Annotated in this window: 50 protein-coding genes (2 of these 50 only partly in view); 14 read left to right on the forward strand and 36 right to left on the reverse strand. The window is 74.2% G+C overall.

Features of this window, described 5'->3' with window-relative positions; translation table 11 throughout:
- Nucleotides 1-99 carry the end of an acyl-ACP desaturase gene (locus tag ACI790_RS06505; RefSeq protein WP_456568976.1) on the forward strand. 852 nt of this gene lie to the left of the window's left edge, so the window shows 99 of its 951 coding nt (coding positions 853-951); its start codon lies beyond the left edge, outside the window; its stop codon occupies nt 97-99.
- A gap of 16 nt (nt 100-115) precedes the next feature.
- On the opposite strand, the gene ACI790_RS06510 is transcribed toward ACI790_RS06505, so the two are convergent.
- Nucleotides 116-634 (reverse strand): N-acetyltransferase family protein, encoded by a 519-nt coding sequence (locus tag ACI790_RS06510; protein ID WP_456568977.1) that lies wholly within the window; start codon nt 632-634, stop codon nt 116-118.
- 100 nt (nt 635-734) lie between these two features.
- On the opposite strand from ACI790_RS06510, the gene ACI790_RS06515 reads away from it, so the two are divergent.
- Both ACI790_RS06515 and ACI790_RS06520 read left to right on the forward strand, forming a co-directional pair.
- Nucleotides 735-1,007, forward strand: coding sequence for an ArsR/SmtB family transcription factor (locus ACI790_RS06515; RefSeq protein WP_456568978.1), 273 nt, complete (start codon nt 735-737; stop codon nt 1,005-1,007).
- A gap of 10 nt (nt 1,008-1,017) precedes the next feature.
- Nucleotides 1,018-1,404, forward strand: coding sequence for a VOC family protein (locus tag ACI790_RS06520; protein ID WP_456568979.1), 387 nt, complete (start codon nt 1,018-1,020; stop codon nt 1,402-1,404).
- Between the two features lie 4 nt (nt 1,405-1,408).
- Here the strand turns inward: ACI790_RS06520 and ACI790_RS06525 are convergent, their stop codons facing one another.
- Nucleotides 1,409-2,998 (reverse strand): LCP family protein, encoded by a 1,590-nt coding sequence (locus ACI790_RS06525; RefSeq protein WP_456568980.1) that lies wholly within the window; start codon nt 2,996-2,998, stop codon nt 1,409-1,411.
- Nucleotides 2,999-3,162: 164 nt separating this feature from the next.
- Between ACI790_RS06525 and ACI790_RS06530 the strand changes: the two genes are divergently transcribed.
- The 3 genes from ACI790_RS06530 to ACI790_RS06540 all read left to right on the forward strand — a co-directional run bounded on the left by ACI790_RS06530 (nt 3,163) and on the right by ACI790_RS06540 (nt 7,460).
- Nucleotides 3,163-3,951 (forward strand): exodeoxyribonuclease III, encoded by a 789-nt coding sequence (locus tag ACI790_RS06530; RefSeq protein WP_456568981.1) that lies wholly within the window; start codon nt 3,163-3,165, stop codon nt 3,949-3,951.
- Between the two features lie 22 nt (nt 3,952-3,973).
- Nucleotides 3,974-4,720, forward strand: a complete 747-nt coding sequence (yaaA, locus tag ACI790_RS06535; protein WP_456568982.1) for a peroxide stress protein YaaA — start codon at nt 3,974-3,976, stop codon at nt 4,718-4,720.
- Between the two features lie 139 nt (nt 4,721-4,859).
- A complete protein-coding gene (locus tag ACI790_RS06540) occupies nt 4,860-7,460 on the forward strand; it encodes a SpoIIE family protein phosphatase (RefSeq protein ID WP_456568983.1) in 2,601 nt (866 codons plus the stop codon).
- A gap of 24 nt (nt 7,461-7,484) precedes the next feature.
- Here the strand turns inward: ACI790_RS06540 and ACI790_RS06545 are convergent, their stop codons facing one another.
- Nucleotides 7,485-9,167, reverse strand: coding sequence for a DEAD/DEAH box helicase (locus ACI790_RS06545; protein WP_456568984.1), 1,683 nt, complete (start codon nt 9,165-9,167; stop codon nt 7,485-7,487).
- Between the two features lie 64 nt (nt 9,168-9,231).
- Here ACI790_RS06545 and ACI790_RS06550 point away from each other — a divergent pair, with 64 nt between their 5' ends.
- Nucleotides 9,232-10,647 (forward strand): amidase, encoded by a 1,416-nt coding sequence (locus ACI790_RS06550; RefSeq protein WP_456568985.1) that lies wholly within the window; start codon nt 9,232-9,234, stop codon nt 10,645-10,647.
- Between the two features lie 136 nt (nt 10,648-10,783).
- Here ACI790_RS06550 and ACI790_RS06555 read toward each other — a convergent pair whose 3' ends face one another.
- From ACI790_RS06555 to ACI790_RS06570, 4 genes are all read right to left on the reverse strand, one after another.
- Nucleotides 10,784-12,148, reverse strand: a complete 1,365-nt coding sequence (locus ACI790_RS06555; RefSeq protein ID WP_456568986.1) for a glucose-6-phosphate dehydrogenase — start codon at nt 12,146-12,148, stop codon at nt 10,784-10,786.
- Nucleotides 12,145-13,989, reverse strand: a complete 1,845-nt coding sequence (locus ACI790_RS06560) for a glycoside hydrolase family 15 protein (RefSeq protein ID WP_456568987.1) — start codon at nt 13,987-13,989, stop codon at nt 12,145-12,147. Before ACI790_RS06560 ends, ACI790_RS06555 begins: the two co-directional genes overlap by 4 nt.
- A gap of 208 nt (nt 13,990-14,197) precedes the next feature.
- Entirely contained in the window at nt 14,198-19,210 is a 5,013-nt protein-coding gene (locus ACI790_RS06565; protein WP_456568988.1) for an NAD-glutamate dehydrogenase, read from the reverse strand.
- 71 nt (nt 19,211-19,281) lie between these two features.
- The gene (locus tag ACI790_RS06570; RefSeq protein WP_456568989.1) at nt 19,282-19,653 is read right to left on the reverse strand and encodes a phage holin family protein; all 372 of its coding nucleotides are present in this window, start codon (nt 19,651-19,653) and stop codon (nt 19,282-19,284) included.
- Nucleotides 19,654-19,853: 200 nt separating this feature from the next.
- Here ACI790_RS06570 and ACI790_RS06575 point away from each other — a divergent pair, with 200 nt between their 5' ends.
- Entirely contained in the window at nt 19,854-21,047 is a 1,194-nt protein-coding gene (locus ACI790_RS06575; protein WP_456568990.1) for an AAA family ATPase, read from the forward strand.
- Between the two features lie 45 nt (nt 21,048-21,092).
- On the opposite strand, the gene ACI790_RS06580 is transcribed toward ACI790_RS06575, so the two are convergent.
- Nucleotides 21,093-22,871: a SpoIIE family protein phosphatase gene (locus ACI790_RS06580; RefSeq protein ID WP_456568991.1), complete on the reverse strand. Its 1,779-nt coding sequence runs from the start codon at nt 22,869-22,871 to the stop codon at nt 21,093-21,095.
- A gap of 241 nt (nt 22,872-23,112) precedes the next feature.
- Between ACI790_RS06580 and ACI790_RS06585 the strand changes: the two genes are divergently transcribed.
- Nucleotides 23,113-23,571 carry an ATP-binding protein gene (locus ACI790_RS06585; protein ID WP_456568992.1) on the forward strand — a complete coding sequence of 153 codons (459 nt, stop codon included), beginning with the start codon at nt 23,113-23,115 and terminating at the stop codon, nt 23,569-23,571.
- A gap of 121 nt (nt 23,572-23,692) precedes the next feature.
- Here the strand turns inward: ACI790_RS06585 and ACI790_RS06590 are convergent, their stop codons facing one another.
- The 18 genes from ACI790_RS06590 to crcB all read right to left on the reverse strand — a co-directional run bounded on the left by ACI790_RS06590 (nt 23,693) and on the right by crcB (nt 42,673).
- Nucleotides 23,693-24,184 (reverse strand): hypothetical protein, encoded by a 492-nt coding sequence (locus tag ACI790_RS06590; protein ID WP_456568993.1) that lies wholly within the window; start codon nt 24,182-24,184, stop codon nt 23,693-23,695.
- Nucleotides 24,181-24,543 (reverse strand): response regulator, encoded by a 363-nt coding sequence (locus ACI790_RS06595; RefSeq protein ID WP_456568994.1) that lies wholly within the window; start codon nt 24,541-24,543, stop codon nt 24,181-24,183. Before ACI790_RS06595 ends, ACI790_RS06590 begins: the two co-directional genes overlap by 4 nt.
- On the reverse strand, nt 24,540-25,082 hold the full coding sequence (locus ACI790_RS06600; RefSeq protein ID WP_456568995.1) for a chemotaxis protein CheX: 543 nt from the start codon (nt 25,080-25,082) through the stop codon (nt 24,540-24,542). The genes ACI790_RS06595 and ACI790_RS06600 overlap by 4 nt, the downstream gene beginning before the upstream one ends.
- A complete protein-coding gene (locus tag ACI790_RS06605; protein ID WP_456568996.1) occupies nt 25,079-25,462 on the reverse strand; it encodes a response regulator in 384 nt (127 codons plus the stop codon). The genes ACI790_RS06600 and ACI790_RS06605 overlap by 4 nt, the downstream gene beginning before the upstream one ends.
- Nucleotides 25,462-26,286, reverse strand: a complete 825-nt coding sequence (locus tag ACI790_RS06610; protein WP_456568997.1) for a CheR family methyltransferase — start codon at nt 26,284-26,286, stop codon at nt 25,462-25,464. The genes ACI790_RS06605 and ACI790_RS06610 overlap by 1 nt, the downstream gene beginning before the upstream one ends.
- Nucleotides 26,283-27,395 carry a protein-glutamate methylesterase/protein-glutamine glutaminase gene (locus ACI790_RS06615; protein WP_456568998.1) on the reverse strand — a complete coding sequence of 371 codons (1,113 nt, stop codon included), beginning with the start codon at nt 27,393-27,395 and terminating at the stop codon, nt 26,283-26,285. The genes ACI790_RS06610 and ACI790_RS06615 overlap by 4 nt, the downstream gene beginning before the upstream one ends.
- Before the next feature lie 420 nt (nt 27,396-27,815).
- The gene (locus ACI790_RS06620) at nt 27,816-28,721 is read right to left on the reverse strand and encodes a hypothetical protein (RefSeq protein ID WP_456568999.1); all 906 of its coding nucleotides are present in this window, start codon (nt 28,719-28,721) and stop codon (nt 27,816-27,818) included.
- 143 nt (nt 28,722-28,864) lie between these two features.
- Entirely contained in the window at nt 28,865-29,041 is a 177-nt protein-coding gene (locus ACI790_RS06625) for a hypothetical protein (RefSeq protein WP_456569000.1), read from the reverse strand.
- Nucleotides 29,042-29,137: 96 nt separating this feature from the next.
- Nucleotides 29,138-29,590: a chemotaxis protein CheW gene (locus ACI790_RS06630; protein ID WP_456569001.1), complete on the reverse strand. Its 453-nt coding sequence runs from the start codon at nt 29,588-29,590 to the stop codon at nt 29,138-29,140.
- Between the two features lies 1 nt (nt 29,591).
- Nucleotides 29,592-31,844, reverse strand: a complete 2,253-nt coding sequence (locus ACI790_RS06635) for a chemotaxis protein CheW (protein WP_456569002.1) — start codon at nt 31,842-31,844, stop codon at nt 29,592-29,594.
- 160 nt (nt 31,845-32,004) lie between these two features.
- Nucleotides 32,005-33,606 carry a methyl-accepting chemotaxis protein gene (locus tag ACI790_RS06640; RefSeq protein WP_456569003.1) on the reverse strand — a complete coding sequence of 534 codons (1,602 nt, stop codon included), beginning with the start codon at nt 33,604-33,606 and terminating at the stop codon, nt 32,005-32,007.
- A 274-nt stretch (nt 33,607-33,880) separates the two neighbouring features.
- Complete coding sequence (locus ACI790_RS06645; RefSeq protein WP_456569004.1) at nt 33,881-35,491, reverse strand: methyl-accepting chemotaxis protein; 1,611 nt, start codon at nt 35,489-35,491, stop codon at nt 33,881-33,883.
- Nucleotides 35,492-35,860: 369 nt separating this feature from the next.
- Entirely contained in the window at nt 35,861-37,492 is a 1,632-nt protein-coding gene (locus ACI790_RS06650) for a methyl-accepting chemotaxis protein (RefSeq protein WP_456569005.1), read from the reverse strand.
- Between the two features lie 246 nt (nt 37,493-37,738).
- A complete protein-coding gene (locus ACI790_RS06655) occupies nt 37,739-39,346 on the reverse strand; it encodes a methyl-accepting chemotaxis protein (RefSeq protein WP_456569006.1) in 1,608 nt (535 codons plus the stop codon).
- Nucleotides 39,347-39,646: 300 nt separating this feature from the next.
- Complete coding sequence (gene otsB, locus ACI790_RS06660; RefSeq protein WP_456569007.1) at nt 39,647-40,384, reverse strand: trehalose-phosphatase; 738 nt, start codon at nt 40,382-40,384, stop codon at nt 39,647-39,649.
- Complete coding sequence (locus ACI790_RS06665) at nt 40,381-41,748, reverse strand: alpha,alpha-trehalose-phosphate synthase (UDP-forming) (protein ID WP_456569008.1); 1,368 nt, start codon at nt 41,746-41,748, stop codon at nt 40,381-40,383. The genes otsB and ACI790_RS06665 overlap by 4 nt, the downstream gene beginning before the upstream one ends.
- 128 nt (nt 41,749-41,876) lie before the next feature.
- Nucleotides 41,877-42,233: a fluoride efflux transporter FluC gene (locus ACI790_RS06670; protein WP_456569009.1), complete on the reverse strand. Its 357-nt coding sequence runs from the start codon at nt 42,231-42,233 to the stop codon at nt 41,877-41,879.
- Nucleotides 42,230-42,673 carry a fluoride efflux transporter CrcB gene (gene crcB / locus ACI790_RS06675; protein WP_456569010.1) on the reverse strand — a complete coding sequence of 148 codons (444 nt, stop codon included), beginning with the start codon at nt 42,671-42,673 and terminating at the stop codon, nt 42,230-42,232. The genes ACI790_RS06670 and crcB overlap by 4 nt, the downstream gene beginning before the upstream one ends.
- Before the next feature lie 154 nt (nt 42,674-42,827).
- Between crcB and ACI790_RS06680 the strand changes: the two genes are divergently transcribed.
- From ACI790_RS06680 to ACI790_RS06690, 3 genes are all read left to right on the forward strand, one after another.
- Complete coding sequence (locus ACI790_RS06680) at nt 42,828-43,007, forward strand: hypothetical protein (protein WP_456569011.1); 180 nt, start codon at nt 42,828-42,830, stop codon at nt 43,005-43,007.
- Nucleotides 43,008-43,019: 12 nt separating this feature from the next.
- Complete coding sequence (gene murJ / locus ACI790_RS06685; protein ID WP_456569197.1) at nt 43,020-44,633, forward strand: murein biosynthesis integral membrane protein MurJ; 1,614 nt, start codon at nt 43,020-43,022, stop codon at nt 44,631-44,633.
- A 103-nt stretch (nt 44,634-44,736) separates the two neighbouring features.
- Complete coding sequence (locus tag ACI790_RS06690) at nt 44,737-45,897, forward strand: ATP-grasp domain-containing protein (RefSeq protein ID WP_456569012.1); 1,161 nt, start codon at nt 44,737-44,739, stop codon at nt 45,895-45,897.
- A gap of 48 nt (nt 45,898-45,945) precedes the next feature.
- On the opposite strand, the gene ngg is transcribed toward ACI790_RS06690, so the two are convergent.
- From ngg to ACI790_RS06725, 7 genes are all read right to left on the reverse strand, one after another.
- Nucleotides 45,946-47,709, reverse strand: coding sequence for an N-acetylglutaminylglutamine synthetase (gene ngg / locus ACI790_RS06695; protein ID WP_456569013.1), 1,764 nt, complete (start codon nt 47,707-47,709; stop codon nt 45,946-45,948).
- Nucleotides 47,710-47,712: 3 nt separating this feature from the next.
- Entirely contained in the window at nt 47,713-49,497 is a 1,785-nt protein-coding gene (locus ACI790_RS06700) for an N-acetylglutaminylglutamine amidotransferase (RefSeq protein WP_456569014.1), read from the reverse strand.
- A gap of 124 nt (nt 49,498-49,621) precedes the next feature.
- Nucleotides 49,622-51,100, reverse strand: coding sequence for a S8 family serine peptidase (locus tag ACI790_RS06705; protein ID WP_456569015.1), 1,479 nt, complete (start codon nt 51,098-51,100; stop codon nt 49,622-49,624).
- Between the two features lie 77 nt (nt 51,101-51,177).
- A complete protein-coding gene (locus ACI790_RS06710) occupies nt 51,178-51,936 on the reverse strand; it encodes an iron ABC transporter ATP-binding protein (protein WP_456569016.1) in 759 nt (252 codons plus the stop codon).
- Nucleotides 51,937-51,961: 25 nt separating this feature from the next.
- The gene (locus ACI790_RS06715) at nt 51,962-52,960 is read right to left on the reverse strand and encodes an iron chelate uptake ABC transporter family permease subunit (RefSeq protein ID WP_456569017.1); all 999 of its coding nucleotides are present in this window, start codon (nt 52,958-52,960) and stop codon (nt 51,962-51,964) included.
- Nucleotides 52,957-53,991 (reverse strand): ABC transporter permease, encoded by a 1,035-nt coding sequence (locus tag ACI790_RS06720; RefSeq protein WP_456569018.1) that lies wholly within the window; start codon nt 53,989-53,991, stop codon nt 52,957-52,959. The genes ACI790_RS06715 and ACI790_RS06720 overlap by 4 nt, the downstream gene beginning before the upstream one ends.
- Nucleotides 53,992-54,016: 25 nt before the next feature.
- Entirely contained in the window at nt 54,017-54,973 is a 957-nt protein-coding gene (locus tag ACI790_RS06725; RefSeq protein WP_456569019.1) for a siderophore ABC transporter substrate-binding protein, read from the reverse strand.
- A 174-nt stretch (nt 54,974-55,147) separates the two neighbouring features.
- Here ACI790_RS06725 and ACI790_RS06730 point away from each other — a divergent pair, with 174 nt between their 5' ends.
- Both ACI790_RS06730 and ACI790_RS06735 read left to right on the forward strand, forming a co-directional pair.
- Nucleotides 55,148-55,513: a hypothetical protein gene (locus ACI790_RS06730; protein ID WP_456569020.1), complete on the forward strand. Its 366-nt coding sequence runs from the start codon at nt 55,148-55,150 to the stop codon at nt 55,511-55,513.
- A 61-nt stretch (nt 55,514-55,574) separates the two neighbouring features.
- The gene (locus ACI790_RS06735; protein ID WP_456569021.1) at nt 55,575-55,952 is read left to right on the forward strand and encodes a hypothetical protein; all 378 of its coding nucleotides are present in this window, start codon (nt 55,575-55,577) and stop codon (nt 55,950-55,952) included.
- 11 nt (nt 55,953-55,963) lie between these two features.
- Here the strand turns inward: ACI790_RS06735 and ACI790_RS06740 are convergent, their stop codons facing one another.
- The 3 genes from ACI790_RS06740 to ACI790_RS06750 form a co-directional block, all read right to left on the reverse strand.
- Nucleotides 55,964-56,758, reverse strand: a complete 795-nt coding sequence (locus tag ACI790_RS06740; RefSeq protein WP_456569022.1) for a hypothetical protein — start codon at nt 56,756-56,758, stop codon at nt 55,964-55,966.
- Between the two features lie 76 nt (nt 56,759-56,834).
- Nucleotides 56,835-57,350 carry a flavin reductase family protein gene (locus tag ACI790_RS06745; protein ID WP_456569023.1) on the reverse strand — a complete coding sequence of 172 codons (516 nt, stop codon included), beginning with the start codon at nt 57,348-57,350 and terminating at the stop codon, nt 56,835-56,837.
- On the reverse strand, nt 57,347-57,671 hold the 3' end of the coding sequence (locus tag ACI790_RS06750; RefSeq protein WP_456569024.1) for a hydroxymethylglutaryl-CoA lyase. The gene runs 614 nt beyond the window's last position; the window shows 325 of its 939 coding nt (coding positions 615-939); the start codon falls outside the window, past its right edge — the gene reads right to left on this strand; the stop codon is at nt 57,347-57,349. The genes ACI790_RS06745 and ACI790_RS06750 overlap by 4 nt, the downstream gene beginning before the upstream one ends.

Raw genomic sequence — 57,671 nt, forward strand, 5'->3', positions numbered from 1 at the left:
CTGACCGGGCTGGACGCCCAGGCCTCGAAGTTCGTGGAGAGCCGCGAGCGGCTGCGCGCCCGCATGGCGGCCAGGGGCGAGGCCCCCGTCCAGGTCTGACAGCTCCGCGCGGCGCTCAGAGCGGGCAGGCCATGACGATCTCGTCGCGGTCGTCGCCGGGAGCGACCCGGATCGCGCCGGGCAGCCGGCCGACCTCCGCGTAGCCCAGGCTCCGATAGAACGCGTCCAACCCCGTGCCCCCGCGGGCGGTCAGGTGGAGGAACTCCCACCCCCGCTCCCGGGCGATCCGGTGCACCCCGTCCATCAGCACCCGGCCCAGCCCCTGGCCCTGGCGCGACGGGTGCACCTGCACCCGCAGGACCGTGCCCCAGTGGCGGCGCAGCGGGCTCAGCGACCCGACGACGCTGGCGAACCCGGCCGTCTCGCCGTCCACCTCCAGCAGGGCGAGCACGTCCCGGCCGGAGTGGACCCCCTCCAGGAGCTTGTCCAGCAACGGGACGACCTCCTCCGGCGTCACCGGGGGCACGAACCCCACGGCGCCCCCGGCGTTGGTCACGTCGGTCCAGCAGGCGAGCAGCTCGGCGCGCAGCGCGGCGTCGACGGTGGCAACGGGCCGGACGGCAGCAGCGGGCACCCGGCCATTCTCCGCCGCGGCGCGGCGCACCCCGAGGCCGCCCCCGCTCCCGGCGTCCCGTCCCTTGTCAGGCAAGCGAACGGTTGCCTATCCTGCCGGCGTGGGCGACGTGTTCAAGGCGCTCGCGGACCCCACCCGGCGGGCCATCCTCGACGTGCTCCAAGAGCGCGACGGCCAGACGCTGTTCGAGCTGGTCAACCGGCTGCTCACCCGGCACGGGGTCGGCTCCTCGCGCCAGGCCGTCTCCCAGCACCTGGACGTGCTCGAGGCCGCGGGCCTGGTGCGCACCCGCCGCGAGGGGCGCTGCAAGTACCACCACCTGGACACCTCCCCGCTGCGCGCCGTCACCGAGCGGTGGCGGATCGACCCCTGAGGAGGGCATCGTGCGGATCACCCTGACCAGCGTCTTCGTCGACGACCAGGCGAAGGCGCTGCGCTTCTACACCGACGTGCTCGGCTTCGTGCCGAAGAACGACGTCCCGCTCGGCGAGCACCGCTGGCTCACCGTCGTCTCACCCGAGCAGCCCGACGGCGTGGAACTGGCCCTCGAGCCCGACGAGCACCCGGTGGCGAAGGCGTACAAGGCCGGGCTCGTCGCCGACGGCATCCCCTACAACTCGTTCACCGTGGCCGACGTGCAGGCGGAGTACGACCGGCTCACCGCCCTGGGGGTCACCTTCACCCAGCCGCCGACGGCCATGGGGCCGGTCACCACCGCCGTGCTCGACGACACCTGCGGCAACCTGCTGCAGATCGCCGCTCCGAACTGACCGGTCAGCCCTGGCGGGTCGGCGGCTCGCCCTCGGCGCGGGCCTCCGCCGCCCGGGCGGGGTCGTAGGCGCAGGCGTCGGCGACGTCTGTGACCGGACCGGCCGCCTCGGCCGGCGCGGGGCCGGGCTCGGTGCCGTCCGCCGGCTCCGTGCCGTCCGCGGGCTCGGCGCCCTCCGCGGGCTCGGCGCCCTCTGCGGGCGACGGCGACGGCGAGGTGGCCGGCGGGGGGTCGATCGCCTCATCGACCAGCCGCCGGATGAGGTCGTAATCGGGGTAGGCGGGCTCGATCACCGTCTGGTCGAGGACCAGGCTGCGGATCTCGGCGTCCTTGACCAGGAAGGCCAGGTCGACGAAGTCGTCGAGCCGCGAGCGCGGGATGTCGGTGCTGACGATGTCCTCGGTCGTCGCGGCCAGCTCCTGGTAGCGCTGCAGCAGCGTCACCGGGTCGGCGGCGTCCACGATCGCGGAGATCGCGCACCGCTGCCGCGCCATGCGGTCGTAGTCGGTGAGCCCGAACCGGCCGCGGGCGAACTGCAGGGCTGTGAAGCCGTCCATGCGCTTGTCCGGCCCCGGGGCGATGTAGTCGTCGGGCAACTGCCCGGTGCCCGGGTCGCCGTTGATCGGCACGTAGTAGTTGACGTTCACCGTGATCCCGCCGAGCGCGTCGACCAGCCGGCTGAAGCCCTCGAGGTTCACCAGCACGTAGTAGTCGATGCGCAGCCCGAGGGCCTCGCCGACGCCGAGCTTCAGGAAGTCGGCCCCGGGGTCGTCGGTGGGGCCCAGGACGTCGGGGTACCACGCCGGGCCGTTGCGGTAGACGGCGTTGAGCAGGCTCTCGCTCTCGCTCCCGGCGTCGAAGCCGTCGGGGTAGACCTCGCCGAGCGGGCTGTCCGCCGGGAAGGGCAGCTCCTCGAGGTTGCGCGGCAGGCTGATGAGCGTCGTGTCACCGGTCCCGGTGTCGACGCTGGCCACGATCACCGTGTCGGTGCGGACGCCTTCCCGGCCCTCGCCGCCGTCGCCCCCCAGCAGCAGCACGTTCACCCGCTCCCGGCCGCCGAAGAGCTCGGCGTCGTCGTCCGGGCCGTCGCTCACGGTCGCCGACCTCCGGTCGTCGCCGAACACGCCGGCGATGAGGTCCCGGGACGTCGCCGCCAGCTGCCCGATGAACACCGCCGGAGCGACGATCGCGGCCACGAGGAGCGCCACGACCACGCCGCCGGCGACGCGCCGCCCGCGCGACGTCCGGGGCGGGACGAGCATCCGGTAGCCGGCGACCACCACGGCGGTCCACGCCACCGCGAGCACCCCCACCCCGACCGTCGCCCAGAGCAGGGCGTCGGTGTCGACGAGCGTGCGGGCGGCGAACCGCTGCCCGCCGGTGGCCAGCCAGATGCCGGCGAGCAGGAGCAGCACGAAGACGGTCAGGACGACGGCACCGAGCCGGCGGCGGCCGGCCGCGAGGAGACCGGTGCCGGGCACCAGTGCGCCCAGCACGGTCCAGCCGAGCGCCGCGCCGAAGCTCCGCCGGCCCTGCGGGGACCCTCCGACCGTGGCACCACCGCCGCGAGCAGGAGGCGTCGCCCCGGCGGTCATACCGCGTCCCCTCCGTCCGGCCTGCTCATCCGGCCATGATGGCACCGTTCGGCCAGGTGGGGGCGGGGTCGGCCGCGCCCCCGGCCGGGACCGCCCGATCCGGCGACGCGGCCGGCCGGGCGCGGGCGCCGTCGACGTCGGCAGCCCTCCGTAAGCTCCGGCCCGTGCGCCTGGCCACCTGGAACGTGAACTCGATCCGCACCCGCGCCGACCGCGTGGCGGCCTTCCTGGAACGGCACGACGTCGACGTCCTGGCCATGCAGGAGACCAAGTGCCGGGACGAGCAGTTCCCGGAGGAGCGGTTCACCTCGCTGGGCTACGAGGTCGCCCGCGTCGGCTACTCGCAGTGGAACGGGGTGTCGATCCTGTCCCGCGTCGGCCTCGACGACGTCACCGTCGGCTTCCCGGGGCAGCCCTGCTGGGGCGAGGACACCACCTGCGAGGCGCGCGCCCTGGCCGCCACCTGCGCGGGGGTGCGGGTGTGGAGCCTGTACGTGCCGAACGGGCGCACGCTCGCCGATCCGCACTACGCCTACAAGCTCGAGTGGCTGGCCGCGCTGCGGAGCAGCGCCGCGGGCTGGCTGGCCGAGGACCCGTCCGCGCCGGTGGCCCTGGTCGGCGACTGGAACATCGCGCCGCAGGACGACGACGTCTGGGACATGTCGGTTTTCAGCACCTCCACGCACGTCTCCGCGCCGGAGCGGGCCGCGTTCCAGGCCGTCGTGGACGCCGGGTACGCCGACGTGGTGCGTCCGCACGCGCCGGGGCCGGGGGTCTACACCTACTGGGACTACACGCAGCTGCGCTTCCCGCGCCGCGAGGGCATGCGGATCGACTTCGTACTGGGCTCCCCGGCGCTGGCCGGCCGGGTCACCGGCGCCTTCATCGACCGCGAGGAGCGCAAGGGCAAGGGCGCCAGCGACCACGCCCCGGTGGTCGTCGACCTGGCCTGACCGGCCCGTAGCCTGGCGTCCCGTGCTCGTCCTGCTCCCCCCGTCGGAGACCAAGGCCCCCGGGGGCTACGGCGCCCCGCTCGACCTCGGCTCGCTGACCGCGCCGGAGCTCACCCCGGTGCGCACCGCGCTCGCCGGAGCCCTGGTGCAGCTCGCCGACGACGTCCCGGCGTCGCGCGCGGCCCTCGGGCTCTCGGCGAAGCAGGACGACGAGGTCGCCCGCAACGCGGCGCTGTTCACCTCCGGCACCCTGCCCGCGCTGCACCGCTACACCGGCGTGCTCTACGACGCGCTGGACGTCACCACCCTGACCCGGGCGCAGCGTGCGCGGGCCGATCGCCGGCTGGCCGTGGGATCCGCCCTCTTCGGCCTCGTGGCCGGCGGCGACCGGATCCCCGGCTACCGGCTGTCGGCCGGGTCGGCCCTGCCCGGGCTGCCTCCGCTGCGGGCGCTGTGGAAGCCGGCGCTCGGGCCCGTGCTCGCCGGGACGCAGGGGCTCGTCGTCGACCTGCGCAGCGGCTCGTACGCCGCGCTCGCCCCGGTCCCCGGCGCCGTCACCGTCGCCGTCCTCAGCGAGCGTCCCGACGGCACCCGGGCGGTCGTCAGCCACTTCAACAAGGCGCACAAGGGCCGGCTCGCCCGCCTGCTCGCCACCACGACCGCCGAGCCGTCGGACCCCGGAGGGCTGCGGAGGCTGCTGCGCCGCGCGGGGTTGCACGTGGAACATGACGGCGGCACGGCGTTCACGCTGGTGGTGCCGGCCTCCTGAGGCCGATGTCTCGCCCCCGGTCGCCGGGGTTGGTTGCACGCAACCGGCTCTCCGTGACATAACTGCGGGGACCACGTGGCCCGAACAGCCGCGGCGCGCTGGTCTGCGATCCGGCGACCGCCGGGGTGGAAGGGCTTCGGTGGACGGAACGGACCGCACGGCCCAGACGGGGGACGACCCCGGCAGCCGGGCCGCGGCCCGGCTGCGGCGCGACCGCGTCCGGGTCGACGCCGCGCAGCGACTGCTGCCGCTCGCCGACGGGCCCGGCCTCGATCGCCTGGCCGCGCTCGCCGCGCACCTCCTGGGGACCTCGGGCAGCCAGGTGTCGTTGCTGGCCGACGTCCAGCTGATCGCCGCGGGCACCGACGGGGTCGACGTCGGGAGCACCGGCCCGCTCGAGGAGTCGCTGTGCACGATCACCGCGGCGCTCCCCATCGGTGAGGCCCTCGTCGTCCCCGACGCCCGCACCGACGAGCGGGTCGACGGGCTGCCCCCGGTGCGCTCCGGCACCGTCGGCTCGTACCTCGGCGTCGCGCTCACCGACGCGGGCGGCAGCCCGGTCGGCGCGCTCTGCGTCTTCGACCCCGAACCCCGGCCGTGGGCCGACTCGGAGGTCGCCGTCCTCCGCCAGCTCGCCGCCTCGGTGATGACCGAGCTGGAGCTGTCCAGCCTCCTGCGGCAGTACGAGAACGACCGGCTGCGCTGGGAGCTGGCGACCGAGGCCGGTGGCGTGGGCACCTGGGAGTGGGACCTGACGACCGGCGTCCTCACGTGGGACGAGCAGCTCATCGCCATGTTCGGCTACGACGTCGAGGGCTTCGACCGGACGATCGATGCGTTCAACGAGCGGCTGCACCCCGACGACCGGCAGTGGGTGGGCGAGGCCCTGCAGCAGGCGATCGAGGTCTGCGGCGAGTACGACGCCACCTACCGGGTGGTCCGCCCCGACGGTGAGACCCGCTGGGTGCACGCCCGCGGCCGGGCGGTGGCCGGCCGGCACGGCCGGGCCGCGCGCGCGCTCGGCGCCGCCTACGACATCACCGGGGCGCGGGAGGCGGCGACCCTGGTCACCCGCACGCTCGACGCCATGCCGGCCGGCTTCTACAGCCTGGACCGCGAGTGGCGGTTCACCCACGTCAACGCCGAGGCGGAGCGGCTGCTGCGGACCACCCGTGAGGAGCTCCTGGGCCGGGAGCTCTGGGAGGCGTTCCCGGACGCCGTCGACAGCGTGTTCGACACGCGGTACCGGGAGGCGGTGCGTACCGGCCGGCCCATCTCCTTCGACGCCTACTACCCGCCGCCGCTGGACGGCTGGTACGAGCTCCGGGCGTGGCCGAGCCCCGACGGCCTGTCGGTGTACTTCCTGGAGGTCACCGAGCGGCGGCGCATGGAGGAGCAGGCCGAGCGCGCGGCCCAGCGGCTGGCGCTGCTGGCCAGCGTCAGCGCCGACCTCGCCGGCGCGCTGGACCAGCAGGGCGCGATGTCCCACCTGCCCGAGCTCGTCGTCCCCGCGCTCGCCGACTTCTGCATCGTCACGGTGGTGGACCCCGAGGGGCGCCCGCACGACGTCGGCTCCTGGCACCGGGATCCTGAGCAGCGCCCGCTGCTGGAGCGCTACAGCCAGGTCCGGATGGACTCGATGCCGGCGGACTCGCCCGCCGCGGACTCGCTGCGCACCGGGCGGCAGAACCGCAGCAGCGGGAAGGACGTCCTGGCCCTCCTGCCGCCCGGCGAGGCGAAGGACCTGCTGACCCGGCTCGCCCCGCGGGAGGCCGTCATCCTGCCGATGCGCGGCCGCAACCGCACGCTCGGACTGCTGACCATCTACTACGGCGAAGACACCCCGCTGCGCGCGGAGAACGTGGCGACCGCCCAGGAGGCGGCCGACCGGGCCGGCCTGGCGCTGGACAACGGCCGGCTCTACACCGCCCAGCAGCAGCTCGCCGAGGGGCTGCAGCGCAGCCTGCTCACCGAGCCGCCGGAGCCCGACCACGCGGAGATCGCGGTGCGGTACCTCCCCGCCGCCGAGGCCGCCCGGGTGGGCGGCGACTGGTACGACGCCTTCCTGCAGCCGGGGGGCGCGACGATGCTGGTGATCGGCGACGTCGTCGGTCACGACACCGAGGCGGCGGCGGCGATGGGCCAGCTGCGCGGTCTGCTGCGCGGGGTGGCCACCTACAGCGACGCCGGGCCGAAGGAGGTCCTGCGCGGCCTCGACGCCTCGATGACGACGCTGCAGATCCCCACCCTGGCCACCGCGGCGGTGGCCCGGTTCGAGCAGACCCCCGACGAGGTGGACCTGGGCGTGACGCGGATGCGCTGGGCCAACGCCGGCCACCTCCCCCCGCTGATGATCACCCCGGCCGGGAAGGTCGCGGAGCTGGGCGAGTGGAGCGGCGACCTGCTGCTGGGTGTCGACCCCGCGGCGCAGCGGCGGGAGACGGTCGTCACCCTCGACCGGGGGTCGACGGTGCTGCTCTACACCGACGGCCTCGTCGAGCGCCGCGACTCCGACCTCGACGCGGGCATCCTGCGGCTGCGCGAGGCGCTGGCCGAGCTGGCCGACCTGCCGCTGGAACCGCTGCTCGACGAGCTGCTGGAGCGGCTGGTCCACGGCCGCCCCGAGGACGACGTCGCGCTGGTCGCCGTCCGGCTGCACCCGCAGGACCGCCCCCGGCCGGCGGAGGCCGGGCCGACCCGCGTGCCCCCCACCGTGCCGCCGGACCCCGCGGCGCGCTGACCGCCCCTGCGCAGGCGGGGCTGGTCAGGCGCGGTCGCGGCGCACCTGGGCCTTCCGGCCCTTGATCATGGTGGCCCGCAGCGCCTGCACGACCTCGTCGGCCGCGGACTCGGGCACCTCGACCAGCGCGAACCGCTGGTGGATCTCGATCGACCCGACGTCGCGGCCGGTCAGCCCGGTCTCGCCGGTGATGGCGCCGACCAGGTCGCCGGGCCGGATGCCGGCGTCCCGGCCGACCCCGACGAACAGCCGGGCCGAGGGCCCACCGGAGCTGCGGCCGCGCGCAGGCCGCTCGCCCCGCCCCTCGGGCCGCCGTCCGCCCCGGTCGTCGCGCTCGGGCCGGAAGGAGACCTGCGGGATCTCCTCGTCGTCGTCGACCGGCCCCGCCGCCTCGTGGGCCAGCTTGACCGCCGCCAGCGCGACCTCCATCAGGTCGAACTCGTCGGCGAGGGTCTCGACGACGACACGGAACCGGTCCAGGTCGTCACCGAGCAGGCTCTCCCGGAGCGCGCCCCGGGTCAGGTCGAGCCGCCGGGCGCGCAGGTCGGCGACGGTGGGCACGGTCTGCACGGAGATCGGGGCGCCGGCGACCTTCTCGATGGTCTTGAGCATCCGGTGCTCGCGCGGCTCGGCCAGGGTGATGGCGATGCCCTCGCGCCCGGCCCGGCCCACCCGGCCGATGCGGTGCACGTAGGACTCCGGCGCCGACGGGACGTCGTAGTTGACGACGTGGGTGAGCTGCTCGATGTCCAGCCCGCGGGCCGCGACGTCGGTCGCCACCAGCAGGTCCGCCGTCCCGCTGCGCAGCCGGCCCATCACCTTGTCGCGCTGCTCCTGGCTCATCCCGCCGTGCAGCGGCTCGGCCCGGTAGCCGCGGCCGTTGAGCGTCTCGGTGAGGGAGTCGACCTCCTCGCGGGTGCGGCAGAAGACGATCGCCGCCGTCGGGGCCTCGACGTCGAGGATGCGGCCCAGGGCGGCCGGCTTGGCGCCGCGCGGGACGACGTAGGCGGTCTGCCGGACCCGGGGGGCCTCGCCGGGCCGGGCGGTCTCCCGCGCGATCGTGATGCGCACCGGATCGGAGAGGTGCCGCCGGGCCAGCGCGTCCAGCCGGCGCGGCATCGTGGCCGAGAACAGCACGGTCTGCCGCTGCCGGGGGGTCTCGTCGAGGATCGCCTCGAGGTCCTCGGCGAAGCCCATGTCGAGCATCTCGTCAGCCTCGTCGAGCACCACCGTGGTGATCTCGCCCAGGTGCAGCGCGCCACGGTTGAGCAGGTCGAGGGCCCGGCCGGGCGTCGCGACGACGACGTCGACGCCCGACTCCAGCGAGCGCAGCTGGCGGACGATCGGGGCGCCGCCGTAGACGGGCAGCACGCGGGCGCCCAGGTCGCGGCCGTAGCGGTGCAGGGCCTCCGACACCTGGACGGCGAGCTCGCGGGTGGGCACCAGCACCAGCGCGACGGGAGCGCGGTCGGTGCGGTGGGCGGGCAGCCGCTGCAGCACCGGGAGCGAGAAGGCGGCGGTCTTGCCGGTGCCGGTCGCGGCCTGGCCGAGCAGGTCGCGCCCCGCGGCCAGCGGCGGGATCGCCTCCCGCTGGATGGGCGTGGGCTCCTCGTAGCCGAGGGTGGTGAGGGCTGCCAGCAGCTCCGGGCGCAGCCCGAGGTCCTCGAAGGTGGTGTCGCCGTCGGCGGGAGCTCGTTCGTCGGTCATCACCGCACATCGTTCCCCCGATGCCGCGACCACGCGCACCCGGGCTTCTGGCAGGCTGCCGGGGGTGACCGACGACGAGCTCTGCACCCGCCCCGCAACGGAGCTGGCCGCGCTGGTGCGCGACCGCCAGGTGTCCGCCCGGGAGCTGCTCGACGCGCACCTGGCGCGCATAGAGCGGCTGGACCCGCAGGTCAACGCGATCGTGACGCTGGACGCCGAGGGCGCCCGTGCCGCCGCCGACGCCGCCGACGCCGCCCAGGCGGCCGGGGAGCCGCTCGGCCCGCTGCACGGCCTGCCGGTCGCGCACAAGGACACCCACGCCACCGGTGGCATGCGGACGACGTGGGGCTCGCCGCTGCACCGCGACACCGTGCCGGCGCGGGACGAGCTGGTGGTGGCGCGGCTGAGGTCCGCGGGCGCGATCCGGATCGGCAAGACCAACGTGCCGGAGTTCGCGGCCGGCTCGCACACCTTCAACCCGCTGTTCGGCGCGACGCACAACCCCTACCGGCACGGGCTCTCCGCCGGTGGCTCCTCGGGCGGGGCCGCCGCGGCGCTGGCCGCGGGCTTCGTGCCGCTGGCCGAGGGCAGCGACATGGGCGGCTCGCTGCGCAACCCCGCGGGGTTCTGCAACGTCGTCGGGCTGCGGCCCACGCCCGGCCGGGTGCCCACGTGGCCGGCGCCGATGGGCTGGTCGACGCTCTCGGTGCAGGGGCCGATGGGCCGCACCGTCGCCGACGTGGCGCTGCAGCTGTCCGCGCTCGCGGGCCCCGACCCGCGGGTGCCGATCGCGCTGGACTCCGACCCGGCCGCGTTCCTGGCCCCCCTGCCCGAGCGGCTGGACGGGCTGCGGGTGGCCTGGGCGCCGGACCTGGGCGGCCGGGTGACGGTCGACCCGGCGATCACGGCGGTGCTGTCGGCGTCCCTGCCGGTGTTCGAGGAGCTCGGCGCGCACGTGACCGAGGACTGCCCCGACCTCTCCGGCGCCGACGACGTGTTCGGCACGCTGCGGGCCTGGCTGTTCGACGCCTCGTTCTCCGAGCTGGCCCGCAAGCACCCCGACCAGGTGAAGGAGTCGATCCACTGGAACGCGGCGCTGGGCGCGAAGCTCACCGGCGCCGACCTGTCCCGCGCCGAGCAGCTGCACACCGCGCTGCACGAGCGGGTCGTGGAGTTCTTCACCCGCTACGACGTGCTGCTCGCGCCGACGACGCAGGTGCTCCCCTTCCCGGTCGAGATCGAGTACCCGACCGAGATCGGCGGCGTGCCGCAGGAGAACTACCTGGAGTGGATGCGTTCCTGCACGCTGCTCTCCCCCACCGGCTGCCCGGCGCTCTCGGTGCCCGGCGGGTTCACGCCGGACGGGCTGCCGGTCGGGCTGCAGGTCGTCGCCGCGCCGCGGATGGAGCGGCGGGTGCTCGAGGTCGGCCACGCGTTCGAGCAGGCCACCCGCTTCGGCGAGCGCCGTCCCGCCCTCTGACCTGTTCTACGCTTCTCTAGCGGAAGAGCTAGACGGCCCGAGAGTCGCCGATATGCGGATGGGTGCGGTTGTGCGGCGCGGACAACCGCCGTCGTGCGCATATCGGCGGACTCCGGGACGGCGCGGGCGGGAGGCGTCACTGCGCGGGGCCGTCGGAGCCGGCCGGGTACTCCAGCAGCGGCACGTCGCCGGCCGCCCACGCGGCGAGGATCGGCTCGACGATCCGCCACGACTCCTCGGCCTCGACGTCGCTGATGGAGAGCGCCGCCTCCCCGGCCAGCAGCTCCTGGAGCAGCAGCCCGTAGGCGGAGAGCCGGGCCGGCGGCAGGTCCACCTCGAGCGCCCGGCGCTCCAGGTCGAAGGGATCGCCCGCCCCGTTCAGGTTCAGCTCCAGGCTGATGCCGTCAGGGTCCAGGCGGAGCCGGAGGACGTCGGGCTCGGGCGGGCCCTCGCCGTCCTCCCGGCCGAAGGCCAGGTGCGGCACCGGCTTGAAGCGCAGCACGATCTCGTGCCGGTCCGCGCCCAGCGCCTTGCCGGAGCGCAGCCGGAACGGGACGCCCGCCCACCGCCAGTTGTCGATGCCGACGGTGTACTCGGCGTAGGTCTCGGTGCCGCGGTCGGCCTGGACGCCGGCCTCCGCGGTGTAGTCGGGCAGCGGCCGGCCGCCGACCGTGCCGGCGGTGTACCGGGCGCGCACGGTGTCGCGGAGAGGGTCCTCCGGCGACCGGACGGCACGCAGCACGTCGGCCTTGCGGGCTGCCAGCGAGCGGGCGTCCATCGCCGTCGGCGGCTCCATCGCCACGACGGCCAGCATCTGCAGCAGGTGGTTCTGCAGCATGTCGCGCAGGGCACCGGCGGTGTCGTAGTAACCGGCCCGGCCCTCCAGCCCGAGCGTCTCGTCGAACACGATGTCGACCCGCTCCACGTGCTGGGCGTTCCAGAGCGGCTCGAACATCCGGTTGGCGAACCGCAGGCCGAGGATGTTGAGCACCGTCTGCATCGCCAGGAAGTGGTCGGTGCGGAACACCGACTCCTCGGGCACCAGCCGGTGCAGGACGGCGTTGAGCGCCCGGGCGTCGTCGAGGTTCCGTCCGAACGGCTTCTCGACGGCGACGACCGCCCCCTCCGGCAGCCCCACCTCGGCCAGCGCCTCGAGCGTCGGCAGGAAGACCGTGTTGGGCAGCGCCAGGTAGACCACGGGCACCCCGCCGGCCCGCTGCAGGGCGGCCCGCAGGTCGGCGGGCAGGGTGACGTCGCCGTGCCGGTAGCCCAGCCGGCCCACCAGCCGTTCGCGGGACTCCTCGGGCACGTGGCCGGCGTGCTCGGCCAGCCGTGCGCGGGCCCAGTCGCGGTACTCGTCGTCGGACCAGTCCTCCCGGCTCACCGCCAGGACGACCGGCTGCTCCAGGACGCCGGCGTCGACCAGCTCGGCGAGCCCCGGGAGCAGCAGCCGCCCGGTGAGGTCGCCGGTGCCGCCGAGGACGAGGAAGGAGCGGCTCACCGCCGCGCCTCCTCGGCCCGGGCCAGGTTCCAGCCGCTGGTGATGACCCCGACATGGCTGAACGCCTGCGGGAAGTTGCCGAGGAACGCCCCGGTGCCCGGATCGATCTCCTCGGCGAGCAGGCCCACCTCGTTGGCCCGCCCGCACAGCGAGTCGTACAGCTGGTGCGCCTCGTCCAGCCGGCCCTGGCCGGTCAGGTTGTCGACCAGCCAGAAGCTGCACAGCAGGAACGCGCCCTCGCCCCCGGGCAGCCCGTCGGGGGAGTCGCCGTGCAGGTAGCGGTAGAGCAGCCCGTCCCCGGCGTCGAGGTGCCGGCGGACCGCCTCGGTGGTCGCCACCATGCGGGGGTCGTCAGCGGCGACGACCCGGCGCAGCGGCAGGGTGAGCAGGGAGCCGTCCAGGCCGCCCCGGTTCGGCTGCCCCGACGGCGCGAGGTGCTCGGTGAACGTGCCCCGCTCCTGATCCCAGGCCTCCTCGAGCAGGGTGGCCCGGATGAAGTCGGCCTCCTGCCGCCACTCCCCCTGCGGATGCGGCAGCCCGCAGAGCTCCGCGATCCGCAGCGCCCGGTCGACGGCGACGTGGCACATCGCGACGGAGTAGGTGAAGGGGCGGCCGGCGTCGCGGATCTCCCAGATCCCGTTGTCCGGCGTCCGCCAGTTGGCGATCGCCTGCTCGGTCAGCTCGCACAGCGCCCGCCACAGCGCCGGCCCGACCTCGCCGCCGGCGCGCACCCACTGGTAGGCGACGTCGAGCAGCTCGCCGTAGACGTCGTGCTGCACCTGCCGGGCCGCACCGTTCCCCCACCGGACCGGCCCCGACCCGCGGTACCCGGACAGGGCCAGGTCCTCCCACTCGAGGCCGGGCCGCCGGCCGTCGAGGGTGTAGACGATGCTGGTCCGGTCGTCGCGCTCGACGTTGCGCAGCGTCCAGGCGAGGAACGAGTCGGCCTCCTCGTGCATCCGGATCCGGCGCAGCGCGTACGTGGTGAACGCGGCGTCCCGGATCCAGGTGTAGCGGTAGTCCCAGTTGCGCACGCCGCCGATCTCCTCCGGTAGCGAGGAGGTCGCCGCCGCCATGATCGCGCCGGTGGAGGCGTGGTCGAGCAGCTTGAGCGTGAGCGCGGACCGCCGCACGAGATCGCGCTGCGGGCCGTCGTAGTGGATGCAGCCGGCCCAGTTCCGCCAGGCGGCGGCGGTCTGGTCGACCAGCCGCTGGGGCGCGGACCGCGACCGGGTGTGCGTCTGGCCCGACCAGTGCAGCGTGCAGGTGAGCAGCTCCCCCTTGGCCAGGCGGACCCGGGCGCGCAGGGCGCCGGCCCGGTCGACGGCGAGCTCGTGGGAGCACCACAGGTAGAGCTCCAGCTCCGGGTGCGCCGGCCACAGGATGCGCCAGGCACCGAGCTCCCGCCGCACCTGGACGCCGTCCAGCGGGGTCAGGTGGACGTCGACCTCCTGGCTCCCGCCGACCGCCCGGGCCAGGCGCAGCAGCTCTCCGCGGCCCGACTCCACCTGCTCACCCAGGTCCGACCCCGACCGCAGGGTCATGCAGTCGGTCAGCTCGAGACGCCCGCCGGCGCCCTGCATCTCGGTCACCAGGATCCCGGTGTCGGGCAGGTAGCGCTGGGCCGACTCCCGCAGGCCGGCCGGGGCGATGCCGAAGCTGCCCCCGCGCCCGGCGTCGAGGATGCCCGCGAAGAACGGCCGGCTGTCGAAGGCCGGCAGGCACAACCAGGGGATGCTGCCGTCGCGGCCCACGAGCGCGCAGGTCACGCCATCCCCGATGAGGCCGTGGTCCTCGATGGGCAGGTAGCCGTCGGTGCGGTCGATCGGGCGGAGCGGCACGGGCGGTCCTCGGGTCGTCGGCACGGGTCCGTTCGACGGTGCCCGCGCAGCCACCGGCCAATCCCCCGTCCCGCGACTCGGGCGATCTAGGGTTTTCTAGCAGCCCACCTAGAGAGCCTGATACCCGCCGATATGCACACGACGGCGGGAATCACCCCGCCCGGAACAGCAGCCGTGCGCATCCGGGCGAGAAACCGGGCGCCGGCGGCTACTGCTCGCCGGGGCGGGGGAGGCGGCGGGCCTGGCGGCGACGGCGCAGCCCGCGCAGCGTCCGGACGGCGACCAGCAGCTCGGCCAGCTCCTGCCGGTCGCCCGCGGTGATGTCGGCGAGCTGCCCGGCGGCGCGGTGCTGGGCGATGTCCCAGCCCTCCTCCCACCGGACCACCAGCTCGTCGGGCCGCTCGGCGTCGGAGGCGCGTCCGCTGAGCACGTCCTCGGTGAGCGAGGCCTGCTCCATGGCGAGGTCGTCGCGCAGCGAGGCGCGGGCCATCGACGGCCAGCGGCGGTCGCGCGGCAGGGCGATCACCAGCTCACGCAGGTTCACCAGCCCCAGCCGCTCGGCCAGCCGCTGCATCACCTGGCCGGCGAGGGCCACCGGTGCCCCGGTGCGCTCGGCGACCACGGCGAGGTCGAGGGCGGCCGGCATCAGCGGCGCGGCGGCGACGCGGGCGGCCAACTCCGCGGGGAGGCCGGCCTCCTGCAGCCGCCCGGCCCGGGAGGCGTAGGACTCGGCCTCGGCGCCCAGCAACCAGCCGGGCAGGCCGGCCTCCACCTCGGCCACCGGTGCGGCGAACCGGTCCGTCACCTCGGCCAGCGGGAGCGGGTGCTCGGCGGTCAGGTCGGGCTGGCGCAGCAGCCAGCGGGTGGCCCGCTCGGCCAGCCGGGTCCCCTCGGTGCGCGCCTCCACCTGGGCGGCGGCCGAGACCTGGCTGTCCAGCGGGCGGACGGCGTCCCACATCCGGTCGATGCCGAACACCGCGCGGGCGACCGTGTGGGCCCGCACCACCGTCGCCAGCGGCACCCCGGTCTCCTCGGTGAGCCGGTACAGCCCGGTGACGCCGGCGATGTTGACCGCCCGGTTGGTCAAAGCGGTGCCGATGATCTCCCGGCGCAGGGGGTGGCTGGTGATCGCGACGGGGAACCGGTCGCGCAGCGGAGCCGGGAAGTACTCGACCAGCAGCTCCTCCAGCGAGGGGTCGTCGGGGAGCGACGACGCCAGCACCGCGTCACTGGTCTGGAGCTTCGCGTAGGCCAGCAGCACCGACAGCTCCGGGCCGGTCAGCGCCTGCCCGTCGCGCCGACGCTCGGTGAGCCCGCGGTCGTCGGGCAGCGCCTCGACGGCGCGGTTGAGCCGCCCGGAGCGCTCCAGCGACCGGATGAACCGCTCGTGGGAGTCCAGCAGGCTGCGGGCCGCAGCGGTCTCCCCGGCGAGGGTGGCGTTCTGCGCGTGGTTGTCGGTGAGGACGGCGGCCGCGACGTCGTCGGCCATCTCGCCGAGCAGCGCCGCCCGGCCCGCGGCGTCGATCCGCCCCTCGTCTACCACCCGGTTGAGCGCGATCTTGATGTTCACCTCGTGGTCGGAGGTGTCCACGCCGGCGGAGTTGTCGATGGCGTCGGTGTTCAGCCGGCCGCCGGTGAGCGCGTACTCCACCCGGCCGCGCTGGGTGAGGCCCAGGTTGCCGCCCTCGCCCACGACCCGGACGCGCAGCTGCCTGCCGTCCACGCGCACCGCGTCGTTGGCCTTGTCGCCCACCTCCAGGTGGCTCTCGCTCGCGGCCTTCACGTACGTGCCGATCCCGCCGTTGAACAGCAGGTCCACCGGGGCGAGCAGCACCGCGCGGATCAGCTCGACCGGCGGGCGCGCCGTGACGTCGCCGGGCAGGCCGAGGGCGGCGCGCGTCTGCTCGCTGACCGGGATCGACTTCGCCGTCCGCGGCCAGACGCCGCCGCCCGCGCTGATCAGCGAGGTGTCGTAGTCGGCCCACGAGGAGCGGGGCAGGTCGAACAACCGCCGGCGCTCGGCGAACGACGCCGCCGCATCGGGGGTCGGGTCGACGAACACGTGCCGGTGGTCGAAGGCGGCCACCAGCCGGATGTGCTCCGACAGGAGCATGCCGTTGCCGAAGACGTCACCGGACATGTCGCCGACGCCGACGACGGTGAACTCCTCCCGCTGCACGTCGAGGTCGAGCGCGCGGAAGTGGCGGGTCACCGACTCCCAGGCGCCGCGGGCGGTGATGCCCATGGCCTTGTGGTCGTAGCCCACCGAGCCGCCGGAGGCGAAGGCGTCGCCCAGCCAGTAACCGCGCTCGAGCGCCACCGAGTTGGCGAGGTCGGAGAAGGTCGCCGTCCCCTTGTCGGCGGCGATCACCAGGTAGCTGTCGTCGCCGTCGTGCCGGACCACCTTCTCCGGCGGCACGACCGCCCCGTCCACCAGGTTGTCGGTGAGCGCGAGCAGGGCGCCGACGAAGAGCCGGTAGCAGGCCTGGGCCTCCGCGACGACCTCCTCGCGGGAGGCGCCGTCCGGCGGGGGGTTCTTCACCACGAAGCCGCCCTTGGCGCCGGTCGGCACGATCACGGTGTTCTTCACCATCTGCGCCTTGACCAGGCCCAGCACCTCGGTGCGCAGGTCCTCGTGGCGGTCGGACCAGCGCAGCCCGCCGCGGGCCACCGCGCCGAACCGCAGGTGCACGCCCGTCACCCGCGGCGAGGTGACCCACACCTCGTGCGCCGGCCGGGGCTCCGGGAGGTCGGGCACCTCCGCGGGGTCGAGCTTGAGCGCCAGCACCGGGGAGGTGGCGGACGACGGGGCGTAGTAGGTGGTGCGCTGCGTCGCGGTGACCGCGGCGAGCAGCGAGCGGAGCACCCGGTCGGCGTCGAGGGAGGCGACCTCGCCGATCGACCGGCGCAGCGCCTCGACCAGCTCGGCCTGCCGGGCCTCGCGGCCGGCGCCGCGCCCGGGCGAGAAGCGGGTCTCGAACAGCGCGACCAGCCGGGCCACGACGCCGGGGTGGGCGGCCAGCGTCCGCTCGACGTAGGCCTGGCTGAACGGCAGCCCGGCCTGGCGCAGCCACTGCACGTAGGCCCGCACCACGGTGACCTGCCGCCAGGTCAGCCCGGCGAGCAGGACGAGGGCGCCCAGGCCGTCGTCCTCGGCCTGCCGGCGCCAGACGGCGCCCACCGCGTCGGTGAACCGCTCGGGCAGCGAGCGCAGCAGCGGCGGGTCCACCGGCGGGACGGCGATGCCGAAGTCGTAGATCCAGGTCGGCGGCGCGCCGATCCGGTCGATCTCGTAGGGCCGCTCGTCGACGACGTCGACGCCCATGTTCTGCAGCATCGGCAGGATCTGGGACAGCAGCAGCCGCTCCCCCACCCGGTACACCGACAGCCGGCGCTCGCCCGGGGCCGCGCCGGCCGGCGTCCACAGCCGCAGCGCCAGGTCGTCCTGCGCCAGGCCCTCGAGGCGGACGAGGTCCTCCACGGCGCGGTCGGCCGGGAAGTGGTCCTGGTAGGCGCCGGGGAAGGCGTCGGCGACCCGGGCGAAGACCTTCTCGGCATCCGCGCCGAAGCGCGCCGACAGGGCGGCGGCGAGGTCGTCGGTCCAGCTGCGCGCGGCCGCGGCCAGCTCGGCCTGCAGCCGCTCGACGTCGACGTCGACCGGCGGCGTCGCCCCCTGCCGGCTCACCGGCAGCCGGATCACGAAGTGCAGCCGGGCCAGCACCGACTCGGTGGAGCGGGCGGTGAACTCGATCCCGGCCCCGCCGAGCCGCTCGAGCAGCAGCTGCTGCATCGCCAGCCGGACGGCGGTGGTGTACCGGTCGCGGGGCAGGTAGACCAGCGCGGACCAGAACCGGCCGGTGGGGTCCCGCCGGAGGAACAGCCGGGTCTGCCGCCGCTCCTGCAGGTGCAGGACGGCCATCGCCACCGGCAGGAGCTCATCGGCCCCCACCTGCATCAGCTCGTCGCGGGGGTAGGTCTCCAGGACCTCGAGCAGCGCCTTGCCGGTGTGGCTGTCGGCCGGGACGCCGGATCCGGTGATCACCCCGGCGACCCGGCGCCGGACGATCGGGATGTCCAGGACGCTGCTGGTGTAGGCCGCCGACGGGAAGAGCCCCACCAGCCGGTGCTGCCGCCGGGCGCCACCGGCCTCGCCCGGCAGCGTGACGGTGATCAGGTCGAGCCACGCCCGCCGGTGCACCGTGGAGCGGATGTCGGCCTTGGTGACGTCGAGCAGGTGCCTGCCCGGCGCCTGGCCGGCCTCCGGGGTGCCGCCGGCCGCGCCGCTCATGTCGACGTCGCTGCGCAGCACGCCCAGGCCGCTGCCCGGCACGGGCTGGACGCCGGAACGCCCCTCTCCCGCCAGCTCCACCTCGCGGGCCCCGAGCAGGGCGAAGTTGCCGTCGGCCAGCCAGCGCAGCAGCGCCGCGGCCTCGGCGGGGTCGTCGGCCGGGTCGCCGCCGGTAGCCGGGCCGCCGGCGGGCACCGCGGCCTCCACCCGCCCGGCCAGCTCCCGGACCCGCTCCTGGAGCCGGTCGGCGTCCTCGTGCACCGCCCGCACGTCGTCGAGCACGGTGCGCAGCCCGGCGACCAGGTCGTCGGCCGCCTCGCCGTCCAGCGGTCCGTCCAGGAGGACGGCGATCCACGACTCGGCGAGCGCGTCGCTGCCGCACTCGGCGGGGTCCCCGCTGTCGCAGAAGGCGGTGATCCTGCCGCGCAGGTCGCGGCGGACCACGAGGACGGGGTGGACGACGTGCTCGATGGCGAAACCCTGGCGGACCACCTCGGCGGTGACCGAGTCGACGAGGAAGGGCATGTCGTCGGTGACCAGCCGGACGAGCGCGCGGCCGGCGCCCCGCCCCGTCGTCACCGGGCGGACGTCGACGGTCGCGGCCCCCGGCGGCCGCACCTCGGCGAGGGCCAGGTGGCCCAGGGCGAGGGCGGCGAGGTCGGCCGCCTCCGTGCCGAGGACCTCCTCGGCGGGCTCGCTCCAGAAGTACCGCTGCAGGAACGACGGCAGGTCCTCGGCGCTGCATCCCGCGGGAAGTTCCACCGGCCCGCGCCCGGCTCCGGCGACGGCGGCGCGGGCCGCCTCGCGCAGCAGCAGCTTCTTCTCGTCGCGGCCGGCTTCCAGGGCGGCCAGCTCGGTCAGGGAGCCGCCCGCGGGAGCGCCGTCCCGGTCGCCTCCCCGGGTCTCCGGGGCCACACCGGTGTCACTGGCCATGTCCGGCCACGGTACTGGCCGGTGAGACCCCCGTCACGGCGACGCGGGAGGCCTCCGCTCCGTCCGGGAGCTCAGCGGTCGAGCAGCTGGTCGGCCACCCAGCCGACGACGGCGAGGATCAGGCCACCGATCAGGGCGGTGCCGAACCCGTCGATGGTGAGCCGGTCGGTGATCCCCGCGGTGAGCCCGAGCAGCGCCGCGTTGATGACCAGCAGGAACAGGCCCAGCGTGAGCAGCACGAACGGCAGCGACAGCAGCCGCAGCACCGGGCCGACGAGGGCGTTGACCACCCCGAAGATGAGCCCGATCCACAGGTAGCTGCCGTACTCCCCCAGCGGGCCGTCCGGGTTCGGCAGCACCTCCAGCCCCGGGAGCACGTCGAAGTAGGTCAGCCCGTAGAAGGCCGCCGCGAAGACGACGACCTTGAGCAGGAACTTGATCACGGGGACGACGCTAGCGGCGGGACGGCCGCTCCTGCGGGACATCGGATCGTCTGGCCGTGTCTAGACGAGGCGCTAGAGAGCCGCAGACGGCGGTCGACTCCCCGTGCTGCCGCACGCGGCCCACCCGCCCCACGCGACACGCGCAGGTCGTTCTACCGATCTCTACGCCGGGTCCTAGACGACGGCATACGGTGCTCGACATGGACCCGGTGCGGAACCCCTACGCCCCCGGCGCGGGCCAGCGCCCGCCCGAGCTGGCCGGCCGGGACGGCGAGCTGTCGGCGTTCGACGTCGTGCTCGAGCGGATCGCCCGCGGCCGGCCCGAGCGCTCCCTGGTGCTCACCGGGCTGCGCGGCGTCGGTAAGACGGTGCTGCTCAACCAGCTGCGGTCGGCCGCGATCGCGCGCGGCTGGGGCACCGGGAAGATCGAGGCGCGCCCCGAGCAGTCGCTGCGCCGACCGGTCTCCTCCGCGCTGCACATGGCGTTGCGCGAGCTGGGTCCCCGGCACGGCGACCAGGAGTCGGTCACCGAGGTGCTGGGCGTGGTCAAGGCGTTCGCCCAGCGGGTCAATCCGACGGAGGCGAAGGTGCGGGACCGCTGGCAGCCGGGCATCGACGCCCCCGCGGCCACGGGGCGGGCCGACTCCGGTGACATGGAGATCGACCTCGTCGAGCTGCTCAGCGACGCCGCCGGGGTGGCGGCGGACATCGGCAGCGGCATCGCGCTGTTCATCGACGAGATGCAGGACATCGCGCCCGACGACGTCTCGGCCATCTGCGCGGCCTGCCACGAGCTGTCCCAGCAGGGCGCGCCGCTGATCGTCGTCGGCGCGGGCCTGCCCCACCTGCCGGCCGTCCTGTCGGCGTCGAAGAGCTACTCGGAGCGGCTGTTCCGCTACCTGCGCATCGACCGGCTGGACCGCGCGGCGGCCGACCGCGCCCTGCTCGCCCCCGCGGAGCGCGAGGACGTGGAGTTCGAGCCGGCCGCGCTCGACGCCCTCTACGCGGCCGCGGACGGCTACCCCTACTTCGTGCAGGCCTACGGGAAGGTCACCTGGGACGTCGCCGCCTCCTCCCCCATCACCGCCGCCGACGTCGCCATGGCCGCGCCCGTCGCCGAGGCGGAGCTCGCGGTGGGCTTCTTCGGCTCCCGCTACGACCGCGCGACGCCCGCCGAGCGGGAGTACATGCACGCGATGGCCGAGCTGGGCGGCCCCGGCGGTGCGGCGGTCGCGACGTCGGAGGTGGCCGTCGCCCTGGGCCGCAAGCCGGCGTCCCTCTCCCCCGCCCGCGACTCGCTGATCAAGAAGGGCCTGGTCTACTCCGCCGAGCGCGGCCAGATCGCCTTCACGGTGCCGCACTTCGGCCGCTTCCTGCTGCGCCACCCCGAGTAGGGGTCCGCAGCAGCGCGCCGTCCCGGCCCGCGCGGGCGCCGGCGATCAGGCGGACCGGGCGACCGGTGGCAGGTTCTCGGGGCCGGCCGCCAGCGCGCGCGGGCGGCCCAGCGGGTGCGCGCGCACCGCCAGGACGGCGACGTCGTCCTCCGCGCCCGCCCCGAGCAGCTCCTCGAGCAGCCGGTCGCACAGGTCGGCCAGCGACAGCCCGGCCGAGCGCTCCAGCACCGCACGCACCCGGGCCCGCCCGTCGTCCAGCGGGAGCCCGCGCCGTTCGAACAACCCGTCGGTGAACAGCACCAGCGTGCTGTCGTCGGGCATGGGCGCGTGACCGTCGGCGAGCTGGTCCACCCAGCCGGTGCCCAGCGGCGGGCCGACCCGGACCGACAGGTCGCGGACCTCCCCGTCGGCGAGCAGCAGCATCGGATCGGGGTGCCCCGCCGAGGCCCAGTGCAGCCGCCGGATCCCGGCCGCGCGCTCGGCGTCCCCCTGCTCGACGCGGCAGACCAGAGCGGTGGCCATGGCCGGCACGGCCAGCCCGAGCAGCGCCTGGTCCACCCGGCGCAGCAGCCCGGCCGGCTCCTCGAGCCGGTCGTAGCCGATGGCGCGCACCAGCGTCTTGATCTGCCCCATGGCGGCCGCGGCCTCGACGTCGTGGCCCATCACGTCACCGATGACGAGCACGGTGTCGCCGTCGGGCTGGAGGAAGGCGTCGTACCAGTCGCCCCCGATCGAGATGCCCTGCGTCGCGGCGCGGTAGCGCACGGCCAGCTCCAGGCAGTCCGGCTGGACCGGCGGGGAGAGCAGGCTCAGCTGCAGCCGCTCGGCCACCTGGTGGTTGAGCGCCACCAGCCGGGCGTTGTCGAGGGCGAGGGCGGCCCGTCGCGAGGCGATCTCCGCGGTGCGCAGCTCCGTGCCGGTGTGCGCACCGCGCTCCGGGCCGTTCACCAGGGTCAGCACGCCGAACACCTCGCCGCGCGCCATCAGGGGGAACGCCGCGACGGCCATCGGCCGCAGCGGTTCGAGGGCCGCCCGGCTGACCGGGTCGGCGATCATCGTCTCGAAGTGCTCCTCGGTGAGCTGCGCGATCACCACCGGCGCCCCGCTGCGCAGCGCCACGGGCACCGGGGCGGTGGCCGCGTTCGACGCGACCCGCGCGTCGGCGTAGCGGTGCATCGCCTCGACCAGCGACGGGTCCCGGTGGGCGCGGCCGACGTCGCGCCGGGTGCCGTCGGGGTCGACCACGCTGACCAGGCACCAGTCGGCCAGCTGCGGGACGACGCGGGCGGCGAACCGGTCGACCGCCTCGTCGGGGTCGAGCGTGGAGGTCATCGCCTGGCTGATGTCGCCCAGCAGCATCAGGTGCCGGCCGGTCTCCTCGGCCTCGCGGGCCGCGCGGGCGGCCTCGGCGGCGGCCTGCTCGCGGGCCGCGACGGCGGCGGCCCGCTCGTCCTCCGTGCGCCGGCGCGCGGTCACGTCGTCGTAGGTGACGACCAGCCCGGCACCGGTGAGGAAGGCGTCGGCCCGGAACCACTTGCCCAGCGGCGCGAACCAGGCCTCGGTGCTGCCCGACTCGCCGGTCCGGCGCACCTGGCGGTAGAGCAGCTCGAACGGTCCGCCGACGGCCTCGGGGAACTCGGCCCAGATGTCGCGGCCGAGGAGCTCGGGGACGAGGCGGTCGAGCACGCGCGCGCCGGCCGGGTTGACGTAGCGGAAGCGCCAGTCGGCGTCGAGGACGAACATCGGGCGGTCCATGCCCTCGACCGCCTGGAGCAGCACGCCGCCCAGCGGCGGAGCCACGTCGTCCAGGGATGTGCCGTCCACGCCGCTCCGATCCGGGCGCACGTGCGGCCACCTGGGTCCCAGCCTGCCGCCTGACCGGGGCGGACGCAACGGTGGAGGGGCCGTTCCCCCCGTCGGAGCGAGACGTGACGGTGCCCACAACCACCAGAACTCCGCGCGGAACGCCGGGACCGGGTGGTCGAACACCGCGCGGGAAGGGGTTGACACCGGCCCGCACCGGGCACACCCGGAACCGTCGGATGCCGGACTCGAGGGGGAGCGCATGGGGCGACTCGCGTGGCCACTGCGCCCGCTGCCCGACGGACGGGGCGAGGTCTGGCGCTGGCGGCTCGCCGCCCTGGCCGAGCTGCCCGCCGCCCGGGCCGGCCTGCGCTCCCGGCTCGAGGGCGTCGGCCTGCCGCACGACGACGCGGACGACCCGGCCAGCGAGCAACTGGTGCTGGCCTTCGACGAACTCGCCTCCAATGCCCTCCGGCACGGCGAGTCGCCGGTGGTGGCCACCGTCGTGGCCGGCAGCGGCGGCTGGCTGCTCGACGTGAGCGACCGGGCGCCCGAGTCGATGCCCGCGCCGGTGGTCGACCGCGACCCGGCGAAGGGCGGCATGGGCCTGCAGCTGGTGGCCCGGCTCTCGGTCGCTCACGGTTGGTACGTCGACGAGGACTGCAAGCACGTGTGGGCCTGCCTGCCGACCACCGCGGAGCGCGAGTACGCCCTCGCCTGAGCGGTGCCGCCGCGGTCCTGCCGGACCGCGATCAGCGACGACCGTGTTCCACGTGCAACCACGACGTGCGCGGACCCCCGCCGCCCGGAGGCGGCGGGGGTCCGGCACGAGGACTTCGGCGTCAGGGGACGACGAAGGAGATCGCTCCCTTGCCGTAGGTGGGCACCTCGATGGCGAGGTCCACCCGATTGAAGGCGGCGAGCATCCCGACGAGGTCACCCGGGAGCTCCTCGCCCGGGGCGTAGAGCCGGTGCAGCTTCGAGTGCGGGGCGCCCGGGGTGTTGAACAGCGCGGAGAGCACGTTCACCACCTCGTGCAGGGCCTCGAGCTGCATGGTGGTCAGCTCGCCGTCCTCCTCGACGGCGTCCTGGCACCCACCGGGGGGCAGCAGCGCCAGCGCGCCACCGGTGTAGGCGGAGGCGCCCAGGTCCATCAGGCACAGCGCGTTGACGCCCATCTGCGGGTCGACGTAGACGGCGACCGAGACCGGCCGCTCCGGCGTCGGGGTCACCGGGGCGCCGGGGGCGACGTTCACCGCCTTGCCGACCAGCCCGGTGAGCATGTCGCGCACTGCCTTGGCGGCCGGCAGCTGCACGACGGCGGGGGCGGTCACGCGATCACCCCGTCCAGGTGCTCCTTGAAGGTGTCCTCGGTGAACGGCTTGGCGATGAGGAAGAGCGCGCCGGCGTCGGCCGCCCTCTCCCGCATCTCCGGCGAGCCCTCCGAGGTGACGAACCCGAACGGCACCGCCGAGCCCGAGGACCGCAGCGCCTGCAGGCACTCGATGCCGCTCATGTTCGGCATGTTCCAGTCGGAGAGGATCAGGTCGGGGCTCTCCGAGCCGACCTTGGCCAGTGCGTCGGCGCCGTCCTCGGCCTCGACGATGTCGTGGTCGTCGTACCCGGCCTGACGCAGGGTGCGGATGACGATCTGCCGCATCACGCGGCTGTCGTCGGCGATCAGGATCTTCACGGGAGCACCTCGTTCTGGCGGATGGGGGAAGGAACCGGCAGCGGCGGGAGAGCGCCCTGCACGGAGATCGAGAGCGGTTCGCCGCGCCAGACGACGTCGATGCGGCAGACGTCGTCCGGGTTGCGAACCGGGGGTGCGGTGCCGACCTGCGGCAGGCTGAGCGCGGACGGGCCGGGCAGCGCCGCCTTCACGCCGCCGCCGACCACGTTGGCGATCTCGCCGAAGGCGTCGGCGACGTCCTCCTCGTCGAGGACCTCCGGCGCGGATGCCCGGAGCAGCGCCCGGGAGAGCTCCTCGGCAGTGGCCCGGCCGGTGGTCAGCACGACGCTGCCGGTCCAGGGACCGACGACGTCGACCCAGCCGGCCAGGACGTCGCCGGGCAGCGGGGCCGGCAGCGGGAGGAGGACCTCCTCCTCGCCGACCAGCGAGATCCAGGTCTCCCCGGCGATCGACAGGACGGTGTTCTCGTCGATCAGGTCGGGGACGACCGGGCGGGCGTCGCCGGCGCGCCGGCGCTCACCGGTGTCGATCGTGCTCACAGGGCCAGCTCCTGGGGGAGCAGGCCGAGCAGCGCGAGCTTGTCGCGGAAGGCGTCGGCGGTGAACGGCTTGATCATGTACTCGTGGGCGCCGGCGGCCAGCGCGCGGACGATCTGGGTGTGCTCGCTCTCCGAGGTGACCATCATCATCGTCATCCGGCGCCAGGCCGGGTTGGCGCGGACGGCGGAGACGAACTGCAGGCCGTCCATCACGGGCATGTTCCAGTCGATCGTGGCGAGGTCGGGCACCCAGCCCTCGGTCAGCACGCCGAGGGCCTCCCCGCCGTGGCCGGCGTCGCGGACCTCGTAGCCGAGGTCGGTGAGGATCCCCGTGACGATCCGGCGCATGGCGCGGGAGTCGTCGATCACCAAGGCACGCATCACTTCCCCTTCAGGAGGCGGTAGGCGGAGCTGCGGCCGACGACGACCCGCTCCCACGAGTCGTCGACACCGAGGGTGGTCTCGGCGGCGCCGAGGAAGAGCCAGCCGTCAGGTCGCATGAGGTCCCGCACGCGGCGGAGGATCGACTGCTTGGTGGGCAGGTCGAAGTAGATGAGGACGTTGCGCAGGTAGACCACGTCGAACGGGCCCATCCGCGGCAGCGGGGCGGCCAGGTTGCACTCGGTGGCGTGGACCATCCGGCGGAGGGTGGCCGACACCTCCCACTCCGTGCCCGCCCGGCTGAAGTGCCGGACCAGCATGGGCGCGGGCAGCCCGCGGTTGACCTCGAGCTGGCTGAACCGCCCCGCCCGGGTGCGCTGCACCATCTCGCGGGAGAGGTCGGTCGCGGTGATCGACACCCGGGAGGCGGCGTCGGGCAGCGCGTCGTCCAGGAGCATCGCGATCGTGTACGGCTCCTGGCCGCTGGAGCACGCCGCCGACCAGATCTGCAGCCGCTCGTTGGCCCCGCGCGCCGGCAGCAGGGCCGGCAGCACGGTGGAGGTCAGCGCCGTGAACGGGTCGCCGTCGCGGAACCACGAGGTCTCGTTGGTGGTGAGCGCCTCGACGATCCGGCGGGTGTGGTCGGCGTCCGGGCGCACCCGGACGGTCTCCACCAGCCGCGAGACGTCGGTCAACCCCATCTGCCGGGCGATCGGCAGGAGGCGGGCCTCCACCAGGTACTCCTTGCCCGGCTGGAGGACGATGGCGCTCTCCTTGCGGACGAGGTCACGGACCCAGTCGAAACTGGTCGCGGTCAGACTCATCGACGACCTCCCACGGCCACAGCGGTTCCGGAGTTCAGCGATGCGGCGGCGGAGAGGTGCCGCTGGATCGCCTCGGCGATCCGGTCGAGCGGCAGCACCTCGTCGGCGGAACCGGCCTGGGCGACGGCGCCCGGCATCCCCCACACGACCGAGGTGGCCTGGTCCTGCACCACCACGGTGCCGCCGGCGGCGCGGATCTCTCCGCAGCCGTTGCGACCGTCGGCGCCCATGCCGGTCAGGACCACACCGAGGACGGCGCCGTCGTAGGCCGCGACGGCCGAGCGGAAGAGCGGGTCGACCGCGGGGCGGCAGAAGTTCTCCGGCGGCCCCTGGTCGAGCGAGGTGGTGAACCCCGCGCGACCGTTGGCGCGGACGGCCAGGTGGTGGTCGCCGGGAGCGAGGTGGACCGTGCCGGGCACCAGCGGGGTGCCGTCCACCGCCTCCACCACGCGCAGCGCGGACAGCCGGTCCAGGCGCTGGGCGAACTGGCGGGTGAAGACCGGGGGCATGTGCTGCACGAGGAGGACCGGCACCGGCAGGTCGGCCGGCAGCGCCGGGAGCACGCGGGCCAGCGCCTCCGGTCCCCCGGTGGAGGATCCGATGACGAGCACGGCCGGCTTCTTGCCCGGCCCGGTCCGCGGGGCGGCCGGGCGCGGCGGCGGGACCACGGGCGCGGCGACGCGCGCCGTCGCCGTCACCGGACGGCCGGTGAGCGCCTTGATCCTGGGGATCAGCTGCTCGCGGACGCTCTCCATCGACTGGGCCACGCTGCCGACGTTGGCCGGCTTGGTGACGTAGTCGTTGGCCCCTGCGGAGAGGGCGTCGAGGGTGGCGGTGGCGCCGCGCTCGGTGAGCGTGCTGAACATGATGATCGGCACCCGGTTGCGCATGCCGCGGATCGCCCGGACCACCTCGATGCCGTTCATCTCCGGCATCTCGATGTCCATGGTGACCAGGTCGGGCCGGAGCTGCTCGAGCTTGCCGACGGCGATCCTGCCGTTGACGGCGGTGCCCACGACCTCGATGCCCGGATCCGCGGAGAGCACGTCGGTGACGATCTTGCGGACGACGACCGAGTCGTCGACCACCATCACCCTGATCGGGTTCACACGTCCTCCTGGCCCCTGCCCGCGCCGACCGGCGGGCTGTTGTCTGTATCGGCATTCCCGCCCTCGACTTGAGGCCTTCGGCGGTACGGCATCCGGCATCTCCCGAATGGCGCGGGAGATGGCCGACGAGGATGTCGTGCAGCGGCACCGGCGCGCGGCGGAACTGCCGCTCGACCGCCGCGCGACGCATTCCCGGGAATGGCGGGGAACGGGGGCGGCGGGCTGGTGCTACCGGGGAGATTCTCGGCCGGGGACGGCCGGACTACAGGCGACACGCAGAAGGTGCGGCCCTATCTTCTCGCCGTCGAGAATTGTCGACACGGGGGCATTCGACGACTCGCCCGACCGTTGTCGACATGTGCCGCGGAAATGGCGGCCGACCTGCCGGAATGCCGTGCGGCGCCCTGCGCCGCGGGCAGGTCAGGCGAGCGCGGCGACCCGGCGCCCGGGGGCGCGGAGGAGGGCGACGGCGTCGTGGCCCAGGAGGTCGTCGACGACGATCGCCTGCACGCACCCGGAGACGGCGTTCCACACGCCCGCCGCGCCGTCGTGCAGGTCGAAGCCGCCGTCGAGGAACGCCTGGACGGCGAGCAGCTGGGCCGCGGCCAGCGCGCGGATGCGGCCCGACACGTGGGCGCCCCAGGAGGCCTCGTGCATCGCGGTCGCCCAGGGGCGCCGCTCGGCCCGGCCCTCGTCGACGGCGATCCGCCAGCGGGTCCGGCCGGCGTCGTCGAGGTCGCGGACGGCGGAGAGGAAGCCGGTCAGCTCGTCCGCCGCGGGGCCCAGCCCCCAGGACCCGGGCCCGGCCAGTGGGCCGGCGTCGGCGGCGCGGTCGAACGCGGCGGTGAGGTCCCGGCGAACCAGCGGCGGGAGCACCCCGGCCGCCCAGAAGCCCACGGCCGCGTCGGCCAACACGTCGGCCGCCTCGTCCCACTCGCCGGCGTCCCACCCGGCGCGCAGCGGGTGCTCGGCGCCGAGGACGTCCTCGCGGAGCAGCCGCTCCAGCGTCGGGGCGTCGCCGATGGTCCCCTGCTCGAGCTGGGCCACCAGCAGCGCCGCCCGGTTGCCCTCGCCCCCGCCGGCGTCGGCGGCCGAGCGCACGTGCGGCACGCCCGCGGCCATCTCGCGCGCCCGGCGGGAGCGGACGGCGCGCACCCCGCGGCGCTCGCGGTCCAGCCCGCGGGCGGGGTGCACCGCGGCCAGCCGGGAGAGCGCGGCCTCGTCCGCCCCCAGGCCGGCGAGGAGCACCTCGGCGACCGAGCGGCCGGCGGGCAGGCGCACGAGGTCGAAGCCCAGGGTGGCGGTGCTGACCAGCGAGTACGGCACGGCAGCGCCTCCACGGCTCCGGGAACAGGTCGACCCATGCTGACTGCCCGGCGGTGCGGGCGCCATGCCCGCGTCACCCGATCGCTGCAGCCCGCTCCGCCTACTGCGCGTGTCGCAAGGTGCACCGTCAGCAATAGGTGACGCTATGTAGCCTTCCCCTCCCCCGGGGTGCTGACTCGGTCGTCGTCGCTGTCGTCGTCGTCCGCCACCTCGGTACCGAGCACACCGGCGTCGCCGGCCACGGTGCCCGGGTGGGCGAGCTCGTCCTCGCCGTCACTCCCGGCGGTGGCGACGGCGACTCCGCCGGCCGCGGCCAGCACGACGGCGGTGCTCGCGGTGAGGACGGCGGTCCGCTCGGCGACCCCGGGTACGCGTGAGCGGCGGGGAGGTCCGGCCTCCCCGCCGCTCGTGCGTCGCTAGGCGCTGACGGCCTTCTGGACGTCCAGGGCCAGCAGCAGCTTCCCGTCGAGTTTGTAGGCGCCGCGGATGAGGTCGCGGGCCTGGCCCTCGAGCGTGTCCGGCGGCGCCTCGAAGTCGCCGGCGTCGACGTCCACGACGTCGGCGATGGAGTCGACCAGCATGCTCACGGCCTCACCGTGCAGCCGGACGACGATCACGACTGGGTCCGTCCCCGCGGGCCGCGGCGGGCGGCCGAGCCGCTCGCGCAGCTCGATCGCGGTGACCACCTGGCCACGCAGGTTGATCAGGCCGGCGACGGCCGTGGGGGCGAGCGGCACGCGGGTGAGCTGCTGGCTGCGCAGCACCTCCTGCACGTGCTCGACCTCGATGCCGTACAGGTCGCCGTCCAGCCGGAAGGTGGCCAGCTGGCCGCTGGTCGCGGGCGCGAGCGGGCGGGTCGGAGCGGTCACGTCAGACCTCCAGCAGGGAGTCGGAGACGCCGGACGGCGCCGAGGAGGGGTGGGCCGAGTAGAACTGCGGGTCGGCGGCGAGGATGGCGGCCCGGACGTCGAGCAGCTCGGTCACCCGGTCGCCGAGGACGGCGGAGCCGAGCAGGCCCATGTCGTCGATGTCGCTGCGCACCGCGGCCTCGCCGTCGACGATGTCGAGGATCTCCTCGACGACGATCGCGACGCTGCGGCCGTGGTCGGTGTAGACGATGACCTCGAGCACCTCGCGGTCGCTCTCGCCGTAGGCGCCCAGGTGCCGGTCCAGCCGGACGATCGGCAGGATCGCGCCGCGGTACTGCACGACCTCCCGGTTGCCGACCTTCTCCACCGAGTCGGCGCGCACCTGCTCGAGGCGGGTGACGGTGTCGAGCGGGATGGCGACCCGGCGGCCACCGCCGATGGCGGCCAGGAGCATCCGCTGCCGCTCGGTCTCGGCGGCCGCGATCTGCAGGGAGCCGGCGCGGGCCTCCTGGCGGTCGGTGGTCTCGGTCCGCAGCGCGCGGCGGGCGAGCGCCTGCACGTCGAGGATCAGCGCCACGGTGCCGTCCCCGAGGACGGTCGCCCCCGAGTAGAGGCCGATGGCCTTGAGCTGACCGCCCACGGCCTTGACGACGATCTCCTCGGTGTTGATGACCCGGTCGACGACCAGCCCGAAGCGGCGGCCCTCTGAGCGCAGGACCGCGATGACCACGTGACCGTCGTGCCGCTCGGAGGTGAGGCCGAGGACGTCGGTGAGCCGGACGAGCGGCAGGAGCTCGCCGCGCAGCCGGTAGACCGGCGCACCGCCGACCTCCTCGACGGCGTGGGCCGCCTTCTCGGCGTCCAGGCTGACGAGCTCCTGCAGGCTGATCTGCGGGATCGCGTAGCGGTCGGCGGCGCACTCGACGGTCAGCGCCGGGACGATCGCCAGCGTCAGCGGGATGCGCAGCCGGCAGACGGTGCCCACGCCCGCGTCGGACTCGACCTCGATGGTGCCGCCGATGGACTCGATGTTGGTCTTGACGACGTCCATGCCGACGCCGCGGCCGGAGACGTTGGTGACCGCCGCGGCGGTGGAGAACCCGGGCAGGAAGATCAGCTGGAGGACGTCCGCCGGGCTCATCCGGGACAGCGCGTCCTGGGTGAGCAGGCCGCGCTGGACCGCCTTGGCGCCGAGCTTGGCCGGGTCGATGCCGGCGCCGTCGTCGGCCACCTCGACCACGACCTGGCCGCTCTCGTGGCGCGCGCGGAGGGTGAGCACGCCCTCGGTGGGCTTGCCGGCCTTCCTCCGGTCCTCCGGCGCCTCGATGCCGTGGTCGACGGAGTTGCGCACCAGGTGGGTCAGCGGGTCCTTGACCGCCTCGAGCAGGGTCTTGTCGAGCTCGGTGTCCCGGCCCTCCATCTCCAGGCGGATCGACTTCTCCAGCTGGAGGCCGAGGTCGCGGACGACGCGCGGCAGCTTGGACCAGATGTGGTCGATGGGCTGCATGCGTGTCTTCATGACGCCCTCCTGCAGCTCGCTGGCGATGAGGTTGAGCCGCTGGGAGGCGCGGATCAGGTCGGTGTCGGTCTGCCGCGCGACGTTCTGCACGATCTGGTTGCGGGTGAGCACCAGCTCGCCGACGAGCAGCATCAGCTCGTCGAGCAGGTCGACGTCCACCCGGATGGTGCTGTCGGCGACGGCGCGGCGGGCCTGGCCACCGGCGGCGTCGGCGGCGGGCGCCTCGGCCTCGTCGTGGTCGGCGACGGCGGGCTCGGGCACCGCGTGCTCCGCGACGGCGGCAGCCGGCGCCGGCGGCTCCTCGGGCAGGTCGTCGACGACGGGAGCGGGGGCAGCGTCCGCGACCGGGGCGTCCTCCATGGCGGCGCTGATGGCGCCGACGACGGCGGAGACGTCCACGGAGCCCTCGCCGCCGCTGGCCTCGATGGAGGCCAGCAGGGACCGGACGGTGTCGACCATCAGCAGCAGGACGCTGGTGCGGTTCGGCGTCAGCGCGAGCTCGCCGTCCCGCAGCCGGGAGAGCATGTTCTCGCCGACGTGGGTGACCTCCTCCAGCCGGTTGAAGGCCAGGAAGCCGCTGGTGCCCTTGATGGTGTGGATGGTCCGGAAGATGCTCGACAGCCGCTCGCGGGAGTTCGGCTCCTGCTCGAGCGCCACCAGGTCCGTGTCGAGCTGGTCGAGGTTCTCGTGGCTCTCGACGAGGAACTCCTCGACGATGTCGTCCAGACCGTCCACAGTTGCCTTCTCTCTGGTTGCGACGGGGCGCAGTCGTCCCCGCTGGGTCCTCGGCGGCCCGCCGGCGGATTCGAGGAGAAGCCGCCGACGGGGAGCGCCGGTCGTGTTATCGGCAGCCTGGCGACCACGACCGACCACCGGTCGCGGTCGCCAGGGGTGGTCAGTAGGTGAACGTGCCGACCGTGGTGCGCAGGTCGGCGGCCATCCGGGACAGCTCGTCGACGGCGACCCGGGTCTGGGTCAACGCCTGGGTGGTGGAGTCCGCAGCCGAGGAGACCCCGGAGATGTTCTCCGCGATCTGCGTCGTGCCACCGGCGGCCTCCTGGACCGAGCGGGACATCTCGTTCGTCGTCGCGGTCTGCTCCTCCACCGCGCTGGCGATGGTGGTCTGCCGGTCGGAGATCTGCGCGACGATCGAGCTGATCTCCCCGATGGCCGCCACCGCCGCCGTGGTGTCGCCCTGGATCGCCAGCACCCGCTTGGCGATGTCCTCGGTCGCCTTCGCCGTCTCCTGCGCCAGCTCCTTGACCTCGTTGGCCACCACCGCGAAACCCTTGCCCGCCTCCCCGGCCCGGGCGGCCTCGATCGTGGCGTTCAGCGCCAGCAGGTTCGTCTGCTCCGCGATGCTCGTGATGACCTTCACGACGTTGCCGATCTCCGCCGAGGACTCCCCCAGCTTCGCCACCGTCGCCGTCGTCGTCTCCGCCGCGGTCACCGCGCGCGCAGCCACCTCGCTGGCCTCGGCGGCGTTGGTCGCGATCTCCCGGATCGAGGCCCCCATCTGCTCGGCACCCGCCGCGACGGTCTGCACGCTGCGCGAGACCTCCTCCGCCGCACCCGACACCACACCCGACTGCGCCGACGTCTCCTCCGCCGACGCCGAGATCTGCGCCGAGCTGGCGCTCAACTCCTCGCTGCTCGCCGCCACCGCGTCGGCCGAGGCCGCCACGCCGGCCATCACCGTGCGCAACTGGCCGAGGGCGTCGTCCAGCGACCTGGCGGTCCGGCCGATCTCGTCGTCCTGGTCGAGGCCGGAGGTGACCGTCAGGTCGCCCCCCGCCAGCCGGTCGACCGCGCCCTGCAGCCGGGACAGGTTCCGCCGGACCGCGCGTGCCACGGCGTAGCCGAGACCGATCGCCAGCAGCACCCCGACCGTGCACAGGACGACCGTCCACCGCACCGCCGTGGAGACGGTCTCCTCGTACGAGGCGCCGGCCAGGAGCGCAGCGTTGGCCTCCTCCAGCCCGACCGCGAGGTCCTCCTCGTAGACCTTCCGGAGCTCACGCGTCTCGTCGAAGGCGACCGCGATCGCGGCGGCGCGATCCCGCGCGAAGAGGTCGAACTCCGCCTGCAGGCCGGCCGACCAGGCGTCCAGCCCCGCCTCCAGCTCGTCGAGGTAGCCGCCCTGGTCGCCGGTGGCGGCCGCGCGGGCCTCGGCCAGGTGGTCGTCGACCTTCGCCAGCCGCTCGTCGATCCCGGACAGGAACTCCACGTCACCGGTGAGCAGGTAACCGCGCTCGTCGTTCGCGATCGCCTTCGCCGAGAGCCCGATGTCGTGCAGGGCGTTCAGGTAGGGCATCGCCGTGCTGAGTTCCTGGTTCCGCACGTCTCGCAGCTCGAGCAGGTCCTCCACGGCCAGCGTGCCGATCCCGACCGCGGTGACCGAGGCGATGCCGACCGCCGCCAGGATGCGCGTCGCGACGGAACGGTTCGAGAACCAGCCCGACGAGGAGCCGCCGGACGGAGGTGGGGACGCGCGCATGACGGTGCTCCAGAGCATATCGGTGTGTGGATTGAATGGTGCGCGGCCGTGTTCCACGCCATTGTCGGATCATCGGCAGGCACGTGAGGATAGGTCGGATGCAGATCGTTTCGTAGACATCCGCGGCGTGTCCCGATCCGGGCGCCAAGAATGGCGGGTGACCGTTCCTCGGATGTCGACATGCCACCATTCCTGCGATGCCACCCGCAGAATGCGAACGCCGGTGGCGACCGGTGGACGGTCGCCACCGGCGTCGCGGTGGAACGGGGTGCGATCAGTAGGTGAACCTGCCGACCGTGGTGCGCAGGCCGGCGGCCATCCGGGACAGCTCGTCGACCGCGACCCGGGTCTGGGTCAACGCCTGGGTGGTGGAGTCCGCAGCCGAGGAGACCCCGGAGATGTTCTCCGCGATCTGCGTCGTGCCACCGGCGGCCTCCTGCACCGAGCGGGACATCTCGCTGGTCGTCGCGGTCTGCTCCTCCACCGCGGAGGCGATGGTGGTCTGCCGGTCGGAGATCTGCGCGACGATCGAGCTGATCTCGCCGATGGCCGCGACCGCGGCGGTGGTGTCGCCCTGGATCGCCAGCACCCGCTTGGCGATGTCCTCGGTCGCCTTCGCCGTCTCCTGGGCCAGCTCCTTGACCTCGTTGGCCACCACCGCGAAGCCCTTCCCGGCCTCACCGGCCCGGGCGGCCTCGATGGTGGCGTTCAGCGCCAGCAGGTTCGTCTGCTCCGCGATCGAGGTGATCACCTTCACGACGTTGCCGATCTCCGCCGAGGACTCCCCCAGCTTCGCCACCGTCGCCGTCGTCGTCTCCGCCGCGGTCACCGCACGCGCAGCCACCTCACTGGCCTCGGCGGCGTTGGTCGCGATCTCCCGGATCGAGGCCCCCATCTGCTCGGCACCCGCCGCGACGGTCTGCACGCTGCGCGAGACCTCCTCCGCCGCACCCGACACCACACCCGACTGCGCCGACGTCTCCTCCGCCGACGCCGAGATCTGCGCCGAGCTGGCGCTCAACTCCTCGCTGCTGGCCGCCACCGCGTCCGCGGAGCCGGCCACCGAGGCCAGGACGTCGCGCAGGTTGTCCTGGGCGACGGCGAGCGCCTGGGCCATCCGGCCCAGCTCGTCGCCCGAGGTGACCTCCGGGCGCACGGTCAGGTCCCCGGCAGCCAGCGCCTCCACGGAGGTCTGCACGGAGCGGACGGTGCGGACGATCTGCCGAACGACGTAGAGCGCGAGGGCGCCGGCCAGCACGACGCCGATCGCGAGCGCGGTCCACAGGACGAGGACCGAGGTCTCTGCGATGACCTGCGCCTCGTCGGTGTCTGTCTGCCCGGCCGCCACCCGGCGCTCCTGCATTCCGTTGTACTGGTCCATGAGGACGTCCGAACGGTCCTGGAGCGGGCCGGTGATGACCCGGGTCGCGGTCGCGATGTCACCCGCGTCGGCCGCCGGCAGCAGCTGCGCGTCGGCGACCGCGTAGTAGTCCTCGACCGTGGCACGGAACTCGTCGAACGACTCCCGGTTGACCGTCACGGCGGCGTAGGCGTCGAGCTGACCGTCGATCGTGGTCCGGCGCTCCGCCAGGTCCGCCCGCAGCGCCTGGCGGGTCTGCGGGTCGGCCAGCGGGTAGGTGTTGTAGCGGGACCGGTCGCCCTGCCAGGACCGCTGGATGTTGGCGAGTTCGGCGAGGGAGACGACGTTCCCGTTGATCCGGTCAGCGGCCGTGCTGAGGCTGCCGATCCGCGTGACCGCGATGACGGTCATCGAGACGGCGACGACGACCAGCACGGCGATCGCGGCGCCGATCTTCAGCCCGACGGGCCGGCTGGCGAACCAGCCGGCCCGACCGGCGCCTGGTGCGGTGGTGGCGGCGGACATGACTTCTCCCGGGGCGGTGGGGAATGGCGCTCGTTCCGGACTTCCTCGGCCGGATCGGTGCGCTCGCTGTTCTGACGACAGAAAAGTAGGGTTTGGCGGATCAAGAACGGGCGGAACGTCATCCGTGTCGTGCATCGCGCGGGAAAAAGATCGGTGACCGCATTGTCCGTGTCGACTTGATGTCACGCCTCCTTTTCTCGCGGCCCAATTCCGCTCGACCTCTCCACCGCACGGCGCCGCGCAGCCGTGCGTCGGCGGCGATGGGCCGTCAGTAGGTGGACCTCCCGACGCTGGGGCGGAGGCCAATTCCCGGGCACTGCCCGACGCGACAGACGTCGGGCAGCACCCGGGCACGGGGTGCGGTGTGCATCAGTAGGTGAACGTGCCGACCGTGGTGCGCAGGTCGGCGGCCATCCGGGACAGCTCGTCCACCGCGACCCGGGTCTGCATCAGCGCCTGGGTGGTCGAGTCCGCTGCGGTGGAGACGCCGGCGATGTTGGCGGCGATCTCCGTGGTCGCGCCGGCCGCTTCCTGCACCGACCGGCCCATCTCGTTCGTCGTCGCCGTCTGCTCCTCCACCGCGCTGGCGATGGTGGTCTGCCGGTCGGAGATCTGCGCGACGATCTGGGAGATCTCGCCGATGGCCGCGACCGCGGCGGTGGTGTCGCCCTGGATCGCCAGGACCCGCTTGGCGATGTCCTCGGTCGCCTTCGCCGTCTCCTGGGCCAGCTCCTTGACCTCGTTGGCCACCACCGCGAAGCCCTTGCCCGCCTCACCGGCCCGGGCGGCCTCGATGGTGGCGTTCAGCGCCAGCAGGTTCGTCTGCTCGGCGATCGAGGTGATCACCTTGACGACGTCGCCGATCTCGGCCGAGGACTCCCCCAGCTTCGCCACCGTCGCCGTCGTCGTCTCCGCCGCGGTCACCGCACGCGCAGCCACCTCACTGGCCTCGGCCGCGTTCTGCGCGATCTCCCGGATCGACGCCCCCATCTGCTCCGCACCCGCGGCCACCGTCGCGACGCTCCGCGACACCTCCTCGGCGGCACCGGCCACCACGCCGGACTGCGCCGACGTCTCCTCCGCCGACCCCGCGATCTGCGCCGACGAGGCGCTCAGCTCCTCCGACGACGCGGCCACCGCGTCCGCCGAGGCGACGATCTCGGTGACCGCGGTGGACATCGCCGCCGCGGCCGTGTTGAGCGCCGCCGCCATCTGGCCGATCTCGTCCCGCCCGCGGACGGGGAGCCGGACGGTGAGGTCGTTGCCGGCCAGCTCCTCCAGGCCCACCTTGACGGTACGAACCCCACGCACGATGCCCCGGGAGACGAACCAGGCCAGGCCTCCGCCGACCAGGAAGGCGATCGCGAAGACCACCATCGAGACCACCCGCGTCCCGGTGCGCGCGTCGACGACCGCGGCCTCCGCCTCCGCGACGCGGGCGTCCACCGACGCGACCAGCTCCACCATCGCCTGGTCGAGCACGTAGAAGACGTCCCACTTCTCGCCCTGCGAGAGGGCGTCCCCCTCGTCGAGCAGCCCCTGCTGCCACAGCAGGAAGATCCGGTCGTTGTAGTCGCTCATCACGGCCCAGTTCTGCTCGATCACCTCGAGGCTGGCCTCGGCGGCGGCGTCCAGCTGGTCGCGGTCGAGGTCGAAGAGGGCCTCGAAGCCGGCGGCGCCGTCGCGGTAGGCGGCGACGTTGTCGCCGTCGGGCGCGGCGGCGACCGCACCGCCGTCGACCCGGGCCTTCCAGGCGGTGATGTTCTGCCAGTTCGCCGCCCACAGCAGGTCGTAGCGTGCCGACTCCACGGCCCGCTGGGCGGCGACGGCGTCCCGCGCCTCGGCATGGAGATCGGCCACGCGCTGGGTGCCCGTGATCCCGGTGACGGTAGCGGCGATCGTGCCCAGCAGCAGGGCAGCGCTGACGGCGAGGATCCGGGTGGCGATCCCCCGGTCGCGATACCAGTGCCTCTGGCGGGCGTCGTGCCGTGGTGCGGACATGCTCGTGTCATCCCTCGGGTCGGCGGGCGGTACGAGCAGATGATGGCTTTCCCGACCATTTGTTTCAGCGCTCAGGTAATCGTGTCGCGAGCTGCCGCCCAGATAACTGACCGACCATTGTCTGTCCGGCCGATATGTCGACCTCGGGAGTTCCCGAGTACGGCGGGGAATGCGGGCGGAGCGCCCGGCCGCATGGCCGGACGCTCCGCTCGTTTGTCCTCGGGTGCGACCTCTGGTCGCCGGCTGTCAGTAGACGAAGCTCCCCACCGTGGTGCGCAGGTCGGCGGCCATCCGGGACAGCTCGTCGACCGCGACCCGGGTCTGGGCCAGCGCCTGGGTGGTCGAGTCCGCCGCGGTGGAGACGCCGGTGATGTTGGCGGCGATCTCGGTCGTCCCGCCGGCGGCCTCGGTCACCGAGCGCGACATCTCGCTGGTCGTCGCGGTCTGCTCCTCCACCGCGGAGGCGATGGTGGTCTGCCGGTCGGAGATCTGCGCGACGATCGAGCTGATCTCGCCGATGGCCGCCACCGCCGCCGTGGTGTCGCCCTGGATTGCCAGCACCCGCTTGGCGATGTCCTCGGTCGCCTTCGCCGTCTCCTGCGCCAGCTCCTTGACCTCGTTGGCCACCACCGCGAAACCCTTCCCGGCCTCCCCGGCCCGGGCGGCCTCGATCGTGGCGTTCAGCGCCAGCAGGTTCGTCTGCTCCGCGATCGAGGTGATCACCTTGACGACGTTGCCGATCTCCGCCGAGGACTCCCCCAGCTTCGCCACCGTCGCCGTCGTCGTCTCCGCCGCGGTCACCGCCCGCATGGCCACCTCGGACGCCTCCGCTGCGTTGCTGGCGATCTCCCGGATCGAGGCCCCCATCTGCTCGGCACCGGCCGCGACGGTCTCCACGCTGCGCGAGACCTCCTCCGCGGCGCCGGCCACGACACCGGACTGCGCGGAGGTCTCCTCCGCGGACGCCGCGATCTGCGCCGAGGACGCGCTCAGTTCCTCCGACGACGCCGCCACGGCGGTGGCCGAGTCGGCGACCGAGGCGAGGACGCCACGCAGGCTCGTCCGGGCGGCGTCGAGCGAGGCCGCCATCTGCCCGACCTCGTCGTGCGAGTCGACGTCCGTCAGGACGGTCATGTCACCCTTCGCCAGGGCCTCCAGCGACCGCTTGACGCGCTCCACCGGGCGGGTCACCGACCGCATGGTCAGCACGCTGAGGCCGAGGACGGCCAGGACGGCGACGGCTGCGACCACGATGCTCTGCGTCACGGCGGAGCCGATGGCCTCGTCGAGGCGGGTCTGGGCCTGGGCGCTCTGGGCGGCGAGAGCGTCCTTCGCGTCGCTGACCGCACCGTCGGTCAGGTCGTTGGCGGCCTGGATCTCCTCCCAGCGGAGCCGGGCGGCGGTCTGGTCGGCGACGGCGGCGTCGACGAACAGGGTGATGGCGTCGGTGTAGGCGCCGTAGCTGTCGGCCAGGCCGGCGACCGCCTCGGCGGCCTCGCCCTCGATCTCGATGGTGGCCAGCTCGTCCAGCAGCGCCTCGGGGGTGGCGATGTCGTCTGCCAGCTCCGCGAGCTGCTCGGCCGGGTCGGGGCGGGTGACGGCCTTGAAGCCGTCGACCTTGAGCTCGCTGGCCCGCGTGTCGAGCTGGAGCACCAGCTTCTCCGCATGGTTCAGCTCCGCCGACTCGGTGTTCGCCTCGCGGACCGACGACATCCCGATGAGGACGGCGGCGAGCAGGCCACCGAGGGCCAGCACCACGACGCCGACGAGGATGCCGAACTTCGTCGCGAGGCGGCGGTCGGCGAACCACCCGGCACGCCGCCGGGCGACGGGGGAGGGGAGAGGTGTGCTCACGGGTGACCGTCCAGGGAAGAGGATGCCATCGCCGCCGGTGTGGCGACGCCGTCATTGTTGTCACTCCAACGACCGGGCGATGCGCTCCGCAAACTCCGCGAAAGGATCGTTATGCGGCCACGGGGTCATCGAATGGCGGCGCGTCATGTGTCGACACGGACGGAATGGTCACCGAGCGTCCGGCTCGACCATTTCCGGGACGTCCTGCGGATATCCGGGAATCCTCGACGTCGAGGAAGCGATGACCAGCGGCGCGCGGAACGGTCATCGGGCGCGCCACCCGACACGCGGGCGCGGAGGTCAGCGCAGCCGGTCGGCGAGGGTGCCGAGGAGGTCGACCACGGCCTCCGGCCCGGCGACCCGGTAGCGGGCGGCCGTCTCGCCGTCGCCCACCTTGATCGTCACGTCGTCCGGTCCGAGCGCACGGAAGCCGTCCTCGTCGGTGACGTCGTCGCCCAGGTAGACGGCTGCCGCCGCACCCAGCTCCTCGACCAGCCGCCGCAGCGCGCCGCCCTTGTGCGCATCGGTGACGGCGATCTCGAGCACGTCCTTGCCCGGCTTCAGCGTCAGTGACGAATCGGCCACCTCGCGGGCCTCCGCGAGCAGAGCGGCGGCCCGGTCGCGATCGGTGACCTGGCGGACGTGGACCGCCACGCTGGCCGGCTTGACCTCCAGCCGGGCACCGGGCGTGCCCTCGACGAGCGGGGCCAGCCGCCGGGCCAGCTCGTCCCGCCGCCCGGCGTCCGCTTCCGTGAGCGGACCGTCGAACTCCGCCCCGTGGCTGCCCACCCAGCGGAAGGGGCCCTCCAGTCTGCTCGTCCGGCGCAGGTCGTCGACGCCACGGCCGCTGACCAGCGCCACGGTCACGCCGTCGACCGCGGCCAGCCGGGCCAGCGCCTCGGCGACCCCGGGTTCCGGCACGGCCGCCGCCGGGTCGTCCCGCAGCCGGGCGAGGACGCCGTCGTAGTCGCTGGCCACCAGCAGCGGTCGCCGTCCGGCCAGGGCCGCCAGCGCGGCGTCCGCGACGGCGGAGGTCACGCCTGGCCCTTGAGGGCGTCGAAGAAGGAACTGGCCCAGTGCTCGAGGTCGTTCTTGAACAGGTGGCGGCGCATGGCGCGCATCCGCTTGGCCGCCTCGTCCGGCTCGATGCGGAGCGCGCGGACCAGCTGGTTCTTGACCCCGGCGATGTCGTGCGGGTTGACGAGGAACGCCTGCCGGAGCTCCGCCGCGGCCCCGGCGAACTCGGAGAGCACCAGCGCGCCGCCGAGATCACCGCGCGCGGCGACGTACTCCTTGGCCACGAGGTTCATGCCGTCCCGGTAGGGGGTCACGAGCATGACGTCGGCGGCGCGGTAGAGGGCGGCGAGCTCTTCGCGCGGCATCGACTGGTTGAAGTAGTGCACGGCCGGGCCGGCGATCGAGCCGTAGACGCCGTTGATGTGGCCGACCTGCTGCTCGATCGTCTCGCGCATGTGCACGTAGTGCTCGACCCGCTCGCGGCTGGGCGTGGCGACCTGGACGAGCACGGTGTCGGGCGCCTCGACGGCGCCGTCCTCGAGCAGCTCCTCGAAAGCGCTGAGCCGTACGCCGATGCCCTTGGTGTAGTCCAGCCGGTCGACACCGAGGATGATCTTGCTCGGGTTGCCCAGCTCCGCCCGGATCTCCCTCGCGCGCCGGAGCACCTCGGGGGTGCGGGCCAGGTCGTCGAACGCGCTGACGTCGATGGAGATCGGGAAGGCCCGGGCGGTGACCACCCGCCCGTCGTATTCGATCTGGTTCCGACGGCAGGTCAGGTCGTGCAGCCGCCGGGCGAGCTGGACGAAGTTCGTGGCCGCGGACGGCCGCTGGAAACCGACCAGGTCGGCACCGAGCAGGCCCTCGACGATCGCCGAACGCCAGGGCAGCTGGGTGAACAGCTCGTACGGCGGGAAGGGGATGTGCAGGAAGAAGCCGATGGTCAGGTCGGGTCGGCTCTGCCGCAGCATCGCCGGGACCAGCTGCAGCTGGTAGTCGTGCACCCAGACGATGGCGCCCTCGGCGGCCACCGCCGCGGCGCGTTCCGCGAACCGCTTGTTGACCTGCACGTAGGTGTCCCACCAGGCCCGGTGGTACTCCGGCTTCTCGACCACGTCGTGGTACAGCGGCCACAGGGACGCGTTCGACATGCCCTCGTAGTAGCGGTCGACCTCGTCCTCGCTGAGGGGGACGGGGATCAATGACATCCCGCCGGACTCGAACGGCTCGGGTGCGTCGCCGGCCGATCCCGACCAGCCGACCCATGCGCCACCGCGCCCGGCGACGAACGGCTCCAGGGCGGTGACCAGCCCGCCGGGGCTCCGCTGCCACCGGGTGCTGCCGTCGGGGTCGGTGACCTGGTCCACCGGAAGCCGGTTGGCAACCACGACCACAGGGCTGTTCGCCCCGACGCTGTCTCCCGTGTTCTCGGCCATACCGCCCCGACCCTATCCAGAGGACCGGGTCCGCGCGCCACGTGGCCGCGCGAATCAGCAGTCCGGGGGAGTGGTGGCCGTCAGAGTGCCCCCGCCACCAGGTAAGCGCCGGCCGCCGCACCGAGGCCGAGCACCAGCGTGGCGACGAGGTAGCCCAGCGCCCGGCCGATCCCCCGCTCGTCCAGCAGGCGGACGACGTCGGCGCCGAACGTGGAGAAGGTGGTCAGCGCGCCGCAGAAGCCCGTCCCCACCAGCGCCACGACGCCGGCCGGGACGGCCGCCAGGCCGAGGAGCAGGCCCAGGACCGCGCTGCCGGCCACGTTGACCACGAGGGTCCCCGGTGCGGGATCGCGCCCGGCCCGGCCCGCGACCCGGGCGGCGAGCAGGCGCAGCGGAGCACCCGCCGCTGCCCCCAGGGCCACCAGCAGGGCCGTCACCGGGCCGACCGCCCGACGGCGCGGCCGGCCGAGCGCCGGACCGGCCGGTCACCCGACCGCCCGCCCGGCGGCCCCGCCCACCGGACCAGGTGCGCACCCAGGACGACCGCCGCAACGCCCCCCACCACGGAGGCGAGCACGTAGCCCACCGCCGGCACGGGCGCCCCGCCGTCGACCAGCCGGACCACCTCGACGGCGAACGCCGAGTAGGTCGTGTAGCCGCCGAGCACGCCTACTCCGAGGAACGGCCGCACCCAGGCCGGCTCGGGGGAGCGGACGGCGAGGAGCGCCAGCAGCGCCCCCAGGAGGAGGCAGCCGGTGAGGTTCACCGACAGGGTCGGCCAGGGCCAGCCGGCGGGGGAGGAGGGCAGCGCCTCGGCGAGCCCCCAGCGGGCCAGGGAGCCCAGCGCACCGCCCAGTGCCGCGAGCAGGTAGGCCATGTGACCTGCCTCTCCCTCCCGATCCGGCGTCGGGCAGCACGCCCTCCCGAAGGGTCGCACGCCGGTGGCCCGGGACAGAGGAGGACGCCGTGGGTCCGCTGGAGGGCGTGCGGGTCGCCGACCTCGCCGGGCTGGGTCGGGCTCGTTCTGCGGGATGCTGCTGGCCGCCCCGGGCGCCGACGTGGTGCGCATCGACCGGGAGGGTGCCCGCGGGGGTCTGCTCGGCTCGCCCGGTGCCACGTCGCTGCTCGACCGCGGCAAGCGATCGATCGCGCTGACCTCGAGGACCCGGGTGGACGTCACGTCGCCCGTCGGGCCGCGCGACGGCCGGTAGGTTGGCGGCGTGGTGCGCCGGGGGCCGGGCGACGGTCGGGCGTCGGGAAGCGGCGCCCCCTCACCTCGCACGGCCGGTCGATCGGGCCGCGTCGCCCGGGCGGCCACCCTGCTCGTCTCGCTCACCGCGGTCAGCCAGGTGCTCGGCTTCGTCCGGGACGCCGTGATCGCGGCGGTGTTCGGGGCGGGCGCCGTCCTCGACGCCTACCTCGTGGCACAGGGCGTCATGAACCTCGTGCTGGCCCTGGTGGCCACCGCGCTGGCCCGCGCCGTCGTGCCGTCGGTGGCCCGGGCAGCCGCCGCCGGTCAGCAGGAGCGCGCCAACCGGACGGTGCAGACCGTGCTCACCCTCACGGCCCTGGTCCTGACCGTCGGGTCGGTGACGGTGTTCGTGGCGGCGGAGCAGGTCGTCGGGGTGCTCGCCCCCGGCTTCGACGACTCGACGGCGGACCTCGCCGTCCAGCTCACCCGCATCGTCCTGGTGGCCGCGCTGTTCGTCGCGGGGACCGACATCCTGGCCGCCGCCTGCCAGGCGCACGGCCGCTTCTTCGCCTCCGGCCTGCAGGGCGTCCCCTTCAACCTGGTGATGATCGCCGCCGCGGCCTGGGCCGGCCCGCGCTTCGGCGCCGAGTCGCTGGCCGTCGGCTTCGTCGTCGGCTCCGCCGCCCGCCTCGCGGTTCAGCTGCCCGCGGTCCGGCGGGCCGGCATCCGGCTCCGGCCCCGGCTGTCCCTCCGCGACCCGGACGTGCGAGAGGTGCTCCGGCTGACGCCCCCGCTGCTCGTGGGCAGCGCGGTGCTCAACGTCAACACCCTCGTCGACCGGGCGGTCGGCTCGAGCCAGGGGGAGGGGGTGATCACCTCGCTCAGCCTGGGGTTCCGGGTGGTCAACCTGGTGGACTCCCTGCTGGTCGTGACGGTGGTCGCCGCGCTCTACCCCGCGTTCAGCGAAGCCGGCATCCCCGAGCGCCGGGCCGAGCTGCGCCGGCTCGTCGACCGCGCCCTGCGGGTGATGGTGACGCTGCTGATGCCCGTCGTGGCGGTGCTCGTCGTGCTGGCGCGGCCCGTGGTCCAGCTGCTCTTCGGCCGCGGCGAGTTCGACGAGGCCGCCGTGGTGGCCACCGCCTCCGCCGTCGCCTTCTACGCCGCCGCCGTGCTCGGTGTCGCCGTCCGCTCGCTTGCCTCGCGCGCGTTCCTGGCCGTGGGCGACGGTCGCGCACCCACGCTGGTCGCCGTCCTGGTGATGGTGGTGAACGTGGCGGGCGACCTCACCCTCGGCGTGGCCTTCGGCATCGCCGGGCTCGCCGGCTCGACGAGCCTGTCCCTGGTGCTGGGGGCGGTGCTCGCGGTCGTCCTGCTCGCCCGCCGGCACGCCGCCGTGGGCCTGGGCGGACTCGCGGCGACGAGCGCCAGGGCCGCGGCTGCCGCCCTCCTGGGCGGCCTGGCCGGTGCCGCGCTCGTCGCCCAGCTCCCCGACGGTGACAGCGCCGCCACGGCCGCTCTGCGGCTCGCCGCCGGCGGTGCCGCCGTGGCCGGGGTCTACCTCCTGGTCCTCACGTCGCTGCGCGGACCGGAGCCGTCCGACGTGTACTCGCTGACGGCCGGGCTGGTCCGCCGGCGCCGTCGCTGAGCCGCCCGGGACCCCCGGGTGCGCCCGCCGGGGGAGGCGGAAGCGGTACGAATGCGTTCTCGCAGCGTCCGCCGGCGCGCTTCCGATCGCTAGCCTCCACCCGATGACCCGGACCAAGAAGGCGCTGGTGGTCACCGCGTCACGTGACCGTGGCTCCCTCACCGCCGTCCGGGCGCTGCACCGGGCCGGCTGGTCGGTCGGGGTCGGCACCCCCACCGGGACCGGCATGGTCACCTCGACCCGGGGCTGCGCGCGACAGCACGTCGTGCCCCGCCCGCGGGGCGACGCCGCCGACTTCGTCGCGGCGGTCGCCGGCGCCGTCGACGACGGCGGCTACGACGTCGTCTTCGGCGGCGGGGACGACTGGGCCGCCGCGCTGGCCACGTACGCCGACCGCATCCCGACCGTGGTGGCGCATCCGCCCGCCGACGTCGTCCTGGCCGGTCTGGACAAGGTCGGGCTCGCGGGCCGCGCCGCGACCGCAGGGCTGCCCTCGCCCCGCACGGAGCCCGCGACGCCGGCCGCCCTCGATGCGTGGCCCGGGCCGGTCGTCGTCAAGTGCCGGACGCACTGGCACCCGGGCCAGCGGCACGAGCTGCGCATCGAGGCCCGCCGCTACGCGGACGTGGCGGCGGCCCGCGGCCGGGTCCGCCTGCTGTCGGACTCGGGTTTCGAGCCGGTGCTCCAGGCGCCGGTCGACGGGGTGCTGGAGTCCCTCGTCGGCCTCTTCGACGGGCGGCTGACCGGCCGGGTGCAGCAGGTCTCCACCGCGCTCTGGCCCACACCGAGCGGGGTGACCTGCCGGGCGGTCACCGTGCCCGTCGACGAGGAGCTGGCCGACCGCGCGACCGCGCTGCTGGCCGGGCTGGGCTGGTCCGGACTGGTGCAGCTGCAGTTCCTGCGGGACCACGCGGGCACCCGGCACCTCATCGACCTCAACGGCCGGTTCTTCGGCTCCATGGCGCTCGCGGTCGCCGCCGGCCCCAACCTGCCCGATGCCTGGGGTCGCCGCGCCCTGGGCGAGGAGGTGCCGGTCCTGCCGGACGGCGCGACGGGCGTCCGGTTCGCCTGGGCAGCGGGGGACGTGCGCCGGGCGGCGGTCGAACGGCGCGGTGGCCTGGCCCGCGACCTCGGCTCGGTGCTGCGCTGGCTCCCCGGCGCCACGGGCAGCGTCTGGGACCTGCGCGATCCCGGTCCGGCCCTCACGATCCTGCGGGAGCGGCGGCTCCTGCGCCGGGGGAGCGCACTCCTGCGACGCCGGTGAGCCGGGCAGGCCACCCGCCGTGGCGCGCCGTCGTCGCCCGCACGGCCGTCAGCGGCGGCGGGTCTCCGGGAAGAGCAGGTCGACGAAGCGCTCGGCGGTGGGCTGCGGCTCGTGGTTGGCCAGCCCGGGCCGCTCGTTGGCCTCGATGAAGACGTAGTCGGGGCCGCTGACGTCGGGGACCAGGAAGTCGATGCCGGTGACCGGGATGCCCAGGGACTCCGCCGCCCGGACGGCCGCCTCCGCGATGGTGGGGTGCAGCCGGTCGGTGACGTCCTCGATCGTGCCGCCGGTGTGCAGGTTCGCCGTCCGCCGGACGGTGATCCGTTCCCCGTGGGGCGGGACGTCGTCCATGGCGTAGCCGGCCTCGGCGACCACCTCGGTGGTCGTGTCGTCCAGCGGGATCCGCGACTCCCCGCCGGTGGCCCGCTCCCGCCGGCGGCTGGTCGACCGCACCAGGTCGGCGACGGCGTGCCGCCCGTCGCCCACCACCTCGGCCGGACGGCGGACGGCGGCCGCGACCACCTGCCGGTCGATGACGACGACCCGCAGGTCCTGACCCTCGACCCGCTCCTCGACCAGCACGTCGGGGCAGAACTGCAGCGCGAGGGCGACGGCCCGCTCCAGGCCCGCCTCGTCGGTCACGCCGACCGTGATGCCGCGGCCCTGCTCACCGCGCGCGGGCTTGACGACGACGTCGCCGACGCCGCGCAGCAGCGTCCGGGCCTCGTCGAGGTCGCCCTCGCAGGCCAGCGCCCCCTGCGCCACCCGGACGCCGGCCCGCCGCATGATGCGCCGGGTGACCCGCTTGTCGTCGCAGCGGCTCAGCGCCACGGCGGTGGTGAACTCCGACAGCGACTCGCGGGTCAGCACGGAGCGGCCGCCCAGCGTCAGCCGCATCTCGCCCCACTCGGCGTCGGTGATCTCCACCCGGATCCCGCGCCGGAGCGCCTCCTCGGCGATGATCAGCGCGTAGGGGTTGAGCCGCTCCAGGCCGGGCGGCCGCGCAGCGAACAGCGGCGTGTTGATCGGGTTCTTCCGCTTCACGCACACGGCGGCGACCCGGGTGAAGCCCAGCTTGCGGTACAGCGTGATCGCCGCGGTGTTGTCGTGCATCACCGACAGGTCCAGGTACGCCCGGCCGCGGGCGACGTAGCGCTCGGCCAGCACCCGGACCAGCGCCTCACCGGTGCCGGGCGGGGCGTCCTGCTTGTCGGCCACCAGGCACCACAGGCTGGTGCCGCCCTCCGGGTCGCCGAAGGCCAGCGCGTGGTCGACGCCGGTCACCGTGCCGACGATCTTCTTGGTGCGGGTGTCCTCCGCGACGAGGTAGGTGAACGTGCGGGTGCGGTGGTTGGCCCACATGGTCGCCGGCTCGGCGGGGACCATGCCGTTGCGCGCGTAGAGCTCGTTGATCTCCACCATCTCCGCCTCCGAGGTCACCGTGCGCACGAAGACGCCGCGGATCACCTCGGGCCGGGGGCGGTAGCGGTGCAGGTCCAGCCGGTAGGTGAGGGACGGATCGATGAAGAGCTCGTCCGGCGCCATCCCGACGAGCACCTGCGGGTCGCGCGGGTAGACGCAGATGTCCCGCCGTCCCGTCTCCTCGGCCCGCAGCACGTGGACGATGCGGCGCAGGTCCCGGAACGTCTGGCCGAAGGCCAGCTGCCCCCAGCCGAGGTCGAGGACGACGTCCTCGGCCATGCCCTCGATCTCGTGGGCGGTGGGTTCGTGCCAGGAGCGGCTGGTCAGCTCGGGGGTGGAGGGCACCGGCGTGCGACGGCGGTGCCCGGCCAGCCGGGGTGCCATGGCCATCCCTCAGACCGCGTGCGTCTGGAGCCAGAGCTCGAGCAGGCCCAGCTGCCACAGCTTGTTGCCGCGCAGCGGGGTCAGCTCCCCGTTCGGGTCGGCGAGGAGCTCGCGGACGTACTCGGGGCGGAACAGCCCCCGGTCGGCGGCCGCCTCGCTGGAGAGCGCGTCCTTCACCAGGTCCAGGACCTTGCCCTGCAGGTGGGTGATCGCCGGCACCGGGAAGTAGCCCTTGGGCCGGTCGATGACCTCCGGCGGGATGATCCGGCGGCCGATCGCCTTGAGCACGCCCTTGCCGCCGTCGGCCAGCTTGTGCTCCGGCGGGCACATGGCCGCCAGCTCCACGAGGTCGTGGTCGAGGAACGGCACGCGGGCCTCCAGGCCCCACGCCATGGACATGTTGTCCACCCGCTTGACCGGGTCGTCGACCAGCATGACCTCGCTGTCCAGGCGCAGCGCGGCGTCGACCGCCGTCTCCGCCCCGGGGGCGGACATGTGCGCACGGACGAAGGCCAGGCTCGGGTCCTGGTCGAGGGCGTAGCGGCCGGACACGACGTGCCGCATCTGGGCGTGGTCGCGGTCGAAGAACGCCTTCGCGTAGGTCTGCACCGCCTCCTCGCGGCCGACGCCGGCCAGCGGCGGGTACCAGTGGTAGCCGGCGAACACCTCGTCGGCGCCCTGCCCGGACTGCACGACCTTGATCGACTGGCTGACCCGCTCGCTGAGCAGGTCGAAGGCGACGACGTCGTGGCTGACCATCGGCTCGGCCATCGCCCCGATGGCGTGCGCGAGCGAGCCGGCGAGCTCGTCGGAGCCGACCCGGATGCGGTGGTGGTCGGTGGCGAAGTGCTCGGCGATGACGTCGGAGTACTGGAACTCGTCGCCTTCGCGGCCGCCGACGGACTCGAAGCCGATGGAGTAGGTGGCCAGGCCGGTCTGCCCCTCCTGGGCGAGCAGGCCGACGATCAGGCTGGAGTCGAGGCCGCCGGACAGCAGCACGCCGACCGGGGTGTCGGCGACCAGGCGGCGCCGGACGGCGACCCGCAGCGCCTCCTCGATAGCGTCCTCCCAGTCTCGGGCCGACCAGTTCGCGTGCTCGGCCCGGCGCTCGTAGCGCGCCTCCCAGTACCGGTGCTCGGTGCTGGTGCCGTCGGCCTCGATGACCCGCACGGTGGCCGGGGGCAGCTTGCGGACCCCGTTGAGGATGGTCCGCGGCGCCGGGACGACGGCGTGCCAGCTGAGGTAGTGGTGCAGGGCGACCGGGTCCACGGAGGTGTCGACGTCGCCGGCGCGCAGCAGCGCGGGCAGCGTGGAGGCGAAGCGCAGCCGCTTGCCCGGGGTCTCGGAGAGGTAGAGGGGCTTGATGCCCAGCCGGTCGCGCGCCATGACCACGCGGCCGGTGTCCCGCTCGGCGATGACGAAGGCGAACATGCCGTGCAGGTGCGAGACGACGTCGGTGCCCCAGTGGTGGTAGCCCTTGAGGATCACCTCGGTGTCGCTGTGCGAGAAGAACCGGTAGCCGTGGCCCTCCAGCTCGGCGCGCAGCTCCTGGTAGTCGTAGATGCAGCCGTTGAAGACCGCCGTCAGGCCCAGTTCGTTGTCCACCATCGGCTGGGAGCCGCAGGTGGAGAGGTCGATGACCGAGAGCCGGCGGTGGCCGAACGCCACCCGGCCGTTGCTCCACGAGCCCTGGCCGTCCGGACCTCGGGGGACCAGGGCCTCCACCATGCGGGCGACGGCCGTCGTGTCAGCCGTCGAGCCGTCGAACGTGATCTCGCCGCAGAGGCCGCACATACGAAACGATCTAACCCTCGTCGGGCCCGGCCCGCGACGTGGGGCTCGTCAGGACCGCCCGGTCGTGGCACACCTCACGCGCTGTTCCACGTGGAACGCACCGAGCGGGCGCGCCCGGGCCGCCTCAGCCGCCGGTGAGCGCCCGCACCGCGGCGACGACGTCGACCAGGCCGGTGCCCTTGTCGAACGACGTGGCGTAGCCGTCGACGGTCTCGTAGGCCGCTCCGTCGGTGTACCGGTGCGCGCTGCTCTTCAGCGCCGCCTCGATCTCCGCCGGGGTGGCCGTGGGGTCGGCCTGGACGAGCTGGGCGACGATGCCCGCGACGTGCGGCGCCGCCATCGACGTCCCGCTGATCGTGCTGAAGGTGCCGAGGTCGAGCAGCCCAGGGCCGTTGCGGAAGTCCAGCCCGGTGGCGCAGACCGGCAGGTAGGGCCGGCAGGACGAGGTGATGCCCTCGCCGGGTGCGGAGAGGTCGGGCCAGGTCCAGGGGTCGGCGGCCGCCCCGCGCGAGGAGAACCCGCTCACCCCGCCGTCCCGGGTGCCGGTGTCCCGGTCGGAGTAGGAGGCGACGGAGAGGATGCCGCCGGTCGGGTCCTGGCCGGGCGGGTTGGTGAGCGGGGCGGAGCCGTCGCCGCCGTCGTTGCCGGCGGCCCACACGGTGACGACGCCCTCGGCGGCCAGCGCCCGCTGCAGCTTGACGGTGGCCGAGTCCGGGTCGAACGCGCCCCCACCGGAGGGGCCGTAGCTGTTGTTGGTCACCCTGATCGGCGGGCAGACGTCGGCGGGGACGCCGGCGCCGCACGGGGACGCGTGGTTCTCCAGCACCCAGTTGAGCGCCGAGTCGGCGCCCACGATCAGCAGGACGGCGCCGGTGGAGATCGACACCACGCCGGCGCCGGGGGCGGCGCCCTGGATGCGCCCGCCGTCGGCCAGCGTGGTCGGCCGCCCGGCGGCGATGCCGCTCACGTGGGTGCCGTGCCCACCGGCGGAGAGGGTGTCGGTGTCGACGAACCCGGGCACCGGGACGACGCAGTCGGGGGTGGTCGTCGTCTCCAGCAGGCAGAGGCTCTTGAGGGTGGCGACCACGGCGCTGCTGCCGTCGGGGTTCCGCAGGTACGGGTGGTCGGGGTCGACACCGGAGTCGATGACCGCGATGGACACCCCGCTGCCGTCCAGCGGCCGGCCGTCCGCGCCGGTCAGCGTGGCCGCCGCCGCGGCGCCGCGGGTGGCGACGTGGGAGGTCTCCTGCGCGAACTCGATCGGGGTGTTGCCCTCGAGGTAGGTGATCCCGGGCCGGGTGCGCGCGTCCTCGATCTGGCCGGCGGTGCCGGAGGCGACGACCACCCCGATGCGCTCGTACTCGGTGACGGTGCGCATGCCCGTCGCCGCGACCGCCGCACGGGCGGCGGCGACGTCGGTGCCGTGCACCATGACCGTCGTCGGGACGGCGGCCCCGAGCCCGGCGAGCTGGTCGGCCAGGAAGTCCTGCACCGGCGCGAGCGGCGGCTCGGCAGGGGTCGCCTGGGCGGGCGGGGCGAGGAGCGCGCCGGCGACGACGGCGCCGGACACCACCCCGAGCAGACGACGGGACGACGGGTTCATGACGCTCCTCGCGGGTTCCGGCGGCGGACGTGACCGGACAACGAGGGCGGCGCGAAGGGGTTACTCCGGAGTTACGGTCAACTCCACGGGACGGCGATCCGCCGCCCGCCGAGCTCGTGGACGTCCACCTCGACGTCGAACACCTTGCGCAGCAGCTCCGGGGTCATCAGCTCGGCGGTGGGCCCGGCGGCGACGAGGTGGCCGTCGCGCATCGCCACGATCCGGTCGGAGTAGCTGGAGGCGACGTTGACGTCGTGGACCACCAGCACCACGGTGCGGCCCAGCTCGTCGGCCATGCCGCGGAGCATCCGCATCATCTGCACCGAGTGGCGCATGTCCAGGTTGTTCAGCGGCTCGTCGAGCAGGACGTAGTCGGTGCCCTGGCACATCACCATCGCGACGTAGGCGCGCTGCCGCTGTCCGCCGGAGAGCTGGTCCAGGTGCCGGTCGGCCAGCGGGCCGAGCTCGAACCACTCCAGCGCTTCGTCGATCCGGACGCGGTCGTCGGCGGTCAGCCGGCCGCCGGAGTGCGGGAACCGCCCGAAGGCCACCAGCTCCCGGACGGTCAGCCGCACCGTCATCGAGTTCTCCTGGCGCAGCACGGCCAGCCGCCGGGCCAGCACCGGGCCCGGCGTCCGGGCGACGTCCATGCCGTCCACGAGCACCCGGCCGCTGTCGGCGGGCAGCAGCCGCGAGGCGATCGACAGGAGGGTGGACTTGCCGGCCCCGTTGGCGCCGATGAGCGAGGTGATCCCGCCGGCGGGGACGGTGAGGGAGACGTCGTCGACCACGCGGGTGCCGCCGTAGGACTTGCGGACGGACTCGATCTCGATCACTGGCTCTGCTCTCCCACTGGCCCGGTCACTGGCGGGGCTCCCTGACGAGGAGGGCGATGAAGACGATCCCGCCCACGAAGTTGATGACGATGCTCAGGCTGGAGTTGAAGCCGAAGACCTGCTCGAGGATCAGCTGCCCCCCGGCGAGGGCCAGCACCGCCAGCAGCGTCGCACCGGGCAGCACCCAGGCGAGCCGGTGGGTACCGAGCAGTTGGCGGGCCAGGTTGGCCACCAGCAGGCCCAGGAAGGTGATCGGGCCGACCAGCGCGGTCGCCACCGCCACCAGGACGGCCACCGCCAGCAGCGCCAGGTTCACCACCCGGCGGTGCTCCACCCCCAGGTTCAGCGCGGTGTCCCGACCCAGGGCCACGACGTCCAGCCGGGGGAGCAGCCGCCAGACACCGAGCACCACGAGCACGACGACGACGGCGGAGAGCGCCAGCAGCTGCCGGTCGACGCCGTTGAAGCTGGCGAACAGCAGGTCCTGCAGGGTGAGGAACTCGTTGGGGTCGATCAGCCGGGAGACCAGCAGGGTGAGGCTGGTGAACATCCCCCCGAGCACCACGCCGAGCAGCACGAGCACGTAGATGTCGCGCTCGGTGCGGCCGAACAGCGTCTTGTAGAGGATCGCGCCAAAGCCGATCAGCGCGACCACCTCGATCGCGAACCGCAGCCGCGGGTCGGTCTGGGTGATCGTGGCCGCGCCCAGGAAGAAGACCCCGACGGTCTGGATCAGCACGAACAGCCGGTCGAACCCCATGATCTCCGGGGTGAGGATCCGGTTGTTCGTGACGGTCTGGAACAGCACGGTGGAGACCGCGATCGCCACCGCGACGACGAGCATCGCCGCGATCCGCCGGCTGCGCTGCATCAGCGCGTAGTCCCACGAGCCGGTCACGCCGACGGTGAGGAACGCCGCCACGGCGGCCAGGGCGAGGACGGCGAGGACGACCAGCGTGCGCCGGCGGCGGGTGGCGCGCTGCGCCGCGGTGGGGACGGCGGTGCGCCCGGTCGTGCGGGTCATGCGGCGTCCCGGGTGCGCGAGCGGAGCAGCAGGCCGATGAACAGCACGCCGCCGATGACCCCGCCGATGGTGCCGACCGGGATCTCGTACGGGTAGCGGATGGTGCGGCCGAGGACGTCGCAGACCAGGACGAACGCCGCTCCGGTCAGGGCGGTGACCGGCAGCACCCGGCGCAGGTTGTCGCCCATCGCCAGGGTGACCAGGTTGGGCACCACCAGGCCGAGGAAGGGGATCGAGCCCACGGAGACCACCACGATCGCGGTGACCACCGACGCGATGACCAGGCCGATGGTGACCACCCGGGTGTAGGCGATGCCGAGGTTGATCGCGAAGCTCTCGCCCATGCCGGCGACGGAGAACCGGTCGGCGTAGAGGTAGGCGATCACGGTCGCCGCGAGCACCAGGTAGAGCAGCTCGTAGCGCCCGGCCAGGACGCCGGAGAAGTCGCCGTTCATCCAGGCGTCCAGCGACTGGAGGAGGTCGAACCGGTAGGCGAGGAACGTCGCCGCGGCGCTGACGACCCCGCCGAGGAGGATGCCGATCAGCGGCACGACGATCATGTCCGTCAGCACGATCCGGCGCAGCAGCCAGACGAAGAAGAAGGTGCCCGCCAGCGAGAACGCCGTGGCGATCAGCATCTTGCCGAGGACGGACGTGCCGCCGAAGACCAGCGTGGCGACGACGATCCCGAGCCCGACCCACTCGGTCGTGCCGGCGGTCTGCGGCGAGACGAAGCGGTTCCGGGTCAGCGACATCATCACCAGCCCGGCCACCGCCATCGCCGAGCCCGCCAGCAGGATCGCCGCGAGCCGGGGGACGCGGCTGACCAGGAAGACCCGGGCCTGCGCCTCGTCGGGATGGAGCAGGTCCAGGGGCGTCAGGTCGCTGACCCCGATGAACAGGGACGCCACCGATGCCGCCACGAGGGCGAGCAGGGCGACCGCGACGTGCCACCTGCGGACACCACGACGGCGCCCCTCCTCCGGTGCGGTGACCGGAGGAGGGGCGGCGTCGGCCGTGCTGCGTGTCATGAGGATCCGTATCTCGGGTGGAGGGTCACTCCACCGCGGCGGCGATCTCCTCGACCATGGTCTCCACCGACGGCAGGCCGTTCGGGGCGATGTACCAGACCGCCGAGTCGAGGTAGTGGATCTCGCCGGCCTTCGCCGCGTTCGTCCCGCGCACCAGCTCGTTGTCGAGCACCTGCTCGGCGGCGGTGCCGGACTGGCCGATCGCGGCGTCCCGGTCGAGGACGAACAGCATGTCGGGGTTCTGCTCGGCCAGGTACTCGAAGGAGATGGCGTCGCCGTGGTCGGCGGCGGTCAGGTTCTCGTCGGCCGGGGTGACACCCAGCTCGCCGTAGACCAGGCCGAAGCGGGTGTCGGGGCCGTAGGCCGACAACTCGGAGGCGTTGGTCATCACGAACAGCCCGGTGCCGGCGTCCTCGGCGGCCGCCTTCACCTCCGCCACCCGCTCGTCCAGGGCGGCCAGCCGCTCGGTGACCGCGTCCTCCTCGCGGAACACCTCGGCCAGGGCGGTGACCCGCTCCTCGAAGGAGGCGAAGAAGTCGCCGTTGTCGACGGTGAGGTCGATCGTCGGCGCGATGTCGCTGAGCTCGGGGTAGGCGGCGGCGGAGCGGCCGGCGACGATGATCAGGTCGGGCTCCAGGGCGTTGACCGCCTCGTAGTCGGGCTCGAACAGCGAGCCGACCTTGGTGTACTCGTCCCCGCCGAACTTCTCCAGCGACTCGGGGTAGGCCGCCTCGGGCACGCCGGCGACGTCGACGTCGAGGCTGTCGAGCGTGGAGATGACGCCCACGTCGAACACCACGACGGTCTCCGGGTCGACGGGGACCGTCGTCTCGCCCTGCGCGTGGGTGACGGTGACCTCGGCGGCCTCGGTGGCCGGGTCGGCGGCCGCGGCGTCGGCGTCCTCGGACCCGCACGCCGAGAGGGCCAGCACCGCGGACAGGGGGAGGGCGAGGACTGCGAGGGACCGGACGGCGGTACGCATGGATCTCCGATCGATACGGGTAGGCATGCCTAACTAAGGTGCACCTAAGCTGCCACATCGGTTCCAGAGACCAACCACCGGGGGGTCCGGCGGGCCCCCGATCCCGGGAGGCACGGGGCCCGGCGGGAGGATGGACCCCGTGCCGGCACCCGACTTCTCCTGCGGAGGGGCGCGGTGACCGTCGGCCTCGTCGTCGCCGCCACCGTCGTCGCGACGCTCGTGGTCGCGCTCGGACTCGCCTCCACGGCCGCCGGGCGGCAGATCGGCGTCCTGCACCTCGCCGGCGCGGGCCTGCTCGAGGCGGTGCTGGTGGTGCAGGCCGTGCTCGCCGGGGTCGCCATGGCCGGGGGCGACACCCCCGCCGACACCCCCACGTTCCTGGGCTACCTGTCCGGTGTGCTGCTCATCCCGGTCGCCGGCGTGCTGTGGGCGCGGGCCGAGCGCACCCGCTGGGCCGGCACCGTCCTGGCGGTGGCGGCCGCCGCCGTCGGCGTCATGGTGTGGCGGCTGCTGCAGCTGTGGGAGGCCACCGGTGCGTGAGCGCGGGCTCGGGCGGCCGGCGGAACCGGCTCCCGCGGGTGGCACGGCCGGACCGGCACGCGTGCTGGTGCTCGTCTACGGCATCTTCACCCTCGCGGCGGGGGCCCGCGCCGGCGTGCAGCTGGCCACCCGCTTCGACGAGGCACCGGTGGCCTACCTGCTGTCGGCGCTGGCCGCCGCGGTCTACGCGGTCGCCACCGTCGGGCTGGCCCGCGGTGGGCGCCGTGGACGGCGGACCGCGCTGGCCGCCATCGTGGTCGAGCTGATCGGCGTCCTGGTCGTGGGCACGCTGTCGCTGGCCGACCCGGCGGCCTTCCCCGACGAGACGGTGTGGTCCGGCTACGGCCGGGGCTACGGGTACGTGCCGCTCGTCCTGCCGGTCGCGGGCCTGCTCCTGCTCCGGCGCACCGGCGACCGGCGGGAGCCGGCGGCCGGCTGACCGGCCCGGGCTCAGAAGTCGCCGCCGCCGAAGTCCCCGCCGAAGTCGCCGCCGCCGAAGTCGCCCCCGCCGTAGTCGCCGCCGTCGTAGCCGCCGCCGGGATCGCCCCAGCCACCGGCGCCCTCCTCGTAGCCCGCGGCGTAGGCCTCCTCGTCGCCGCCACCGAACAGCCCGCCGTCACCCAGGCCGGTGTCGAAGAGCGCGTCGGCGACCGCGCTGCCGATCACCAGCCCGCCGATGGTGCCCAGCAGACCGCCGCCGACCATGCCGCCGATCCCCGGACCGCCGTAGCCCCCGCCGTACCCGTAGCCGGGGCCGTAGCCACCGCCGGCGCCGTAGCCACCGCGGCCCGGACCGCTGAACGTGCGCTCCATGAAGCCCGGCTGCCGCAGCTCGGCGCGGGTGGCGGCGCGGGCGAGGGTCCGGGGGTCGTCCCCGGCCGGCCGTTCACCGGCGGGGACGGCGTCGGCCAGCTGGGCCAGCACCTGCCGGCGCTGCTCGGGCGTCAGCTGCTCGAACGCCTCCGCGTGCGCCTGCTCGATCTGGTCCGGCGGCGCGGTGCGCAGCAGGTAGCGGTAGCGCTCCAGCGCCTGCTCGTCGGCCGAACCGGCTGCGGCCGGCCGGGCGGGGCGCTCGTCGTCGGCGTACCAGCCGCCGTCGCGCCGGTCGTACCCCCGGCCATGGCTCTGGCCGTACCCCTGGCCGTAGCCCTGGCCGTACCCCTGGCCGTAGCCCTGGCCGTACCCCTGGCCGTAGCCGCCGTCGTCGCGCCGTCTGCGGCCGAAGAGCCGGTCGAGCAGTCCCATGGCGTCCCTCCTCGCGTCCGGAGCGTGCGCACCCCGCCGCAGTCGGTGCCCCGGATCCGGCCGGAGGAACCGCGGGTCAGCTCTCGCCGCTGCGCAGCAGCCCGTACGCGCCGCGGTGGAACAGCAGCGGACGGCGGTCGGGGGCGGCCCCCAGGTCGAGCACCCGCGCCACGACGATCGTGTGGTCGCCGCCGTCGTACTCCGCCCACAGCTCGCCGTCGATCCAGGCCACCACGTCCTCGAGCACGGGGGAGCCGTGGGCACTGGCCCGCCAGGGGACGCCGGCGAACTTGTCGGCGCCGGACCGGGCGAAGTTCTGCGAGACGGCGTCCTGCCCCTCGGACAGCACGTTGACGCAGAACCGCCCGATCTCGCGCAGCCGCGCCCAGGTGCGCGAGGTGCGCGCGGGGGCGAGGGCGACCAGCGGCGGATCCAGGGACAGCGAGCTGAAGGACTGGCAGGTGAAGCCGATCGGCCCGTCGGGGGTGTCCGCGGTGACCACGGTGACCCCGGAGGCGAAGTGGCCGAGCACGTCCCGCATCACCCGGGGGTCCACGATCCGCGGCGGCTCGGACACCGCGTCGGCCGTCATCCGCGCTCCCCGGCCGCGCGCGGCACCGACCGGCCCCCGGCGCGGTACAGCGAGCTCGGCAGCTCGTGCCCGACGGCCTGCTCGGTGATCCGGGCGGCCGTCAGGAGGCCGTCGAGGTCCAGCCCGGTGCGGACCCCGGACTCCTCCAGCATGTAGACCAGCTCCTCCGTCGCGATGTTGCCGCTGGCCCCCGGGGCGAACGGGCAGCCGCCCAGCCCGCCGACCGACGCGTCCAGCTGGGTGACCCCCGCCAGCACCGCGGCGAGCGCGTTGGCCTGGCCGGTGCCCCGGGTGTCGTGGAAGTGCACGCCCACGGCGACG

It is taken from the genome of Blastococcus sp. SYSU DS0539 (assembly GCF_054050855.1).

Excerpts from the sequence above, each read along its gene's own strand:
- ACI790_RS06585 (WP_456568992.1), top strand. The coding sequence starts at position 23,113 with ATGGGGCGACTCGCGTGGCCACTGCGCCCGCTGCCCGACGGACGGGGC.
- ACI790_RS06705 (WP_456569015.1), bottom strand. The coding sequence starts at position 51,100 with ATGAACCCGTCGTCCCGTCGTCTGCTCGGGGTGGTGTCCGGCGCCGTC.
- ACI790_RS06690 (WP_456569012.1), top strand. The coding sequence starts at position 44,737 with ATGACCCGGACCAAGAAGGCGCTGGTGGTCACCGCGTCACGTGACCGT.
- ACI790_RS06700 (WP_456569014.1), bottom strand. The coding sequence starts at position 49,497 with ATGTGCGGCCTCTGCGGCGAGATCACGTTCGACGGCTCGACGGCTGAC.
- crcB (WP_456569010.1), bottom strand. The coding sequence starts at position 42,673 with ATGGCCTACCTGCTCGCGGCACTGGGCGGTGCGCTGGGCTCCCTGGCC.
- ACI790_RS06725 (WP_456569019.1), bottom strand. The coding sequence starts at position 54,973 with ATGCGTACCGCCGTCCGGTCCCTCGCAGTCCTCGCCCTCCCCCTGTCC.
- ngg (WP_456569013.1), bottom strand. The coding sequence starts at position 47,709 with ATGGCCATGGCACCCCGGCTGGCCGGGCACCGCCGTCGCACGCCGGTG.
- ACI790_RS06525 (WP_456568980.1), bottom strand. The coding sequence starts at position 2,998 with ATGACCGCCGGGGCGACGCCTCCTGCTCGCGGCGGTGGTGCCACGGTC.
- ACI790_RS06575 (WP_456568990.1), top strand. The coding sequence starts at position 19,854 with ATGGACCCGGTGCGGAACCCCTACGCCCCCGGCGCGGGCCAGCGCCCG.
- ACI790_RS06740 (WP_456569022.1), bottom strand. The coding sequence starts at position 56,758 with ATGGGACTGCTCGACCGGCTCTTCGGCCGCAGACGGCGCGACGACGGC.
- ACI790_RS06545 (WP_456568984.1), bottom strand. The coding sequence starts at position 9,167 with ATGACCGACGAACGAGCTCCCGCCGACGGCGACACCACCTTCGAGGAC.
- ACI790_RS06640 (WP_456569003.1), bottom strand. The coding sequence starts at position 33,606 with ATGCGCGCGTCCCCACCTCCGTCCGGCGGCTCCTCGTCGGGCTGGTTC.
- ACI790_RS06745 (WP_456569023.1), bottom strand. The coding sequence starts at position 57,350 with ATGACGGCCGACGCGGTGTCCGAGCCGCCGCGGATCGTGGACCCCCGG.
- ACI790_RS06610 (WP_456568997.1), bottom strand. The coding sequence starts at position 26,286 with ATGAGTCTGACCGCGACCAGTTTCGACTGGGTCCGTGACCTCGTCCGC.
- ACI790_RS06645 (WP_456569004.1), bottom strand. The coding sequence starts at position 35,491 with ATGTCCGCCGCCACCACCGCACCAGGCGCCGGTCGGGCCGGCTGGTTC.
- ACI790_RS06605 (WP_456568996.1), bottom strand. The coding sequence starts at position 25,462 with ATGCGTGCCTTGGTGATCGACGACTCCCGCGCCATGCGCCGGATCGTC.
- ACI790_RS06720 (WP_456569018.1), bottom strand. The coding sequence starts at position 53,991 with ATGACACGCAGCACGGCCGACGCCGCCCCTCCTCCGGTCACCGCACCG.
- ACI790_RS06680 (WP_456569011.1), top strand. The coding sequence starts at position 42,828 with ATGCTGCTGGCCGCCCCGGGCGCCGACGTGGTGCGCATCGACCGGGAG.
- ACI790_RS06715 (WP_456569017.1), bottom strand. The coding sequence starts at position 52,960 with ATGACCCGCACGACCGGGCGCACCGCCGTCCCCACCGCGGCGCAGCGC.
- ACI790_RS06565 (WP_456568988.1), bottom strand. The coding sequence starts at position 19,210 with ATGGCCAGTGACACCGGTGTGGCCCCGGAGACCCGGGGAGGCGACCGG.
- ACI790_RS06650 (WP_456569005.1), bottom strand. The coding sequence starts at position 37,492 with ATGTCCGCACCACGGCACGACGCCCGCCAGAGGCACTGGTATCGCGAC.